At 63.4% G+C, this 48708-nt stretch carries 44 protein-coding genes; 22 read left to right on the top strand and 22 right to left on the bottom strand.

Annotated elements, in window-relative coordinates; translation table 11 throughout:
- Window positions 1-180: 180 nt before the first annotated feature.
- Both rhtA and D886_RS0125185 read left to right on the top strand, forming a co-directional pair.
- Window positions 181-1068: a threonine/homoserine exporter RhtA gene (rhtA, locus tag D886_RS0125180; RefSeq protein ID WP_027596535.1), complete on the top strand. Its 888-nt coding sequence runs from the start codon at window positions 181-183 to the stop codon at window positions 1066-1068.
- A gap of 190 nt (window positions 1069-1258) precedes the next feature.
- Complete coding sequence (locus D886_RS0125185; RefSeq protein ID WP_027596536.1) at window positions 1259-1540, top strand: hypothetical protein; 282 nt, start codon at window positions 1259-1261, stop codon at window positions 1538-1540.
- 55 nt (window positions 1541-1595) lie between these two features.
- Here the strand turns inward: D886_RS0125185 and D886_RS0125190 are convergent, their stop codons facing one another.
- Window positions 1596-3407: an aminopeptidase P family protein gene (locus tag D886_RS0125190; RefSeq protein WP_027596537.1), complete on the bottom strand. Its 1812-nt coding sequence runs from the start codon at window positions 3405-3407 to the stop codon at window positions 1596-1598.
- Between the two features lie 227 nt (window positions 3408-3634).
- On the opposite strand from D886_RS0125190, the gene D886_RS0125195 reads away from it, so the two are divergent.
- Both D886_RS0125195 and D886_RS0125200 read left to right on the top strand, forming a co-directional pair.
- Window positions 3635-4747 (top strand): DUF3182 family protein, encoded by a 1113-nt coding sequence (locus D886_RS0125195; RefSeq protein ID WP_027596538.1) that lies wholly within the window; start codon window positions 3635-3637, stop codon window positions 4745-4747.
- Window positions 4731-5501 carry a S9 family peptidase gene (locus tag D886_RS0125200; protein ID WP_027596539.1) on the top strand — a complete coding sequence of 257 codons (771 nt, stop codon included), beginning with the start codon at window positions 4731-4733 and terminating at the stop codon, window positions 5499-5501. Before D886_RS0125195 ends, D886_RS0125200 begins: the two co-directional genes overlap by 17 nt.
- Here D886_RS0125200 and D886_RS0125205 read toward each other — a convergent pair.
- Complete coding sequence (locus D886_RS0125205; RefSeq protein ID WP_027596540.1) at window positions 5498-5860, bottom strand: antibiotic biosynthesis monooxygenase; 363 nt, start codon at window positions 5858-5860, stop codon at window positions 5498-5500. The genes D886_RS0125200 and D886_RS0125205 overlap by 4 nt on opposite strands.
- Before the next feature lie 107 nt (window positions 5861-5967).
- Complete coding sequence (locus tag D886_RS0125210; protein WP_027596541.1) at window positions 5968-6951, bottom strand: GlxA family transcriptional regulator; 984 nt, start codon at window positions 6949-6951, stop codon at window positions 5968-5970.
- Between the two features lie 82 nt (window positions 6952-7033).
- Between D886_RS0125210 and D886_RS0125215 the strand changes: the two genes are divergently transcribed.
- Entirely contained in the window at window positions 7034-7582 is a 549-nt protein-coding gene (locus D886_RS0125215) for a cysteine hydrolase family protein (protein WP_027596542.1), read from the top strand.
- A gap of 25 nt (window positions 7583-7607) precedes the next feature.
- Here the strand turns inward: D886_RS0125215 and D886_RS0125220 are convergent, their stop codons facing one another.
- Window positions 7608-8171 (bottom strand): helix-turn-helix domain-containing protein, encoded by a 564-nt coding sequence (locus tag D886_RS0125220; protein WP_027596543.1) that lies wholly within the window; start codon window positions 8169-8171, stop codon window positions 7608-7610.
- Window positions 8172-8254: 83 nt separating this feature from the next.
- Between D886_RS0125220 and D886_RS0125225 the strand changes: the two genes are divergently transcribed.
- The 7 genes from D886_RS0125225 to D886_RS0125255 all read left to right on the top strand — a co-directional run bounded on the left by D886_RS0125225 (window position 8255) and on the right by D886_RS0125255 (window position 15413).
- Entirely contained in the window at window positions 8255-9205 is a 951-nt protein-coding gene (locus D886_RS0125225; protein ID WP_027596544.1) for a DMT family transporter, read from the top strand.
- Window positions 9206-9355: 150 nt separating this feature from the next.
- Entirely contained in the window at window positions 9356-12271 is a 2916-nt protein-coding gene (locus tag D886_RS0125230) for a monovalent cation/H+ antiporter subunit A (protein WP_027596545.1), read from the top strand.
- Window positions 12271-12615, top strand: coding sequence for a Na+/H+ antiporter subunit C (locus tag D886_RS0125235; RefSeq protein WP_003250128.1), 345 nt, complete (start codon window positions 12271-12273; stop codon window positions 12613-12615). The genes D886_RS0125230 and D886_RS0125235 overlap by 1 nt, the downstream gene beginning before the upstream one ends.
- The gene (locus D886_RS0125240) at window positions 12612-14291 is read left to right on the top strand and encodes a monovalent cation/H+ antiporter subunit D (RefSeq protein WP_027596546.1); all 1680 of its coding nucleotides are present in this window, start codon (window positions 12612-12614) and stop codon (window positions 14289-14291) included. The genes D886_RS0125235 and D886_RS0125240 overlap by 4 nt, the downstream gene beginning before the upstream one ends.
- The gene (locus D886_RS0125245) at window positions 14288-14776 is read left to right on the top strand and encodes a Na+/H+ antiporter subunit E (RefSeq protein WP_027596547.1); all 489 of its coding nucleotides are present in this window, start codon (window positions 14288-14290) and stop codon (window positions 14774-14776) included. The genes D886_RS0125240 and D886_RS0125245 overlap by 4 nt, the downstream gene beginning before the upstream one ends.
- Complete coding sequence (locus D886_RS0125250; protein WP_003259015.1) at window positions 14773-15051, top strand: K+/H+ antiporter subunit F; 279 nt, start codon at window positions 14773-14775, stop codon at window positions 15049-15051. Before D886_RS0125245 ends, D886_RS0125250 begins: the two co-directional genes overlap by 4 nt.
- Window positions 15048-15413 (top strand): Na+/H+ antiporter subunit G, encoded by a 366-nt coding sequence (locus tag D886_RS0125255; RefSeq protein ID WP_027596548.1) that lies wholly within the window; start codon window positions 15048-15050, stop codon window positions 15411-15413. Before D886_RS0125250 ends, D886_RS0125255 begins: the two co-directional genes overlap by 4 nt.
- A 12-nt stretch (window positions 15414-15425) precedes the next feature.
- Here D886_RS0125255 and D886_RS0125260 read toward each other — a convergent pair whose 3' ends face one another.
- Both D886_RS0125260 and D886_RS0125265 read right to left on the bottom strand, forming a co-directional pair.
- A complete protein-coding gene (locus tag D886_RS0125260) occupies window positions 15426-15638 on the bottom strand; it encodes a hypothetical protein (RefSeq protein ID WP_027596549.1) in 213 nt (70 codons plus the stop codon).
- Window positions 15635-16105 carry a hypothetical protein gene (locus D886_RS0125265; protein WP_027596550.1) on the bottom strand — a complete coding sequence of 157 codons (471 nt, stop codon included), beginning with the start codon at window positions 16103-16105 and terminating at the stop codon, window positions 15635-15637. The genes D886_RS0125260 and D886_RS0125265 overlap by 4 nt, the downstream gene beginning before the upstream one ends.
- Window positions 16106-16411: 306 nt before the next feature.
- Here D886_RS0125265 and D886_RS28135 point away from each other — a divergent pair, with 306 nt between their 5' ends.
- Window positions 16412-16609 (top strand): hypothetical protein, encoded by a 198-nt coding sequence (locus D886_RS28135; RefSeq protein ID WP_081717569.1) that lies wholly within the window; start codon window positions 16412-16414, stop codon window positions 16607-16609.
- 6 nt (window positions 16610-16615) lie between these two features.
- Here D886_RS28135 and D886_RS0125270 read toward each other — a convergent pair whose 3' ends face one another.
- The 11 genes from D886_RS0125270 to D886_RS0125320 all read right to left on the bottom strand — a co-directional run bounded on the left by D886_RS0125270 (window position 16616) and on the right by D886_RS0125320 (window position 34559).
- Complete coding sequence (locus tag D886_RS0125270; protein ID WP_027596551.1) at window positions 16616-16810, bottom strand: hypothetical protein; 195 nt, start codon at window positions 16808-16810, stop codon at window positions 16616-16618.
- Window positions 16811-16991: 181 nt separating this feature from the next.
- Window positions 16992-17396, bottom strand: coding sequence for a TraR/DksA C4-type zinc finger protein (locus tag D886_RS0125275; protein WP_027596552.1), 405 nt, complete (start codon window positions 17394-17396; stop codon window positions 16992-16994).
- A 344-nt stretch (window positions 17397-17740) separates the two neighbouring features.
- Entirely contained in the window at window positions 17741-18514 is a 774-nt protein-coding gene (locus D886_RS0125280) for an enoyl-CoA hydratase (protein ID WP_027596553.1), read from the bottom strand.
- 13 nt (window positions 18515-18527) lie between these two features.
- Window positions 18528-19655 (bottom strand): acyl-CoA dehydrogenase, encoded by a 1128-nt coding sequence (locus D886_RS0125285; RefSeq protein ID WP_027596554.1) that lies wholly within the window; start codon window positions 19653-19655, stop codon window positions 18528-18530.
- An 8-nt stretch (window positions 19656-19663) separates the two neighbouring features.
- Entirely contained in the window at window positions 19664-20857 is a 1194-nt protein-coding gene (locus D886_RS0125290) for an acetyl-CoA C-acyltransferase (protein ID WP_027596555.1), read from the bottom strand.
- A 12-nt stretch (window positions 20858-20869) separates the two neighbouring features.
- Window positions 20870-21637, bottom strand: coding sequence for an SDR family NAD(P)-dependent oxidoreductase (locus D886_RS0125295; protein ID WP_027596556.1), 768 nt, complete (start codon window positions 21635-21637; stop codon window positions 20870-20872).
- A 12-nt stretch (window positions 21638-21649) separates the two neighbouring features.
- Window positions 21650-23296: an acyl-CoA synthetase gene (locus D886_RS0125300; protein ID WP_027596557.1), complete on the bottom strand. Its 1647-nt coding sequence runs from the start codon at window positions 23294-23296 to the stop codon at window positions 21650-21652.
- A gap of 89 nt (window positions 23297-23385) precedes the next feature.
- A complete protein-coding gene (locus D886_RS27325) occupies window positions 23386-27984 on the bottom strand; it encodes an NEL-type E3 ubiquitin ligase domain-containing protein (RefSeq protein ID WP_155951481.1) in 4599 nt (1532 codons plus the stop codon).
- A 67-nt stretch (window positions 27985-28051) separates the two neighbouring features.
- Window positions 28052-32524 (bottom strand): NEL-type E3 ubiquitin ligase domain-containing protein, encoded by a 4473-nt coding sequence (locus D886_RS27330; protein ID WP_050580803.1) that lies wholly within the window; start codon window positions 32522-32524, stop codon window positions 28052-28054.
- A gap of 72 nt (window positions 32525-32596) precedes the next feature.
- The gene (locus D886_RS0125315) at window positions 32597-33631 is read right to left on the bottom strand and encodes an AraC family transcriptional regulator (RefSeq protein WP_027596558.1); all 1035 of its coding nucleotides are present in this window, start codon (window positions 33629-33631) and stop codon (window positions 32597-32599) included.
- A gap of 64 nt (window positions 33632-33695) precedes the next feature.
- Window positions 33696-34559 (bottom strand): LysR substrate-binding domain-containing protein, encoded by an 864-nt coding sequence (locus D886_RS0125320; protein WP_027596559.1) that lies wholly within the window; start codon window positions 34557-34559, stop codon window positions 33696-33698.
- Window positions 34560-34693: 134 nt separating this feature from the next.
- On the opposite strand from D886_RS0125320, the gene D886_RS0125325 reads away from it, so the two are divergent.
- The 3 genes from D886_RS0125325 to D886_RS0125335 all read left to right on the top strand — a co-directional run bounded on the left by D886_RS0125325 (window position 34694) and on the right by D886_RS0125335 (window position 37329).
- Complete coding sequence (locus D886_RS0125325; RefSeq protein ID WP_027596560.1) at window positions 34694-35800, top strand: 2-aminoethylphosphonate--pyruvate transaminase; 1107 nt, start codon at window positions 34694-34696, stop codon at window positions 35798-35800.
- 34 nt (window positions 35801-35834) lie between these two features.
- The gene (gene phnX / locus D886_RS0125330) at window positions 35835-36662 is read left to right on the top strand and encodes a phosphonoacetaldehyde hydrolase (RefSeq protein WP_027596561.1); all 828 of its coding nucleotides are present in this window, start codon (window positions 35835-35837) and stop codon (window positions 36660-36662) included.
- A gap of 211 nt (window positions 36663-36873) precedes the next feature.
- A complete protein-coding gene (locus D886_RS0125335; protein WP_027596562.1) occupies window positions 36874-37329 on the top strand; it encodes a transposase in 456 nt (151 codons plus the stop codon).
- A 106-nt stretch (window positions 37330-37435) separates the two neighbouring features.
- Here D886_RS0125335 and D886_RS0125340 read toward each other — a convergent pair whose 3' ends face one another.
- Window positions 37436-38500: an AI-2E family transporter gene (locus D886_RS0125340; RefSeq protein WP_027596563.1), complete on the bottom strand. Its 1065-nt coding sequence runs from the start codon at window positions 38498-38500 to the stop codon at window positions 37436-37438.
- Window positions 38501-38630: 130 nt separating this feature from the next.
- On the opposite strand from D886_RS0125340, the gene yegQ reads away from it, so the two are divergent.
- The 6 genes from yegQ (at window position 38631) to D886_RS0125370 (ending at window position 44551) form a co-directional block, all read left to right on the top strand.
- Window positions 38631-39965, top strand: a complete 1335-nt coding sequence (gene yegQ / locus D886_RS0125345) for a tRNA 5-hydroxyuridine modification protein YegQ (protein ID WP_027596564.1) — start codon at window positions 38631-38633, stop codon at window positions 39963-39965.
- A gap of 78 nt (window positions 39966-40043) precedes the next feature.
- The gene (locus D886_RS0125350) at window positions 40044-41735 is read left to right on the top strand and encodes a copper resistance system multicopper oxidase (protein WP_027596565.1); all 1692 of its coding nucleotides are present in this window, start codon (window positions 40044-40046) and stop codon (window positions 41733-41735) included.
- Entirely contained in the window at window positions 41728-42597 is an 870-nt protein-coding gene (locus D886_RS0125355) for a copper resistance protein B (protein WP_027596566.1), read from the top strand. The genes D886_RS0125350 and D886_RS0125355 overlap by 8 nt, the downstream gene beginning before the upstream one ends.
- Window positions 42598-42611: 14 nt before the next feature.
- Complete coding sequence (locus D886_RS0125360; protein ID WP_027596567.1) at window positions 42612-43040, top strand: DUF411 domain-containing protein; 429 nt, start codon at window positions 42612-42614, stop codon at window positions 43038-43040.
- Window positions 43040-43477, top strand: a complete 438-nt coding sequence (locus D886_RS0125365) for a YqaA family protein (RefSeq protein ID WP_027596568.1) — start codon at window positions 43040-43042, stop codon at window positions 43475-43477. The genes D886_RS0125360 and D886_RS0125365 overlap by 1 nt, the downstream gene beginning before the upstream one ends.
- Window positions 43478-43552: 75 nt before the next feature.
- Entirely contained in the window at window positions 43553-44551 is a 999-nt protein-coding gene (locus tag D886_RS0125370; protein ID WP_027596569.1) for an alpha/beta fold hydrolase, read from the top strand.
- 76 nt (window positions 44552-44627) lie between these two features.
- Here D886_RS0125370 and zapE read toward each other — a convergent pair whose 3' ends face one another.
- The 4 genes from zapE to D886_RS0125390 all read right to left on the bottom strand — a co-directional run bounded on the left by zapE (window position 44628) and on the right by D886_RS0125390 (window position 48624).
- Window positions 44628-45734, bottom strand: a complete 1107-nt coding sequence (gene zapE / locus D886_RS0125375; RefSeq protein WP_027596570.1) for a cell division protein ZapE — start codon at window positions 45732-45734, stop codon at window positions 44628-44630.
- A 174-nt stretch (window positions 45735-45908) separates the two neighbouring features.
- Window positions 45909-47057: a PQQ-dependent sugar dehydrogenase gene (locus tag D886_RS0125380; RefSeq protein ID WP_027596571.1), complete on the bottom strand. Its 1149-nt coding sequence runs from the start codon at window positions 47055-47057 to the stop codon at window positions 45909-45911.
- Between the two features lie 22 nt (window positions 47058-47079).
- The gene (locus D886_RS0125385) at window positions 47080-47397 is read right to left on the bottom strand and encodes a hypothetical protein (RefSeq protein ID WP_027596572.1); all 318 of its coding nucleotides are present in this window, start codon (window positions 47395-47397) and stop codon (window positions 47080-47082) included.
- 147 nt (window positions 47398-47544) lie between these two features.
- A complete protein-coding gene (locus D886_RS0125390) occupies window positions 47545-48624 on the bottom strand; it encodes an extracellular solute-binding protein (RefSeq protein ID WP_027596573.1) in 1080 nt (359 codons plus the stop codon).
- Window positions 48625-48708 lie beyond the last annotated feature (84 nt).

Raw genomic sequence — 48708 nt, forward strand, 5'->3', positions numbered from 1 at the left:
GATTAACTCGTTGATACTCAAGGAGTTTCTCGTTCCAATCACGCTGGAAGTGGGGCGCATTATAAGGGGATTCGAAACCCCGTCAACCTTTAATTTCAAAAGCGTGACATCTTGCCCTCTGCCCACGTAAGTGCGCACTATAGTGCACACCCCTACCCGCCCAAGGATCGCCGCGCAGAGATGAACACCCAACCCCGCAGCCTGGCCGCCACCCTCTTCCCTATCGGCCTGCTGCTGATCGCCATGGCATCCATACAGTCCGGTGCGTCACTGGCCAAAAGCATGTTCCCCATCATCGGCGCCCAAGGCACCACAGCCCTGCGCCTGATCTTCGCCAGTATCATCATGCTGCTCATACTGCGCCCATGGCGCGTCCGCATGACCGCCACCACTCTGCGCAATGTCATCATCTATGGCATGGCACTTGGGGGCATGAACTTCCTCTTCTATATGGCACTACAAACAGTACCTATCGGTATCGCCGTGGCACTGGAGTTCACGGGGCCACTGGCGGTGGCGATCTTCTCCTCGCGCCGCCCTATCGACTTTCTCTGGATCGCGATGGCGATCGCCGGGCTTCTACTGTTGCTGCCAGCGGGCGATGGCGGCCAGGCTCTGGACCCGGTAGGCGCGGCGTATGCCTTGGGTGCGGGGGTGTGCTGGGCGCTGTATATCCTGTTCGGGCAACGCGCCGGCGCCGAGCACGGCATCCAGAGCGCCGCCCTCGGCGTCGTGGTCGCCGCGCTGTTCGTTGCCCCGATCGGGGTGATTCATGCCGGCAGCGCACTGCTCACCCCAGCGGTCATTCCGATGGCACTGGGTGTCGCGATACTGTCCACCGCCCTGCCCTATAGCCTGGAAATGGTTGCCCTGACCCGCATGCCTGCACGCACCTTCGGCACCCTGATGAGCATCGAGCCGGCGTTTGGCGCACTTTCAGGCCTTCTGTTCCTCGGCGAGGTATTGAGCACCACCCAATGGCTCGCGATTCTCGCCATCATCGTCGCGTCGGTAGGCACCACGCTGTCGATGCGCCAGACGCCAACCCCACCCGTCGCCGCAGACTGATATGAGAACTATTTTCATTTGAGACGGGATTAGTGATTGTAGCGGCCCGTCTCGCTGATTAAGCTGTCACACAGAATCAATCACTTTACGCGATCTGGTGGACCGAAGACGGACGCTGGGGATTTTCAGGAAGACAGCAGTGACAACGACAGGGCCCGACAAATGATCCGCCCTGCATTTAAGGAAGGGAATGAAACGTATTTTGCTCATTCTGGCCATTTTGGCTATTGCTGGATGTGCCGCCACGGCCAAGACTGAGGTCAAAAAGGGGAAGAAAGGCCTGCATATCAATTGCTCCGGCCTCTCCTCATCGTGGGATAACTGCTACAGCAAGGCCGCCACCTCCTGTAGCACCCGCGGTTACAAAGTCATTGCTCGCTCCGGCGATACCGACGAAGAGCAAGGCGATTACCTGTTCGGTATCAATCCAGCTGGCTATACCAGCCGCAGCATGATCGTCATCTGCAAGTGATGACTACCAGGCATTGAGTTCAAAGGGGCAGCGCGAGCGCTGCCCTTTTTATTCGTCATCGCAGCGGCGCGGTACGCGCCTGCAGCCATGCCAGCGCCTCGCCCTTCAACAGCGGCGCAAGACGCTCATGCACACTCGCGTGGTAACCGTTCAGCCACGCCAACTCTTCCTTGGCAAGCAACTCGGGCAACAGGCAGCGTGTGTCGATCGGGCAAAGCGTCAAGGTCTCGAAGTTCAGGAAATCGCCGAACACACTCTTGCCCGCTTCCCGGCTAACCACCAGGTTCTCAATGCGCACGCCCCACTCACGCGGCCGGTAAGTACCCGGCTCGATCGAACTGATCATGCCCGCCTGCATGGCCGTTTGGGGCGCGGGCGCCGCCTGATAGGCAATCACCTGCGGCCCTTCGTGTACGTTCATGAAGTAACCCACGCCATGGCCGGTGCCGTGGCCATAGTCCACCTGATCGGCCCAGATCGGTGCCCGGGCAATGGCATCGAGCAGCGGCGAGAGGATCCCGCGGGGGAAGGTGGCGCGCGATAGCGCAATCATGCCCTTGAGCACACGCGTGCAATCCTGCTTCTGCTCAAGCGTAGGGTTACCCACCGGCACCATCCGAGTAATGTCGGTAGTCCCCCCCAGGTACTGCCCCCCGGAATCGATCAGCAGTAAACCGTCACCTTCGATGATGGCATGCGACTGCTCGGTGGCGCGGTAATGAGGCATCGCGCCATTGCCATTAAAGGCGGCAATGGTCGAGAAACTCAACGACACGAAGTCTGGACGGCGGGCACGGGCGGCGCTCAATCGCTCATCGACCGTCAGCTCGGTAATGACCTCATGGCCCAGAGACGCCTCGAACCAGGCGAAAAATTCGCACAAGGCGGCGCCATCCTGCTCCATGGCCCGGCGAATATGCACAAGATCATCCTCACCCTTGCACGACTTGCTCAGCGTGGTGGGGTTAACCCCCTCGACCAGCTCAACGCCTGAGGGCAGGTTTTCCAGCAGACCGCAGGTGACACGCGCCGGGTCGACCATCAGGCGACTGCCTGAAGGCACGGCGCCCAGGGCCTGACCGATTTCGGCATAGTCACGTACCTCAATGCCATCAACCGCCAACACTTGGCGCAGATGCTCATCGACCTTGTCCTGGCCCACGAACACCGTCGCCTGCTGCTGACTGATCAGGGCAAAGGAAACAAACACCGGGTTGTAGGACACATCACTGCCACGCAGATTGAAGAGCCAGGCGATGTCATCCAGGGTGGCTATGAAATGCCAGTCAGCGCCTTTGGCCTTCAAAGCCTCACGCAACTGGGCGAGTTTGTCTGCCCGGTTCTGCGTGGCATGCGGCGGCAAGTGTTGGTAGACCGGGTTGCTCGGCAGCGACGGGCGCCCCTCCCAAACCTTGCCAAGCACGTCCTTGTCCGTCACCAGCCGCACATCCCGGGCCTTCAGACGCTCACCCAGCAAACGCGCCGACGCCAAGGCCATGACAGCACCGTCCACTGCCACGACACCCTGTGGCTCGACATGCTCACCCAGCCATTCCAGCGCGCCCGGTTTGCCTGGCAGCAGCTTCATCAGCTCGATGCCACTGCCTGCCAGCTCATGCTCGGCCTGCTCCCAATAGCGGCTGTCAACCCAGAGCCCGGCAAACCCCGCCGTGACCACCAGCGTGCCGACCGACCCCTGAAAACCGGACAACCATTGGCGCCCCTGCCAGAAACCAGGCAGATACTCGGAAAGATGAGGGTCGGCCGAGGGCACCAGCAGCGCATCGAACCCCTCTGCGGCCATGGCCTGACGCACCCGCGCCAGGCGCTCCGGCACAGCTTGCTCTATCGTGGTCTGAACGTTCATGCGCACTCCTGCGAAAACATCTCTACTGATTTCAGACTATCGATAATGGTACAGCCACCCCTGCCCTGCAATCACGGCGACCGGCCTGCGGCATGCATTGCCCATCACGCCCTCTGCAATCAGGACATTTCCTACAGCAGAACCAGGACCACCGATCACATCCTGCTGAACTTCCCAAAAACCCCGGCTTCACACCAAGTACATTCATTGCAGACAGGCCACCCCCTATGCCCGCTGCCGGTGACGCGAAAACCGCCGTTGTGCTGCTCGACACCCGCCAGCACACGCCTGACCATGAACATGCTGTACACCTCAAGCTTGCCGATGGCCTGGCGCAATTGCTGGGTTGCGCACACGTGCATCTCGACCCGCCCTCCACGCCCAGCGACCGCTACTACTACCTGCCGACCGAAACGCTGATCGACCCGCAGCGCCATGCAGCCTTGGGCATCCGCACCGAACAGGACCTGTTCGGCGGGCTGGTCGCTTTTCCTTATATGGCGACCAAGGCGATTTCCCACCCGCTGCCGGCCGCCGCCAGCTTCCCCCCAGGCTGGACCGACGCCTTCGCCCTCCAGGCCAGCGATGCCCTGCTGCGGGGCTACACCGTATTCAGCAAGGCCGACGCCCGCAATGCCGCACGCTTGCTCCTGCTCGATGGCCCTCTACGGATCAAGCCGGTGCTGGCCTGTGCCGGGCGGGGGCAGCAGGTCATCGACACACTGGATGCGCTGGAGCCGTTGCTGGCCGACATGGACGACCAAGACCTGGCCGTCTGGGGGTTGGTGCTCGAAGAAGACCTGAGCGAGGTGCAGACCTTCAGTGTTGGCCAAGTGCGTGTCGCCGGCCTGACCTGTAGCTACCACGGCACTCAGCAACTGACGCACGACCACCAGGGCACAGAGGTCTATGGCGGCTCCGATCTGGTCGTAGTGCGCGGTGATTACCAGGCGTTGCTGCAACTGCCGTTGGAAGACCACCTGCGCCTGGCGATCAACCAAGCCATGGTCTACGAACGTGCCGCAGAGCAGCACTTCCCAGGCTTCGTGGCGTCAAGACGTAACTACGACATTGCCCGCGGCACCACCGCCCAAGGCCATGTACGCAGCGGCGTGCTTGAACAATCCTGGCGTCTGGGCGGTGCCAGCAGTGCAGAACTGCTGGCCCTGCAGGCCTTCGCCGCTGAGCCGACACTGCAGCGGGTGCGTGCTTCGACCCATGAAGTGTTCGGCACGCCCGACCTGCCCACTGACGCCACCCTCTTCTACCAAGGAATCGACAGTGAACTCGGACAATTCAGCAAATTTGCGCGGATTCGCGAACATGAGCATTCAGAGTGAGACCATTGAGCTGCACGTCGAGAACGACAGCATCGTCGGCACCCTGGTCAGCCCTGGCAGCAAGATGCCCGGCATACTCTTCGTCCACGGCTGGGGCGGTAGCCAGCAACGCGACCTGGCCCGCGCCCGGCACATTACCGGGCTGGGGTGCGTGTGCATGACCTTCGACTTGCGCGGGCATGAAAAGACCGAAAGCCAACGCCTGACCGTCACCCGCGAACAGAACCTCAACGACCTGCTGGCAGCCTACGACCGCCTGGTCAGCCACCCGAACGTGGACAGCAATGCCATCGCCATCATTGGCAGCAGCTATGGCGGTTACCTGGCCACCTTGTTGACGCGGTTGCGGCCAGTACGGTGGCTGGCAATGCGGGTGCCTGCCCTGTACTGGGACGATGAGTGGGACACCCCCAAGCAAACCCTTGATCGGCAGCGGCTGAACGCCTACCGCCAGCGCCAGCTTGGCCCGGCGGACAATCGCGCACTGGCCGCGTGCGCCGAATTCGGCGGCGATGTGTTACTGGTGGAGTCCGAGCATGATGACTATGTACCCCACAGCACACTGATGAGCTACCGCTCGGCATTCATCAGCGCCCATTCGCTGACCCACCGCATCGTCGACGGAGCCGACCACGCCTTGTCCAGCGAAGCAAGCCAGAAAGCCTACAGCTCGATCCTCACGTCATGGGTCAGCGAGATGGTCATTGGCGCACGCCTGGACCGCTACCCACACTACGCGCCCTGGTATGCCTAAGGCTCACCGACCTGGCAGTGCAGGCCACCGTCGGCATTGCGGACCAGGCTGCGCAATGTCTGGTAGGCCGCGAAGTTGACGCCCCGCGCCTGATGCTGGCACAGCAGGTCGAGAAAGGGTTCTTCAACGAAATGGTCGGCGGCCGCCGCCCATGCCTGGCGCGATTGCCACTGCAGGTACTGGAGAACCCGGCTGCCATCGTCACTGGCCTGGATGCTCACGCCCTGCAAGCCCTCACAACCTGCGGCCAACGCTTCGCTGCGCACCACCAGGGCCTGGGCCAGCGCCACTTGCTGCAGCGCAGGCACTTCGTATTCGATCATCTGGGTAAACCACAGAGAATGAGGCGTAGCCGTCATGAAAAGTCTCCTTGCTCCGGACGCCAATGGCGTGATGCTGAGCAGGGTAAAACCTCAAGTTAAGTCCAGGTCAAGTGTTTTTTGCTGCCGCACGAGCGGCCGCTGGTTCAACCTGAAACCGCAAAGCGTCGTCGATATTCACTGGGCGTCAAACCGGTGATGCGCTGAAACACTTTGCGAAAAGCGCCCGGGTCCTGATAACCCACACCCCAGGCAATTTGTTCGACATTGCGCCGGGTAAATTCCAGCAACCGACAGGCGCGCCCTACCCGTACTTGCTGGCAATACTCGGTCGGGCGTAAACCGGTGGCAGCTCGAAAGCGCCGTAGAAAGGTCCGCTCCTCAAGGCCTGCACAAGCGGCCATGGCGGCCAGGTCGGCATCCTGCCCACCATTGCCCTGTAACCAGTGCTGCACTTTGAGCACTGCCTCATCGCCATGGTCCAGGCGGGGGTTGAACAATGCCCCCGGCAACGGCGCCACCACGGGTTCGACAGCCAGGTAGCGAGCTGTCTCGCGCGCCACCGTCGCCCCCATAAACCGCTCCAGCAGGCGCAGGCCCAGCTCGGTCCAGGCCATCAGCCCGGCCGACGTCATGATGTCACCGTCGTCCAGCAGCGGCTGGTTCGCCTCCACCTGCACCAGGGGAAAACGCTGTGCAAGCGCTTGCACGTAGTTCCAGTGGGTACAGGCCGGGCGCCCGTCGAGCAGCCCACTGGCCGCGATGAAAAACACGCCGATGCACACCGACGCCAGCACCGTGCCGCGCCCGTGGAGCTGATTCAAGGGCAGGCGATGGCGCGCAAGCAGCTCAGCGTGTGGCGCCGAGTCCAGGCTTGGCGGAATGATCATCACCCTCAGCGCCGTGGCCGCCTCAGAGCCGCTATCCTCAACCCACTGCAACAACCCCGCTTCATCGACCTGCCAGTGGCTGACGCGGATCTGCGGCAGCTCGACAGCGCCCAACTCGGCGGCAACCCGGTTGGCCACCGTGAACAGGTCGGTCAGGCCATGCACGGCCGCGCGCTGCGCACCTGGGTAAAGCAGCAGGCCGATGTCCAGGCGCGCAGGGTTGTCAGTTTTTGCCCTCATTGTGTCGGTCGTGCCAATCCTCAGGTCGAAGCGCACAGCCTATAACTATCGTCATTCAACGACCACTGCCGCAGGAGGCAACATGAGCAAGCAAGCGCTGATCATCATCGACATCCAGAACGACTATTTCCCCGGTGGCAAATGGACCCTCGACGGCGCAGACCAGGCAGCCGACAACGCCGCCCGGCTGTTGGCAGCCGCGCGTGAGCGGGGCGACCTGGTGGTGCATGTGCGGCATGAGTTCGAAAGTGCCGATGCGCCGTTCTTCGCACCGGGCTCCCCCGGCGCGGCCATCCACGCCAAGGTGCAACCCAAGGCGGGCGAGCCGGTGGTGCTCAAGCACAAGGTCAATGCGTTTCTCGGGACCGACCTCAAGCACACGCTGGACCAGCAAGGGATTGAGGCACTGACCATCGTCGGCAGCATGAGCCACATGTGCATCGATGCAGCGACCCGCGCCGCCGCCGATTATGGCTACGACGTGACCGTGGCTCACGACGCCTGCGCGACCTTGCCGCTGGCGTTCGATGGCAAACAGGTGCCGGCGGCCCATGTTCACGACTCGGCAATGGCGGCCCTGGCGTTTGCCTACGCCAAGGTGGTGAAGACCGATGAGCTGCTCGGCAAATGATCGCGCCCCGCCTTTAAGGCGAGTGTCAGATCACCACATTGCGCACAAACCGCACCGCCACGGCGCCATCGTTGCGGTAGGCGTAGCGACAGTTGCTGGGGAAGACATGAAACTGGCCAACCTGCAGGCAATACTCGGCCTGCTCGATGACTAATGTGAGCTGCCCTTCGGCCACATAGATCTGTTCGCTCCAGCCATCGGCATCGGCCTCGCTGACATAGCACTCGCCCGGTGCCAGGGTCCACTCCCAGAGTTCGACCTCACGCCGGGCGGTGCTGCTACCCAGCAGCACTGCCTTGCTTTGCGGGTGCTCACCGGCCCAGGCCAGTTCGTCGATGCGGCTGGGATCCCGCCGCTCGGGCGCCTGGATCAACGTACTGAACGCCACACTCAAGGCCTCGGCGATCAAATCGAGCGTGGTAAGGCTGACATTCTTCTCACCCGCCTCGATCGCCACCAACATGCGTCGGCTGACGCCAGAACGCTCGGCCAAGGCAGACTGGCTCATACCCGCTGCGTGACGCAGGCTGCGTACGTTGAGGCTAACATGCTGTAACACCGATGCCCGGTGCGTGGAATTTTTGTGCACTGTATTGCTCGCTGATCGTGACTGCGCAGTATACTGCCCACTTTGCGCAGATTGTGCGCCGCCCCCTCCGAGTGCGCAAGACCATGAGCCAACCCACCTGCAAGCCCAATACACGCGTTTCTTTGCGCCTGAGCAAAGCCGAACTGATGCTGGTGTTCATCACCATGCTGTGGGGTGGCACCTTCTTGCTGGTACATAACGTGATGACGGTCAGCGGCCCGATGTTCTTCGTCGGCCTGCGCTTTGCTGCGGCGGCGTTGTTCGTTGGCGCGATCTCGGCACGCGCGCTGTCGGGGCTGACCTTTACCGAACTCAAGGCGGGCGTACTGATCGGCGTCTCGATCATGCTTGGCTACGGCTTGCAGACCATGGGCCTGCAAACCATCAGCAGCAGCCAGTCCGCGTTCATCACCGCGCTGTATGTACCCTTCGTGCCGTTGTTGCAATGGCTGGTGCTTGGCCGTCGCCCCGGCCTGATGCCGAGCGTCGGCATCTGCCTGGCATTCCTTGGCCTGATGTTGCTGGCAGGGCCGGAAGGCGGCAGCTTGCACTTCAGCGAAGGCGAGATGGTGACCCTGGTCAGCGCCATCGCCATCGCCGGCGAGATCATCCTGATCAGCCGCTATGCCGGCCAGGTCGATGTGCGCCGCGTGACCGTGGTGCAGCTGGCCACCGCGTCGTTGCTGTCATTCCTGATGATCGTGCCGACCCAGGAGCGCCTCCCCGACTTCTCCTGGCTGTTGGTGATGAGTGCGGTGGGGCTCGGCGCCATGAGCGCAGTGATCCAGCTGGCCATGAACTGGGCACAAAAGTCCGTTTCACCCACCCGCGCCACGCTGATCTATGCGGGCGAGCCTGTGTGGGCCGGGATCGTTGGGCGCATCGCCGGCGAGCGTCTGCCCGGTGTGGCGTTGATTGGCGGGCTGCTGATCGTGATCGCCGTGGTGGTCAGCGAATTGAAGGTGCGCCGCCCCCGCGAAAGCGCCACAACGCGCGAAGCGCAGGATGAAGCCGAACACCAAACAGGCCTGTAAACCGGCCAACTCCAGCTATGCTTTGTAAAAAACTGTTATAAAAAAATACCTTGTAACACCGTATTTGTACGATTCTGCGACAGCTTGCGTGTTGGTGATCAACTGCTCGGCACGTATGATCCTTGGCAAACCTCTCCAGAATAGAACGCTATGTCCTTGATAGTGCTATTGCTTCTGCCGTTCGTGGGCAGTTGCCTGGCAGCCGTGCTGCCGCACAACGCACGAAACGCCGAGTCCATACTCGCCGGGCTTGTCGCCTTGGTCGGTACGGTCCAGGTAGCACTGCTGTACCCCCAAGTTGCCCATGGTGGCGTGATTCGCGAGGAATTCCTCTGGCTGCCCAGCCTAGGGTTGAACCTTGTATTGCGCATGGACGGCTTCGCCTGGCTGTTCTCGCTGCTGGTACTGGGCATCGGCACACTGGTGTCGCTGTACGCCCGCTACTACATGTCGCCGCAGGATCCGGTACCGCGCTTCTTCGCCTTCTTCCTCGCGTTCATGGGCGCCATGCTGGGCCTGGTGATCTCCGGCAACCTGATCCAGCTGGTGTTCTTCTGGGAGCTGACCAGCCTGTTCTCGTTCCTGCTGATCGGCTATTGGCACCACCGCGCCGACGCCCGCCGCGGCGCCTACATGGCGCTGATGGTCACCGGTGCCGGCGGCCTGTGCTTGCTGGTCGGGGCGCTACTACTGGGCCATGTGGTCGGCAGCTACGACCTGGACAAGGTCCTGGCTGCCGGCGACCTCATCCGCCAGCACGCACTGTACCCAGTGCTGCTGCCTTTGATCCTGATTGGCGCCTTGAGCAAGAGTGCGCAGTTCCCCTTCCAGTTCTGGCTGCCCCACGCGATGGCAGCACCTACGCCGGTCTCCGCCTATCTGCATTCGGCAACCATGGTCAAGGCCGGGGTGTTCCTGCTGGCGCGGCTTTGGCCTGTGCTGTCAGGCAGCGAGGAGTGGTTCTGGATCGTCGGCGGCGCCGGCGCCATCACGTTGCTGCTCGGCGCCTTCGCCGCGATGTTCCAGAACGACCTCAAGGGCCTGCTGGCCTACTCCACCATCAGCCACCTGGGCCTGATCACCCTGTTGCTAGGCCTCAATAGCCCACTGGCAGCGGTCGCCGCGGTGTTCCATATTCTCAACCATGCCACCTTCAAGGCCTCGCTGTTCATGGCCGCCGGCATCATCGACCACGAGAGCGGCACACGCGATATCCGACGGCTTAGCGGCCTGATCCGCCTGGTGCCCTACACCGCGACCCTGGCCATGGTAGCCAGCGCTTCGATGGCCGGCGTGCCGCTGATGAACGGCTTCCTGTCCAAAGAGATGTTCTTCGCCGAAACGGTATTCATCAGCTCCACCGCCTGGGTCGAAACCGCCCTACCGGTAATCGCCACCCTGGCCGGTACATTCAGCGTGGCCTACGCCCTGCGCTTCACGGTCGATGTGTTCTTCGGGCCACCCGCCCAGGACCTGCCCCATACCCCCCACGAACCGCCGCGCTGGATGCGTGCGCCGGTCGAGTTGCTGGTGCTCACCTGCCTGGTGGTCGGTATTTTCCCCGCGCAGTCGGTAGGCCCGCTGCTGGCGGCGGCAGCCCTGCCGGTGGTGGGCGGTACGTTACCGGAATACAGCCTGGCCATCTGGCACGGCTGGAATGCACCCTTGATCATGAGCCTGATCGCCATGAGCGGCGGGATCGTGCTGTACCTGCTGCTGCGCAAGCAGTTGCGCCTGGGGCGCTTCCCTTATCCGCCGCTGATCGAGCGCTTCAATGGCAAGCGCCTGTTCGAGCATGGCCAGGTCCACCTGATGCTGTTGGCCCGGCGAATCGAAAACCTGCTGACCACGCGCCGCCTGCAATCGCAGTTGTTCATGCTGGTGCTGGCGGCGTTTCTGGCCGGCCTCACGCCCATGCTCTACAGCGGCCTGACCTGGGGCGAGCGCCCGAAAATCCCGGGCTCCGGTGTATTCGTCGCACTCTGGCTGATCGCCATCGCCTGCGCCATCGGCGCCGCCTACCAAGCCAAGTATCACCGCCTGGCCGCCTTGATCATGGTCAGTGTCTGCGGCCTGATGACCTGCATCACCTTCGTCTGGTTCTCGGCGCCCGACCTGGCCCTGACTCAACTGGTTGTGGAAGTGGTCACCACCGTGCTGATCCTGCTCGGCCTGCGCTGGCTGCCGCGCCGTATCGAGGGCGTTTCGCCGCTGCCCGGCAGCCTGGAGCGCGCCCGCATGCGTCGCCTGCGCGACCTGTTGCTGGCAGTGCTGGTGGGCGGCGGCATGGCGGTTCTGTCCTATGCCATGCTGACCCGGCCGACCCCCAACGACATTTCTTCGTTCTACCTGAGCCGCGCCCTGCCCCAGGGCGGCGGCACCAATGTGGTCAATGTGATGCTGGTCGATTTCCGTGGCTTCGACACCCTCGGTGAAATCACCGTGCTGGTCGCCGTGGCCCTGACCGTATTCGCCCTGCTGCGACGCTTCCGCCCACCCAAAGAGAGCATGCAGCTGCCCGCCCAGCAACGCCAGCTGGCGCCCGACGTGGTCACTGACCTGATCAACCCGCGCCACGCTACGGACACCGCGCTGGGCTTCATGATGGTGCCCGCGGTGCTGGTGCGGCTGTTGCTGCCGATCGCCCTGCTGGTATCGATGTACCTGTTCATGCGCGGCCACAACCAGCCGGGCGGCGGCTTTGTCGCAGGCCTGGTGATGTCGGTGGCGTTCATCCTGCAGTACATGGTCGCCGGTACCCAGTGGGTCGAAGCGCAGATGAGCCTACGCCCACTGCGCTGGATGGGCACTGGCCTGCTCTGCGCGACCCTGACCGGGGTAGGCGCCATGCTGCTCGGCTACCCCTTCCTGACCACGCACACCGCCCACTTGCACCTGCCTGTGCTGGGTGATGTGCATGTGGCCAGCGCGCTGTTCTTCGACGTCGGCGTGTACACCGTGGTGGTCGGCTCGACCCTGCTGATCCTCACTGCCCTGGCGCACCAATCGGTGCGCGCCTACCGCCCGGGCAACCCGTCGAAATCCAGCCAAGCAGGAGCCGCCTGATGGAAGAAGTCATTGCAGTCGCCATCGGTGTACTGGCCGCCTCCGGGGTGTGGTTGATCCTGCGCCCACGAACCTACCAAGTGATCATGGGCCTGTGCCTGTTGTCGTACGGGGTCAACCTGTTCATCTTCAGCATGGGCAGCCTGTTCATCGGCAAGGAACCGATCATCAAGGACGGCGTCACCCAAGACTTACTGCACTACACCGACCCGCTGCCGCAAGCCTTGGTGCTCACCGCCATCGTCATCAGCTTCGCCATGACCGCGCTGTTTCTGGTCGTGCTGCTGGCCTCGCGCGGCTTGACCGGTACCGACCATGTCGATGGCCGGGAGCGTGACGAATGAGTGGTATGAGTCAACTGATCGTCGCGCCCATCCTGCTGCCCCTCATCACGGCGGCAATCATGCTGTTGCTGGGCGAGAAACACCGGCGGATCAAGGCGCGGCTTAACCTGCTGTCCACCTTCGCCGGCCTGGCCATCGCGGTCAGCCTGCTGCTGTGGGTCCGTACCCAGGGTCAAGCCGAATCGATCGGTGTCTACCTGCCGGGCAACTGGCCTGCACCGTTTGGCATCGTGCTGGTGGTGGACCACCTGTCTGCCTTGCTGCTGACCCTGACCGGCATCATCGGCTTCAGCGCCCTGCTGTTTGCCCGGGCCCGCTGGGACAGTGCCGGCGCCAGCTTCCACGCGCTGTTCCAAATCCAGCTGATGGGGCTGTACGGTGCCTTCCTGACCGCCGACCTGTTCAACCTGTTCGTGTTCTTCGAGGTGCTGCTGGCCGCATCCTACGGTTTGCTGCTGCATGGCTCGGGGCGTGCCAGGGTCAAGGCGGGCCTGCACTATATCGCCATCAACCTGTTCGCTTCGTCGTTGTTCCTGGTGGGCGCGGCGATGCTCTATGGCGTGACAGGCACCCTGAACATGGCCGACCTTGCGCTGAAGATCCCGCTGGTGCCAGAGGCCGACCGAGGCCTGCTGCATGCGGGCGCCGCAATCCTCGCCATGGCGTTTCTGGCCAAGGCCGGTATCTGGCCGCTGAATTTCTGGCTGGTGCCGGCCTACGCTTCGGCCAGCGCACCGGTTGCCGCGCTGTTCGCGATCATGACCAAGGTCGGCCTGTATGCCGTGCTGCGCCTGTGGACGCTGCTCTTCTCCGGGCAGGCCGGCGCCTCCGCGCAGTTTGGCGGCGAGTGGCTGGTGTACGGGGGGCTGGTCACACTGGCTGTGGCCGCGGTCTCGATACTGGCCGCACAGCGCCTGGAACGCATGGCTGCCCTGAGCATCCTGGTGTCCGCCGGCACCCTGCTCGCGGCCGTTGGCTTTGCTCAGCCGGCGTTAACGGGTGCGGCCTTGTTCTACCTGGTCAACTCGACCCTGGCGTTGTGCGCGTTGTTCCTGCTCGCCGAACTGGTCGAGCGCTCGCGCTCAGCCAATGAAGCGCCGCTGGATGACGAAGAAGATGCCATGCCTTCGCCCCTGGAATCGCTGCACCCACCCAAGGGCATCAACCTCGATGACGAACAAAAGGTGGTGATCGGCCAGATCATCCCCTGGACCATGGCCTTCCTCGGCCTAAGCTTCATCGCCTGCGCGCTGCTGATCATCGGCATGCCACCACTGTCGGGCTTCGTCGGCAAACTCAACCTGATCAACGCGCTGTTCAACCCGTTGGGGCTGGGTATAGCGCCGGAGCAACCGCTGACAGCGGCAGGTTGGGGCCTGGTGGCACTGCTGGTGCTGTCCGGCATGGCGTCGTTGATCGCCTTCGGCCGCGTGGGCATCCAGCGTTTCTGGAAGCCCGAAGAGCGCCCCTCGCCGCTGCTGCGTCGTTATGAATGCCTGCCAATCGTCATCCTGCTGGGCCTGTGCATCATCCTCAGCCTCAAGGCCGAGCCGCTGCTGCGCTACACCCAGGACACGGCGGCCAGCCTGCAGGCACCCGATACCTACATCAAAGCGGTGATGGCCGCTCGGCCCATTCCCGGCCCCACCTCCCTCGACGTGGAGGTGCTGCCATGAAGCGCCTGTTTCCCGCCCCACTGCTGTCGGTCTCGCTGTTCGGCCTGTGGTTGCTGCTGAACCTGTCGGTCAGCGCCGGCAACCTGCTGCTGGGTGCCATCCTCGGCATTTTTGCGCCTCTGTTGATGGCCCCCCTACGCCCTCAGCACGCCCATGTGCAGCGGCCTTGGGTAATTGCCAAGTTGATTGGCCGGGTCGGCCTGGATGTGATCGTGTCCAACCTGCTGGTGGCCCGTGGCGTTCTGCGGGCGGGCAAGCAGCCGCCGCGCTCGGCATTCGTGCACATTCCGCTGGCCTTGCGCGATGCCCATGGCTTGGCTGCCCTGTCGATGATCACCACGGTGGTACCTGGCACGGTCTGGTCCGAACTGGCGCTGGACCGCAGTGTGCTGTTGCTGCATGTGTTCGACCTTGAGGATGAAGCCGCCTTCATCGAGCATTTCAAGCACACCTACGAACGCCCGCTGATGGAGATTTTCCAATGACAGGCCTGCTCGCCAACGCTGTACTCGCCAGCCTGTTCATCTTCGCCCTGGCCATGGCCTTGGCACTGATCCGGTTGTTCCGCGGCCCGTCCGCCCAGGACCGGGTGCTGGCACTGGACTACCTGTACATCCTGGCCATGCTGACGATGCTGGTGCTGGGGATCCGTTATGCCAGCGACACCTACTTCGAAGGTGCCCTGCTGATTGCACTGTTCGGCTTTGTCGGCTCGTTCGCCCTGGCCAAGTTCCTGCTACGTGGTGAGGTGATCGAATGACCGAAGCGCTACAACTGCCCTTCTGGCTTGAACTGGTCACCGCTGCGCTGCTGCTGATCGGCAGCCTGTTCGCCCTGATCGGTGCCGTGGGCCTGGTGCGCCTGAAGGATTACTTTCAGCGCATGCACCCACCCGCACTGGCCTCCACCATTGGCGCATGGTGTGTTGCCCTGGCCTCGATCATCTACTTTTCGTGGCTTAAAGAAGGGCCCGTTCTGCACGCCTGGCTGATCCCGATCCTGTTGTCGATCACGGTGCCGGTCACCACACTCTTGCTGGCCAGGGCTGCGCTGTTTCGCAAGCGGATGTCCAAAGAGGCGGTACCTGAAGAAGTCAGTAGCGGCAGCGACCGCGGCCATTGACCGGTTGCAGCCTCACCCCTGGCTGAGGCGCTGCAGCTCACGCCGCACCATGGCGGCATACGGTGGCGGGCTGAGTCGATAGAGCTCGCCTGCCACCCAGTTCAGCCAAGCGCCTTGCAGCGCTTCACGTTGGGCCAACAGCCGTTCGGCTTGCGCCAGCGCATCCGCCTGGTGCTGGTGATGAAACTCGGCACGCGACACAGGCGCGTTGTCGCGCTCGGTCATTCACTGGCCTTGAATGTGGTCAGCTCACCCTTGCGCCACTTCGCGACTTTGCCAGTCACTGCCTTGAGCAGCTTACCCAGCCCTTCCTGCACTTGCTGTTGCGCGGCAAAGACCAGCATCACGCCATTGCCTTCGCGCAACACGACGCCCTCGCCTTCAGGCACGGAAACAAAGGCGTAGTCGCCAACACCGTAGACATTGAACTTGATGTCTCGAAAGCGCATTTCCAGCTTGCCACCCTCGCGGCTGGGCAATACCGCAGCGCGGAAGTGATCGCCAACCTTCAGTTCCAGACGCTGTTTGTCATCGACCACCAATGCGCTTTCGGTGTCGATTTCGGCCATGTACAGGCCTTCAGGACTTTGTTCGGTGACATAAACAAAGCGGCCCTGGAACAGCTGGGCCAATTTACCGCGCAAATCGCCCAAGGCGAACAAGGCGTGGGTATCAAGTGTGCTGACTGCCAATGAAGTGATCCTCAATCGGTTACATCCCGCCCCCACACACGCTCGGTGAGGCACGGCCATTACATATCGATAGGCGAAAAGAGTAATAAAGCGATGCGCTGATGTCTGTATCCGCTGGCACTGCAGCCTGCAGGAATCTTTACTCTGGCTTGCCAGATATGGCCTAAGTGCAGGTTTTCGGCAAATTCCCAACGTGGGAAGCGTAATGCCTGACAACAAACCCGCCAGAAAAGATGCGATAGGTAGTTGCAGAGCGCTCGACAGAACGGGCTCTGAAATCCATCAGCGCATTACTGGGGAAGGAATATGCACGAAAACACCGAAATCCGTCGAGAGGCAAAGAACATTTCTTACATCGCCAGCACTCATGCAACGCCACGTTACGTTGTCATACCCGCAGGTGTCCGCTTCTTTCATGTCACCGAAAGCGCCACCGGCCGGGTCAAAGGGTTTCGCTGCCGGCATCAGGACGCGTGTGAACTGGCCCGCCATCTGGAGCAATGACGGCCGTCAGGCGGCCAGGCCTTTTCTGAGTTGCTGCATCCAGGCCGCCTGGCACTCCAAGGCCTCGTCACGGGTGGCGAACGCCGTGCCACGGCGCTCGCCATTGACCAGCACCACCCAACAAATACGCTTACCCAACGCCTGCAGAGTGGCAGGTACCCCCGAGCCAATCATCACGGCAACATCGACACGGCTATTCATCATCCCCTCCGGAATTTAATTAGCACCCTAACGATAAAGCCATGATACGCCTGCCTGCACGTCGGAAACAGCGCATCTCGGTACAGCAGTGTTACGCCACAGGCAACAAATCTGGGCCTATCACGCACAAACGCAAAAAGCCCCAGGGATTGCTCCGTGGGGCTTCACGCACTGCGCGCGATCAGACCTGGCGCTGGTGGCGGTCGAGCTGCTCGTGGCGTTCCTGAGCTTCGATGCAGTACTTGGTGGTCGGGCTGATCAGCAAACGCTTCAGGCCAATCGGCTCACCACTGTCATCGCACCAGCCGAAGCTCTCGTCAGCGATACGGTCCAACGCCATTTCAAGCTGTGGCAGCAAACGCTGGTCGCGGTCGATGGCATTGACCAACCAGCTACGCTCTTCTTCTACCGAAGCCACGTCAGCAGGGTCCGACGGAGTGTCCAGGCCCTCGATGGTGGCACGGCTCAACTCGATGCGCTCATGGGTTTCGACTTTCATCGACTGCAGCAGGCCAGTGAAGAAGGCGAGCTGATCAGCGTTCATGTAGTCATCGGCCGACATGGCCAGCAACTGTTCCTTGGTCATCGATTTCTCTATGAAAAATGTGCATTTGGGCGATTCGGGTGCCGCCGACGCCAGTGCATCGGCAGCGGAATTCTTCAAGCGCCAACCGGCACTCTTTTACAGGGGGCGGCAGTCTAAGGCGCCACGTCGCGTGGAGCAACTGCAATCGGAGGCGAATTTGATTCGATTGAGCAGAATCCGCTGGTCGGTGCTCGGGTGGCAGGGGGTACAGGCGCGTCTGGGCTGACAGGTGGCTGCCTTGGGTTATGCAGCGGCCATGAGATAGAGCGCCGCTCGCGCGGCGCTTCGCAGCACAAGGCTGCTCCTACATCTATTTCGGGCCAGTCACGCCTGTGAAGGCGGGATCAACGATCCTTGAACTGTGCCTCGCGCTTGGCGATAAAAGCGCTCATGCCTTCCTTCTGGTCTTCAGTGGCAAAGGCCGCATGGAACACCCGACGCTCGAAACGCACCCCCTCACTCAGGGTCACTTCAAAGGCCCGGTTGACACTTTCCTTGACCATCATGCTCACCGGGATCGACTTGCTGGCGATGGTCGCCGCCACCTTCAGGGCTTCTTCGACCAGCTCAGCCTGCGGTACCACACGCGCCACCAGCCCGGCACGTTCGGCCTCCTCGGCGCCCATCAAGCGCCCCGTCAGGCACAGTTCCATGGCCTTGGCCTTGCCCACCGCGCGGGTCAGCCGCTGGGTGCCGCCCATGCCCGGCAACACCCCAAGGTTGATCTCAGGCTGGCCGAACCGGGCATTGTCCGCTGCCAGAATGAAGTCGCACATCATCGCCAGCTCACACCCACCGCCCAGGGCAAAGCCCGATACCGCCGCAATGATCGGTTTGCGCCGATTGGCAATCCGGTCTGCGTCACTGAACAGGTCGTCGACGTAGATCTGAGGGTACTGGAGGTCGGCCATTTCCTTGATATCGGCACCTGCGGCAAAGGCCTTGGCCGAGCCGGTCAGCACCACGCAGCCGATGCTCGGGTCACGCTCGAGCTGGTCCAGGGCCTGGTTGATCTCGCCGACGATCTGAGCATTGAGCGCATTGAGCGCCTGCGGCCGGTTGAGGGTGATCAGGCCGACCTTGCCGTGGATGTCCAACAGGATGGTTTCGAATGCCATGCAGACTGCTCCTTCAAAGATTGCGCGCAATGACCATGCGCTGAATGTCGCTGGTGCCTTCGTAAATCTGGCAGACCCGAACGTCGCGGTAGATCCGCTCCAGCGGGAAGTCACTCAGATAGCCATAACCGCCCAGGGTCTGCAAGGCGTCCGAACAGACCTTTTCGGCCATTTCCGAGGCAAACAGCTTGGCCATCGACGCCTCCGTCAAGGCCGGCCGCCCGGCATCACGCAAGGCCGCGGCGTGCAGCACCATCTGCCGGGCCACGGCAATGCGCGTGGCCATGTCGGCCAGGCGGAAGGCCACGGCCTGGTGCTCGATCAGCGGCTTGCCGAAGCTCTGCCGCTCCTTGGCATAGTCGCGGGCCACCTCGAAGGCCGCCCGGGCCATGCCGACCGACTGCGACGCAATGCCAATACGGCCCCCTTCAAGGTTGGCCAGGGCAATCTTGTAACCCTGCCCCTCTTCGCCCAGGCGATTGGCGACCGGCACCCGCACATTGTCGAAGACGATCTGGCAGGTGTCCGAGGCATGCTGGCCGAGTTTGTCCTCGACCCTGGCAACCTGGTAGCCCGGCGAATCGGTCGGCACGATGAACGCCGTGATGCCACGCTTGCCCGCCTCCGGGTCAGTGACAGCGAAGACGATGACCACGCCAGCATTCTGGCCGGAGGTGATGAACTGCTTGCTGCCGTTGAGCACGTAGTGGTCGCCGTCCAGGCGTGCGCGGGTCTTCAGGCTGCTGGCATCGGAGCCGGCTTGAGGCTCGGTGAGGGCGAAGGCGCCGATCATCGCGCCGCTGGCCAGCGGGGCCAGAAACTGCTGCTTCTGCTGCTCGGTACCGAATTTCAGGATGGGCACGCAGCCCACCGAGTTGTGCACGCTCATGATGGTCGAACAGGCACCATCGCCTGCGGCAATTTCTTCCAGGGCCATGGCGTACGCAACATAGCCCGTGTCACTGCCGCCGTACTGCTCCGGCACCAGCATGCCGAACAGGCCCAGGGCAGCCATCTCGTCGATGGCTTCACGCGGGAAGCGGTGGGCCTTGTCCCACTGTTCGGCGAACGGGCGCAGGCGCTCCTGGGCAAAGTCACGCACGGCGTCGGCGATCTGTTGTTGCTCGTCAGTTACCAACATGGTTCACCTCAATACAGGCATTCGACGGCCATGGCCGTGGCCTCGCCACCGCCGATGCAGATGGCCGCCACGCCGCGGCGCAGGTTGTTCTGGCGCAGGGCCGACAGCAAGGTCACCAGAATGCGCGCGCCCGAGGCGCCGATCGGGTGGCCCAAGGCGCAGGCACCGCCATGGATATTGACCTTGTCGTGTGGCAGGTCGAGGTGTTTCATGGCCGCCAGGGTGACCACGGCAAACGCTTCGTTGATCTCGAACAGGTCCACCTCGGCCAGGTTCCAGCCGGTGCGTTTCATCAGTTTGTCGATGGCCCCGATCGGCGCGGTGGGGAACAGCGCGGGCGCATCGGCAAAGGCCGCATGGCCATGGATCACGGCCAAAGGTTTCAAGCCGCGCTTTTCGGCTTCGCTGCGGCGCATCAGCACCAGTGCAGCAGCGCCGTCGGAAATCGAGCTGGCGTTGGCGGCCGTCACCGTACCGCCTTCACGGAAGGCCGGTTTAAGCTGCGGGATCTTGTCCAGGCGCGCCTTGGGCGGCTGCTCGTCATCCTTGATGACGCGTTTTTCCTTGCCCTCGGTGACTTCCACCGGAACGATCTCGGCGCTGAAACGGCCCTGCTTGATGGCGTCCTGGGCGCGGGTCAACGAGCTGATGGCAAAGGCATCCTGGGCTTCGCGGCTGAAAGCGCCAGCCTGGGCGCAATCCTCGGCGAAGGTGCCCATCAAACGGCCCTTGTCGTAGGCGTCTTCGAGGCCATCCATGAACATATGGTCGATGATCTTGCCATGGCCCATGCGGTAGCCACCCCGGGCCTTGTCCAGCAGGTAGGGCGCGTTGGTCATGCTCTCCATGCCACCCGCCACCACCACATCGGCGCTGCCGGCCAGCAGCAGGTCATGGGCCATGATCGCGGCCTGCATGCCCGAACCACACATCTTGTTCAAGGTGGTACAGGTGGTGTGTTTGTCCAAGCCGGCGCCCAACGCTGCCTGGCGCGCGGGGGCCTGGCCCAGGCCTGCCGGCAGCACGCAACCGAACAGTACCTGTTCGACGCTGGTGGCTTCGATGCCGGCGCGCTCGACCGCAGCGCGAATCGCCGCGCCCCCCAGCTGCGGTGCGGTGAGGCTCTTGAGGTCGCCCTGCAGGCCGCCCATGGGCGTGCGCACGGCGCTGACGATGACAATTGGGTCGTTGGCGAGGGTCATGTTCATTACTCCTTACTTGGCAGCCATGCGCAGCGCGCCGTCGAGGCGGATCACCTCGCCGTTGAGCATGCTGTTCTCGATGATGTGGCGGGCCAGTGCAGCGTATTCCTGAGGGCGGCCCAGGCGCGGCGGGAACGGCACCCCAGCGGCCAGCGAGTCACGCACTTCCTGGGTCATGCCGGCCATCATCGGGGTTTCGAAAATGCCCGGGGCGATGGTCATCACGCGGATGCCGAAACGCGCCAGCTCACGGGCCGTTGGCAGCGTGAGGCTGGCAATGGCGCCCTTGGAGGCCGCGTAGGCGGCCTGGCCGATCTGCCCGTCATAGGCAGCGATAGAGGCGGTATTGATGATTACCCCGCGCTCGCCATGCTCATCCGCCGGCCCCTCGGCCATCGCTGCCGCTGTCAGGCGCAGCAGGTTGAAGCTGCCGATCAGGTTGACGTTGATGACCTTGGCGAAACTGGCCAGGCCATGCGGGCCTTGTTTGCCCAGGACTTTCTCGGCGCCGACGATACCGGCGCAGTTGACCAGCCCATGCAGGCTGCCAAACGCGCTGACGGCGGCGTCGACGGCAGCCTTGGCGGCCTGCTCGTCGCTGATGTCGGCGACCGCGAAGCAGGCGTTGTCGCCCAGTTCACGCGCCTTAGCCTCGACCGCCTGGGCATTGAGGTCGACCAGCATGACCTTAGCACCGGCCTCGATCAGCATCTGTGCGGTGGCGGCACCCAGCCCGGATGCGGCGCCACTGACGATAAAGTGTTTGTTGGCTATTTGCATGGTGTCGTTCCTTTAGGCACTGGCGTGAGCGGCCAGTTGGGCCTGTTGTTTGGCGATTTCCTGGTTGCGCAGGATGAAGCGTTGCAGCTTGCCGCTCGGGGTCTTGGGCAGCTCGCTGACGAATTCGATTTCGCGGGGGTAGGCGTGGGCGTACAGCCGCTTGCGCACGTGCTGGCGCAGGGTTTCTTCCAGCTCGGGGGTGCCCTCCACGCCTTTGGCCAGTACGACGAACGCTTTGATCAGCTCGGTGCGTTCAGGGTCGGGCTTGCCGACCACGGCCGCCTCGACCACCGCCGGGTGCTCGATCAGCGCGCTCTCCACGTCGAACGGGCCAACCCGGTAGCCGGAGGTGGTGATCACGTCGTCGCTGCGGCCCACGAAGCTGATGCTGCCATCGGCATTGAGTTCGACCGTGTCGCCGCTGAGGTAATACTTGCCGACGAAGGCTTTGGTCGGCACGCCGTGGTAGCCACCAAACCAGCACAACGGCGACTGCTCGCGGTCCACGGCGAGGATGCCGGGCTGGCCAGGCGGCAGCTCCGCGCCCTGCTCGTCCAGTACCACGATGCGGTGCCCAGGGATGGCAAAGCCGGCAGACCCCAGGTGCACCGGGTGCTCCAGGCCATGGTGGTTGCACAACACCATGCCCAGTTCGGTCTGCCCGTAATGGTCGTGGATGGTTGCCCCTAGCTCGTCGGCGAACCAGCGGATCACCTCTGGGTTGAGCGGCTCGCCGGCGCTGCTGACCACCCGCAGGCGGCCTTTGATCGGTGCGGAAAATTCGCTGCCTGCCGCGATCAACAGGCGGTACGCGGTTGGCGAACCGGCCAGGTTGGTGATGCCAAACTGGTCGATGATCCGCGCGCAGCTTTCAACGCTGAACGAGCCATCGTAGAAGGTGGTGGCATGGCCCAGCGCCAGCGGGCCGGTGACCGCGTAGTAAAGCCCATAGGCCCAACCCGGGTCGGCCAGGTTCCAGAAGTTGTCTTCAGGCCGCAGGTCGATGGCGTCGCGCATGTAACCCTGGAAGGCAACGATCGCGCGCAGCGGCACTTCGAGGGGTTTGGCCGGGCCTGTAGTGCCGGAAGTGAACATCAACAGGAAAGGGTCGTCGCCCGTCCGCATGACCGGCGGGCAGTGCTCGGCGGCGCTGTCCAGGCTCTGCTGGAAGTCCAGCTCGCCGACGCGAGCCAGCACGCTGATGATTGTTGGGCAACCGTGCACCTCATCCAGCTTGGCGCGGTTCTGGCTGTCGGTGACCACCACCTTGGCCCCGGACTGTTCCAGGCGATGCTCGATGGCCTTGGGCCCGAACGCAGTAAACAGCGGCTGATACACAGCACCCAGGCGCCACGTGGCCAGGATGGTCACCAGCAACTGCGGGGTACGGGGCATCAGGCCGGCAACGCGGTCTCCCGCTTTTACACCCTGGGACTTGAGCACGTTGGCAAAACGCGCGGCCTGCTCGCACAGCGTATCGAATGTGAACGGCTGGCTTTCGCCGTCGCGGTTCACCCACAGCAGGGCGAGCTTGTCGCTGCCCACATGGCGGTCGCAGCATTCGACGCAGGCGTTGAGCGCAGACAGATCGCCCTGCAGGGCATCAGCGGCGGCCTGTGCATGGTCGAAGGCACGAGCGGCCTCGGCGTAGTTACGCATCATCAGACTCCTGGCTTTTTATTGTTGGAGTGCACCCGTTATCTGACGATGGTGTCGCTACACCTGCCGCTCGGCAATGGCCTAATTGCTCAATCGTGATGAGCGGTTTGGCCTGAGGCCTGTTCGCTCAGGGCCTTGCGCGTCAGGCGCAGGATCAACCGCCGTTCAGCCTCATCGTATGCAAGCTGGATCTGCCTCCCACGCGCTGCATCCAGCGGGCTTTCTGCCTCCATTTGCTCATCGAACGGTTGCCTGATCTGGACGAATTCATCGTCATGGCGTGCCCGCAGGTACCTGACCCAGAAATCCCGATCACTGATGTAATTCACCAGTGCATCGGTACTTTCTGCCCAGCGCACTGAAGCCGCGGCATTGTCGAGCTGCTGCTGGTTGACGCCACCCAGTGCCTCGAACTGCATGGTTTTTGGCTGACCCGGCAGGCTCAACACACGTGCCAGGCCAATTCGGTAAGCCAAGCTGACCTCAATCTCATCCACGCTGTCACGGGCCCGCTGTGCCGCATCAGCCTCGGCCAACCCGGCGCCGCGCAACCTGTCCTCCTCCAGCGCCACGCGCCGCTCGATGTCCAAGCGTGCCTGTGCCTCGACTTGATCCAGTCGGAACAAGCCTGTGGCCAGTTCAAGCAAGGCGCTTTGCTGTGCTGGTTCCCCTTCGGCGCGCATCGCCTGCGCCACCATCACCCCCACCTCCTGCGCACTGAAACACGAGATCACGCTGTCCACACAGCCACGTGAAGAGGCCGTTTCAAACAGTTCATCACGCAGGGCAGCATCCTCGCTGGCCGCCGCGATCACCGTCCATACCCGGCGCGCCAGGTCCTGGGGTTCGCGCCGGAAGTCGCTGGTCAGGGTCAACGCCCTCAGCAAACTGAAAAACTCAGAACTTTCATCAAGGGCCTGCAATGCATTCCACTGCAGCTCGCGGCCAGCCCTGGCGGGCTCATCCAATTGCTCCAGCCATTGCCCCCGGGCTTGCGCAAAGTTCTCGGCAGGCTCTGGCGGTAGGGCCGGCAGTGGGTTGACGGCATGAAAACGTTCACGCTCGGCCAGTGCCAGCGGGTTGTTCTCCAGCAGTACCGCGCGACGACGCTGCAAGGGCATGGCGAACAGGCTTTGCCGCACGTGGGCGATGCGGTTGTCACGCAGGTTGGCCGACTCCAGCTGTACACAACGCTCAAGCCCGACGGGTACGGTCTGCAGGTTGGTCCGCCGCACGTTCAGCACCCTGAGGTGTGCCAACTCACCCAATTGCAGGCTGACGCCGCCCAAGCGGTTGAAGCTCAGGTCCAGCGTGTCCAACTGCGACAACCCACTCAGGCTGGTCGCTAACGCCTCGGTCATGCGGATGCGGTTGTGTGACACACGCAGGCTGCTCAGCAGATTCAGCTCGGCGATCTCCGCTGGCAGCGTCGTCAGGGCATTATTGCTGAGATTGAGTAATCGCAGCCCCGTGAAGCAGCGCAGAAAACCTTGTGGCAACGTCTGCAGGCGCAGGCCGATCAAGCCCAGGTCGGTGACATGACCGAACTGTGTGCCGACAGGCAATGTGGGCAAGCTCCCGACCTCAATCCCGACTAGGCTCAAGCGCCGATACTCCCGACTCGCGCCTTGGGCATCGATGCGCAGCCCTTCCAGGCGCCAACTGCGGCGCAACATGCTGGCCACATGATGACGCGCGCCACGCAAGTTGCCGGGAGGCACGTCCAACATCCAGGCATGCAGAGCCCGGTCCATTCCCATATATTCCCTGTACAGCCGGATCATCGCGGCATACGCGGTCTCCGGCGATTCGAGCAATACCGACACGTAGCGGTCCACTTCCAGTGCGCGGAAAGAGGGGAACAAATCCCCCACCGCACCGGCCAGGTCTTGCCGGAGCGAATCAGGCAGTTCATCACGCCCGTTGAGCAGGTAACCGACTCGCCCATCGGCAAGCCTTCGCAAAGGGCTGCGCGTAGGCTTGATCTCGCGCAACCCGATGAGGTCGGCTTGCGCCTGACGCTCGCGAGGTAGCCAGCTGCGCAGCGCATTGCGGATTTGCTCGGGGGCCTGGCTGCCATCCCAGGTCAGGCGAGCACGATCACCAGGGGCCAGGTGCCTGGCCAACACGTCGGCGATATCGACGGGGTCGCGCAGGTCGATATCCACTTCACGCCCCTGCGCGTCATAGCACTTGAACCCGCCAGGGCACTTCACCAACACCGTGGTGACATATTCCGAGCCCTTGTCTGGCTGCAACTGCGCCAATAACCGGCCGACATCTGAGCCTTCGCGCAATTGCAAGTCGACCGCCCCGGTCAGGTTGGCCTGCTGGCGCAACAGCGCAAACACCAGTTTGACCGTATCGGGGTGATAGCTGCCCTTGAGGTACAGGCCTTCACGCATGCGCGTCAGCCGCGACAGTTGCAAATGCTCACGGGCCTTTTCGGCAACCGGTAAGGGGATGCGGTCTTCCCTCAGCATCCACTGGCGCTCGGTGTCGGTTGCCGACTTGAGCACATCGAGCGCGTAGGCGTCAGGCAGGCCGTTGAAGTCTCGCCGGATCAACGGTAACAAAGGGTCTGCTGCCAGGTATTGGCGCGAAAAATGTTCCAGCAGTTGCTCCCTCAAATCTGCCACGTCATCCAGCAGTTCTAGGCGTTGCTCCTCCAAAGACAACGCTTCGATGCGCAAGCTGTCCATACACCACTGCCACAGTGGGGCATCTGCGGGTTGGCCATCGGCCAATTGCGTGAAGAACGCCTCGATGCGCGCCTCAACGGCAAACCGTTCGACCGTGTCACGCAACGCCACCGGTAACGGCCGCGCCTCCACCAACAGCCCGCGCAGGTGTTCCAGGTCGACATCGGCCACCTTGAGGATCTGCCCGATACGTTGATCGCTCAGCGCTGCAGCCGGCGGCCAAAGGCGCCCCAACAGCAGCCCCTCCCCTTGCCATGCCAAGGGTCGCTCGGTCGGCAAGCGCCAGCTGCGCTCGCCGTTGAATTCCAGTAGTGGGCCGAAGCTTGCCTCACGTTGCGGGTGGCGCAGCTGCCAGGCACTGCGCCCAGACACCGGCCTGACCTGGTAGTAGGTATCGCCGTTGCGCCACCAGCGCCCCTCCCCCTTGGCGAGCAAGCCGTTGTCCAGGGCCAGCAGGTCGGTGGGCGGCGCCTTGTCCTCGAAAGGGCTGATATCCCCGTTCCACAGCCGCGGCGCTCCACCATCGTTGAGGACCGGCAACAATTGATCGACCTGCGCGCTGCGGGTGAAGCCTCGGGCGACCACGGCTGTACCGCCAGCCAAGGCAGCGCCGACCGCCAGCGTTTCAGCGACGCCCAGCAGGTGCTCGATGGCTTCATGGCGATGCCCCTGATGCCAGTCCTCGGCTCCCTCGCACACGTCCTTCAGCGTCTGGCCGATCATGTCGGCCGCCAGCACCTCACCGATCACGGGTACAAACAGGCCGGCCAGGTTGAGCAGGCCCATCCCTATCGCTTCCAGCGTTTTCAGGCGTTGGGCGCTGACCCGGGCATCGACCTGCGCGGTGGGCACCGCGATAAACCCCGCATTGTCGCGAATCCGCTGCAACTGCTGGGCTGCCAATGTCGCGAACAACGCCTCATGGATCGCCTCGCAATCGCACTGGGCATCGGTCTTTTTATCGGCCAGGCGTTTGCTCAAGGTGGTGAGGTACTCAGGCCGGTCGGCTAACGCGATGCGCTGGCTAAATGCCCGCTGATAGCCGGGATCGCGCAAACGCCTGCCAAGGTCCAGGCTGGCCTCGCGCCAAGTGCCATAGGCACGCAGCGACTGTTCAGGGTCGTCTGGCAGATACACGATGACACCGGTCACGACGGAAGACCCAGAGCCGACCAAGGGGGCGACATCTCTGCACTCGAATGCCATAGCGCCCTCTACCCGACAGCCCAGCACGGTCAACGCCCCTACATAGGCGCGGTTACTGCGGGCGTGCGTCGGTGGCTTGCCTTGCAAGATCCGCCGCAACATCGCCAGGTCATCGTCCGGTAGCTGCTCTTTCAACGCCGCGATTTCGATCGCCAAGGCCAGTTGCAAGCGCTTGTCTTCGGCAATCAGGGCCGTACAGTCGGCATTGAGCAGCGTGTCGAGGTGCTGCTGGTACTGTTTGCCAATATCCAGCACCCGGCAGGTCTCGACCAGTGTGTCAGCCGAGGTGGTCAACACCTCCTCCGCATCGCCCGATACTGGATCGTGCGGGTACACCAGGCCAGTATCTGGATAAAACGACTCACTAGCCTTGAAATTCTGCATAAGTCTCTGCAAGGCCGGCTGGCGCAGGAAGTAGGGTTCGAACTGCTTGGCTGGCGCATCATCGACTTTCTTGAAACGCTGCTCTCGCCATTGCGCTTTGGCCAACGTGATGTTCAGTGCCATGGCGACGCGCAACCGCTCTTGTAGCAACGCTGTGGCGAACGTGTCGATCGACTGCAGCCGGGCAAACGTCTGCTGAATCTTCTGTTGGCTCTGAATGTGCGCGTCGAAGCGGCTGCGCAGGGCCAGCAACTGTTCGTGATCGGCGTTTTTCAGCCAATCAGGCAGCGTTTGCGCGATGAACGCATCGATTGCCTGTTGGCGCGGGAGGTCTGGGGTCGGTTCGGTCATGGCGGTGATCACAGTGGTGGATGAGCCGCTAACTCTGCGGCTCACCACCCCCTGCCTGAACCCGGAAAACCGCCCCTGCAGGCACGTTCAAGGGCTGATGGCGCAGCTAATGTCAGCCCTGGCGGGCCAGGTTGGTCCTCAGCTCGAAGCGCGTCAGTGCCACGCTGTGACGGTGCAGGGCTGACTCGTGCTCGATTTCCAGGTTCTCCAAGGCCTGCGCACGCACTGGCGCAGGTGCGTCTGCCTGCTCGGCGTGCAACCTGCGGACACGCTCACTATGAGCACGCTCCAAGGCGAGAAAATCTTCTGCGTGCTGGCTACGTAAGTAGCGCTGCCAGAAGCCACGCTGGCTCAAGTCTTCGGCGAACGTCTCGATATCGCCCACCCGCTCGATACGTTGCCTGGCATCCTCTATCGATGCCTCACTGACACCCAGCGCCTCGGCGTTACGCAGGGTTTGGGGTTGGCCAGGCAGGTTCAGGGCCTCCCTCAGCCTGACGCGATAGAGCATGTCGATGTCCCGGACATCGACATCCGCCAAGCCCATCAACGCGGGGTCATCCAGCCGGGCGATTTCCCGCTGCTCATTCACCTGTGCGGCCGTCTCCCGTGCAATCACTGCCAGGAAGTCCAACCGGAACAGGCTGAGCCCCAAGCCGATATGCTCGTTGATGCGCTCGAGCCGATGGGCATTAGCCGCAGCACGTGCCTGCAAGCTATGCAGTTGCATCCGGCTGAACACATCCACTGCGCGCCTTTCGCCCGAGGGTGTGTCGGCAGCCTGCTCGAACACGGCATCGCGCAGCGTGTCATCGCGTTGCATCTGCTCCAGCAGTGACCAAACCTGCCCGGCGATGTGCGGGCGTGCCTGCTCGTAATCCGAGGCATGCTCCAATTGCCCCAACACTTGAACGAAAGCGTCGCTGTTGCGATGCGTGGCCATTGCTGCCCATGCCAAGCCTCGCTCGATTTGCTGTGACTCAGGCGAGTCCTGAAGCCACAGGTCGCGCACGTAGGCGGGGTCCATCGCGGCGTCCGCGACTTCGGGTATCGTCTCTGGCGCGTAAAGGGCCATGACTTGGCGGTTGCTCAAGCGGTTGCGGTCCACCAGAAACACCTGCCGAAAGGCTTGCGGCATCTGCAGTGTTTCATCGGCCACAGCGCTGAGCTGGTTGTCACGCAGGTCGACCACCTGCAGGTTCTGGCACAGCTCGATGTACTGCGGCCAGATACCGAGCCGGCAATAGCGCAGGTTCAAGTGCATTAGCTGCTGCAGCCGATTGAAGCGCAAGTGCAGCGCCCCCAGCGGGTTGTAGCTCAGGTCCAGCCGTGACAGTTCGGACAGCCCGGCAAGTGTCTCGACAGCCGACGCACTCAGGCGGATCAAGTTACGCGACAGCCGTAGTGTCCGTAATTGGGGCAGGTAGCTGAGTCCGGGCGGAACACTCAACAACCGGTTACCACTGAGGTTCAGGTAGTTCACGTGGGTGAAGCTGTGCAGAAAGTCACTCGGCACACTACTGATGGCGGTGTCGTTAATGACCAGCGACGTGACGAAGCGAAATTGCACATGCCCCGGCAGTGCCGGCAGGCTGGCCAGTTCGCCGAAGCCCAATGACAGGCGCTCCCCTTGTCCACGCCAGGCACGGAGCACCCGATCGGCGATCAACTGCCGACTGGCCCGCCTGCTGTTGCTGAACTCTGCGGATACCCAACGGTTGACCGCCCGATTCAATTGCTCATGGTCATCCTGCAAACCTGCCAGCCGTGCAAACGGCATCTCTTCGCCCTGCAACAGATGCTCCAGTTCCTGACTCAGCTGGTTGTCGTCCAAGCCCGGGAAAAGCCGGCGCAAGCCGGTGAGCAAGGTTTGCCGCGGTGTCTGTACCACCGCACCACGGCCGCTTAGCAGGTAGCCCACGCGGCCATCAGCCAGGCGCTGGCCCGGGTTGAACCAGCGCTGTTGCGGCGTCCACCCTAGCAGCGCCACACAATCCTGGTGTGAGGCTGGCAACTGTGCTCGCAGCTTTTCTCGCAAGGCCAGGGCGGGGTCACTCCCTTCAAGGCCGAGTGCTTGTAACTGGGCTGGCGACAACGCCGCGACCAAGGCTTCGAAAACAGTGGCAGGTACCGGGTGGGTCTGTGCCAGGGCTTGCCCTTGCGCATCGTACAGGTGGAAATACCGATCAATGCGAACCAACTTAATACGCGCCGTTTCCTGGCCCTCTGGAACAAAGCTGGCCACCAGCCGGCCCTGCGGGGTCGCCTCGCGCACCTCCAGCGCAAGCCCGGCGGGCCACGCTGGCAGTTTGCGCATCAAGGCGACGGCAAGCTCATCGGTTTCGCTGCAACTGGCACTGGCCAGGTAGAAACCTTCAATGGCACGGGTCAGGCGTGCGGCGCGCAGCAGCGCTCGCGCTTTGCTGGCCAGTGGCAGTGGTAAGCGCTGCTCGCGCCGGGCAATGGCGTATTCGACTGCACTGCAGTCTTTCAAAACCTCAGGAATGTAACCCTTCGGCAAACCTGGGAACTCGCGCAACACCAGCCCGGCCACCGATGCCGCAGAGCGCGGGGCATAGGCCAAATGTTCGAACGCACGCCAACGCATGGCCGGCAGCTGTTGCAGCAACCTGTCGCGTAGGCCGGCTTGGGGGCCTGCCACTTCGCGCTGCGCGCTTAGCCAGGTCAGCAGCTCTTCATCACGGGGCAGGCGCGTTTCGTTGCTTAAATGGCGAGCGAAGGCCTCGATACGTGCGTCTGCAGCAAAACGGCGCAGCGTGTCGGCGAGGGTGATGGGGGCCGGACGGTTCTCCACCAGCACACCGCGCAACTCATCCTGGTCAATACCGGCCACCTTCAGGATCTGCTCAGCCGTCTGCCTGTCGACGGGCGGGTCCTGTGGCCACAGGCAATCGAGCATGCGGGCGCTGTCGTCACACGCCAGTGGCTGGTCGAGCTGCAAGCGCCAGCCGCGCTCGCCGTTGTGCACCAGCGCCGGCCCATAGGCACTGTCGTCCAGCGGATGGCGCAAGCACCAAGAACCGTTGGCCACAGGGCGATGCACTTCGTAATAGCGGGCCTGCAAACGCAGCCAGCGGCGCTTGCCCGCGCCATACAAACCGTCGGGTTGCAGGCTTCGGTCTTCAGGCGTTGTTTCGTAAGGCGCCAAGTCGTTGTTCCAGAGCCGCACCTGCTGCGTGCCCAGCGCGACGGGTTCGAGCTTGTCGACGAACACACTGCGCACCACCGCCACCCCGGCGACCGTGGCGCCGGCGAGCGCCACCACCTCGGCGACGCTCAGAAAATGCTGCAGCGCCTCATGCTGATGGCCCCGCGACCAATCCCTGACGCCCTCGAACACCTCGGACAAGGTCTGTACCACCAGTTGCCCCAACAGCAACGCGCCCACTGCTGGCACGAACAGCCCGGCCAGGTTGACCACGCCGATGCCCAGCGCCTTCCACATCTGCAGGCTGTGCTCGTCTGCAGCCTTGTCGACGTCGGCGGTGGGCACCAGCAGCAACCGGGCGTCGTCTTTTGCCTGCAGCACTTGCAGCCTGGCCAGCGTAAGAAAGGCGTCCTCGACCATTTCACCCCGCGTCAGCGACAGGTCCGGCTGGGTGTCCTGCAAGCGCAAGCCGAGTGTCCGCACAAACCCAGGACGCTGCTTCAGGCTCACTTGTTGCGCCAACGCCTGGCGAAAGCCCGCTTGCTGCAATTCGACGGCAAGCGTCTGCTGCATCTCGGTGATCGAGCCATAGCGGCGCAAGGCATTATGCGAATCGCCTGGCAGGTAGAGCAGCACACCCTGGCTGACATTGGTGGGGGTATGCAGCTCAATCAGCAAGGTATTGGAAAGCGTTTGCTCGAGCATATCGAGCGTGCTGACACTGTGCGGTTTGGGCTGCCCATAGGTATTCGGGGCAAACGCCGCAACATCGCGCAGGGCTGCATGCTCCCACGCGGTAAGGTGCCCTTTGAGCGCAGCAAGCTCGACGGCCAGGCTGAAGCCGTTGCGTTTGTCCGCGGCAAGCAGGTTCAGGTTCTGCGGGTTGTAGACCTGGTCAAGTTCATCCTGGTAGCGCCTGCCCACATCCAGTTGCCGGCAGCGTTCGATAAACGCCTCATCGGCTTCCACCAACAGGGTGGTGCTACCTTCAAAGCCCAGGCCCTTGCTCAACACAAAATCAGCACCGGCTTGCAAGCCCTGCATCAGGCGGGCCAGCGCGGGTTCGTAGGTGTACTTGCGGGGGTAGGTAAACCTGTTCAGATCCGGCTGGGCTGCGTTGGCCACTTTGATCCAGGACAAATCAGCCAAACGCACGCCTTGCGGCAAGGTGTCTGGCAGCAGCGTTTGAAAATGCGCCTCGGCAAATTCACGCAGCGCAGGCAAGCCACCGATTGCGTCGTGCAGTAACTCCTGGCTTTTCTTGTGCTCACTGAAACGGCTGCGCAGCGTATTGATCTGTGCGGGTGTGGCGCGCTTTAACCAGTCGGGTAACTGGCCCTTGATGAAGTCATCCGTTGCAGTCGACAGCTTCGCTTGCACGGCAGGCGATTGCTGAGTGGCAGTTGGCGTGGGCATGGCGGTTCCAGTGGTAGGCGATGGGCCGTACATGCTTGTGCCTGTATGCCCTATCCATCAGCTGGAAACGCTTCAATCGCCTCGCGCTTCGCCAAGGCCTTCTGCCTGGATCAGCGCCCGGTAGTGCCCCGGATTACAACCAAACCATTTGCGAAAGGCCTTGTAGAACGAACTGCTGTCGGCAAACCCCAGCCGCTCGGCGATCTCGCCCAGGGCCGGCTCCGTTTGCGCCAGCCAGGCGATGGCCAACTCACGGCGGGCGCTGTCCTTGAGCCGCTGATAAGTCTGGCCCTCGTCGGCCAAGCGACGCCGCAAGGTCGCGCCAGACAGGCACAAGTCGTGGGCAAGGCTTTCGGCATCCGGCCATTGCGCCGGGTCAAGGGCCAGCAGTTGGCCACGGATGCGCCGGGCCAGGCTGGCCGGGTCGCGGTACTTGACCAGGATGTTGCCCGGCGCCTCGGCCAGAAAACGCTGCAATTCCTGCGGTGTGCGCTTAAGCGGCAGGTCCAGGCAGTCGGCCGCAATGATGATGCGCGAGCGCGGGCGTTCGAACTGCAGGTTCTCCGAGAACATTACCCGGTAATCGTCACAGAACGGCGGCTCGGCGCAGCGCAGGTCGATGGCCAGGATCGGAATGCGCCGCCCCGCCAGCCAACACGCGACGCCGTGCACGATCATCCAGAAGGTAAAATAGGTAAAGGCCCGGCGCGGTTGCTCACGCGGCTCGTTGATGACGATTTCAGCCAGGCTTTGCTGGCGCACCAGGCTTGGCTGCAAGTCTTCGAGCATCAGCGACAGAAACCCCATGGCAATTTCAAGGCCAGCCCCGAGCGTAGGCTGCGCCATGGCCGCACGCGTCAGAAACGCCAGGCTGCCCACCGGCAGCCCGCGTGGGTCCATGGCGAAAAACTCGTCGTTGCAGCGGCGCGCCAGCAGCCGCCACAGCCGCGCATAGGCATCGGCAGAGACACGTGCCTGGGGCAACTCGAGCTGCGCCGGGTCGATGCCGGCACGCTGCAGCACGCCGACATCGGGCTGCCCGGCCGGGCAGGTCTGCAACAAGGCTTCACGCACCAGTTGCATGGAGATGGTGTCTTTATCGCTCATCGGCCATCCAGGTGGGTCTATGCCGGCCATCTTAGGCCGGGGCAGGAAAAACGCCAGCGTTGCCTCACAGGGTGGCCGCCAAACTCAGAAACGCCTGGATCAACCGCAGTTCGCGGCGCCGCTCCAGGCAGCCGATCATGTGCTGGTTAACCAGGCCGTCTCCCGCCAACGGCCGCGCCACCACGCGCGGGTCGTGGGCCACCTCGGTCGACGACACCACGCCAACCCCCAGTTCGGACGCCACCGCCTCGGTCACCGCTTCACGGCTGTCGAGCTCCAGCAGCACACGGGGCTGCACCCCGGCGGCGGCACAGGCTTTGTCGAACGTACGGCGGGTGGTCGAACTGGGCTCGCGCAGCACCATGATCTGCTGATTCAGCGCGGTCAACGGCAAGTCGCCTTCACCATCCGCCCACGCATGCCCCGCTGGCAGCAACGCGCACAGCCGCGACTCGCACAGGCTTTGCAGGTACAAGCCCTTGCGCGGTTCGATTTCGGTCAGCACCGCGACATCGGCGTGCTCGGACAACAGCGCGGCCAAGGTTTCCTGGGCATTGCCCAAGCGCAGGTTGACGGTGATGCCCGGGTAGCGCTCGCGCAACTGGGCGAGCATCGGCATCACACGGTGCGGGCCGTCCGCCGCCACCTCCAGGCGGCCCGTCAGCAACTGCCGGTTGGCTTCGAGCATCGCCTGGGCTTCTTCGGCCAGGCCGAACATGGCCCGGGTGATGGCCGCCAGCCGCGTGCCCTCCTCGGTCAGCTCCACCCGCCGCGCCGTGCGCCTGAGCAGGGTGATCTGGTAGTGCTCCTCCAGCGCCTTGACGTGCCCAGTCACGGCCGGCTGGCTGATGAACAGCCGCGCGGCGGCACGGGTGAAGCTGCCCTCACGGGCGACGGCATCGAAAGCGCGGAGCTGGAACAGGTTCATGTCTATCGGCCTGACTTATGGCTGGCATAACAACAAACAATTTGATTGATAGCTTAGCCAATTGCAACCTAGCCCCCGTAGTTTCAGCGCCAGATTTTTCGGCTGACCACCCGCCGCTTGTGAGGAACCACGGAATGAGCAAAGCACCCATCCTGCTGACCCCCGGCCCCCTGACCACGTCGCTGCGCACCCGCCAAGCCATGCTGGTGGACTGGGGCTCCTGGGACAACGACTTCAACCAACTCACCGCCAGCGTCTGCGAGCAACTGCTGGCGATCATCGACGGCAGCGTCAGCCACCACTGCGTCCCCCTGCAAGGCAGCGGCACCTTCGCCGTGGAAGCCGCCATCGGCACCTTGGTACCCCGCAATGGCAAGGTGCTGGTGCTGATCAACGGCGCCTATGGGCAACGCCTGGCGAAAATCTGCAAGGTGCTGGGCCGCACCTACAGCACCTTCGAAACCGCCGAAGACCAACCGACCTCCGCCGCCGATGTCGACCGCCTGCTGGCCGCCGACCCAGCCGTCACCCACGTGGCGTTGATCCACTGCGAAACCAGCACCGGCATCCTCAACCCACTGGCCGAGATCGCCCAGGTGATCAAGCGCCACGGCAAGCGCCTGATCATCGACGCCATGAGCTCGTTCGGCGCACTGCCGATCGATGCCCGCGAGGTCCCCTTCGACGCACTGATCGCTGCCTCGGGCAAGTGCCTGGAAGGCGTGCCGGGGATGGGCTTCGTCTTCGCCGAAAAAACCGCCCTGGCCGCTGCCGAAGGCAATGCCCATTCGCTGGCCATGGACCTGCATGACCAGCACGCCTACATGGCCAAGACCGGCCAGTGGCGCTTCACCCCACCTACCCACGTGGTCGCGGCGCTGCATGAAGCGCTGCAGCAGTACAACGAAGAAGGCGGCCTGCCCGCGCGCCACCAGCGCTACGCCGACAACTGCAAGGCCCTGCTCGACGGCATGGCCGCCCTCGGCCTGCGCAGCTTCCTGCCGGCCGATATCCAGGCGCCGATCATCGTCACCTTCCATGCCCCGAACGATGCCCGCTACCAGTTCAAAGACTTCTACGAGCGGGTCAAGGCCAAGGGCTTCATCCTCTACCCCGGCAAGCTGACCCAGGTCGAGACCTTCCGCGTCGGCTGCATCGGCGTGGTCGGGCCGGAGGGCATGCAGGCTGCGGTCAACGCCGTGGCCGAGGTGCTGCGGGAAATGGAAGTGCTGGACATCTGACCCTTTGCCCACCCCAATTCAGGAAATAGCGCACATGAACTACAGCAACCCTACCCAGCTGCAAGCCGCCATCCTCGACTGGGCCGGCACCGTGGTCGACTTCGGCTCGTTCGCCCCCACCCAGATCTTCGTCGAAGCCTTCGCCGAGTTCGACGTCCAGGTGTCCATCGAAGAAGCCCGAGGCCCGATGGGCATGGGCAAGTGGGACCACATCCGCACCCTGTGTAACGTGCCGGAAATCGCCGAACGCTACCGCAAGGTGTTCGGCCGCACGCCCACCGACGATGACGTCACGGCCATCTACAACCGCTTCATGCCGCTGCAGATCGAGAAGATCGCCGTGCACTCGGCGCTTATCCCGGGCGCCCTGGACACCCTCACCGGCCTGCGCCAGGACGGCCTGAAGATTGGCTCGTGTTCGGGCTACCCGAAGGTGGTGATGGACAAGGTGGTGGAGCTGGCCGCCCAAAACGGCTATGTCGCCGACCATGTGGTGGCCACCGACGAAACCCCGAACGGCCGCCCCTGGCCGGCCCAGGCCCTGGCCAACGTGATTGCCCTGGGCATCGATGACGTGGCCGCCTGCGTGAAGGTCGATGACACCGTACCGGGCATCCTCGAAGGCCGCCGTGCAGGCATGTGGACGGTGGCACTGGTGTGCTCCGGCAACGCCCTGGGGCTGACCTGGGAAGGCTACCGGGCATTGAGTGCCGAGAAACTGGAGCGCGAGCGCACGCGCATTCACGCGCTGTTCGCCAGCTCCCGCCCGCACTACCTGATCGACACCATCAATGAGCTGCCCGAAGTGATTGCCGACATCAACCGGCGTCTGGCCAAGGGCGAGATGCCGCAGGCATCCTGACCCGACCCAAACGGGGCTGCCTTGCAGCCCATCGCCGGCAAGCCGGCTCCCACAAAAAATGCGCAGTGCTCAAGGCCAGCGCTATCCCTGTGGGGGGCTTGCCGGCGATGGGAGCGGCGTCCATTAAATTTGAAATACTGGGTCTCAATTCAGCCTGCACCAACAGCCCACTGTCACTAGCCTGATGAGCAAACCATCAGGAGTAGGCAACATGGACAGTCCTCGCTCTAGCCAATTGAGACTCGGTCGGTTTTCAGAGCCCAACCGGTTATACCTATTAACCAGCACAACGCTACACAGAGCCCCGCTTCTGAATGAGCTTCAGTCTGCCCGCTTGCTGGTCGCTCAGTTGCGCCAGGCGCAGGACGAAGGCGCAGCTCAATCTCTGGCATGGGTGGTGATGCCTGACCATTTTCATTGGCTGGTTGAGCTGGGGCCGGTGAGCCTGAAAACCCTGATGCGCCGGGTGAAGTCTCGTAGCACGCTGGCGATCAACAGACTGCAAGGGCGCAGTGGGCGGCTCTGGCAGAAAGGCTTTCATGATCGAGCCTTGCGAAGGGAGGAGAATGTGCAGGCAGTGGCACGTTACATCGTCTTGAACCCTAAGCGGGCGGGTTTGGTAGAGCGAATTGGGGATTACTCACACTGGGATGCGATCTGGCTGTAACAGGCCTCATCGCCGGCAAGCCGGCTCCCACAGGATCTGTGCAGACGCCAAGGTTAGCGCCGCACCTGTGGGAGCCGGCTTGCCGGCGATGGGCTGCAAAGCAGCCCTACTGCGGCAACTGCACCTGCGGCTTGGTGGCGACAAAAATGGCCCAGCTCGACACGAACAACGCGGCGATCAAGGGCCCGATCACAAACCCGTTGAGCCCGAACACCGCCAACCCACCCAAGGTGGACACCAGAATCAGGTAATCCGGCATGCGCGTGTCCTTGCCCACCAGAATCGGGCGCAGCACGTTGTCCACCAGGCCGATCACCAGCACCCCGAACGCCGTGAGGATCACCCCCGGCAGAATCGCCCCGCTCAACAGGAAATACGCCGCCACCGGCGCCCACACGATCCCCGCCCCCACCGCTGGCAGCAGCGACAGAAACGCCATCATCACCGCCCACACCAACGCACTGGGGATATCCAGCACCCAGAATATGAAGCCGCCAAGCGCGCCCTGGGTAATGGCAACCAACACGTTGCCCTTGACCGTTGCCCGCACCACACGGTTGAACTTCAGCTGCAAGCGGCGCTTCTGGTGTTCGGGCAGCGGCACCGCAAGGCGCACGCGACGCGCGACCTCGGCCCCTTCACGCAGGAAAAAGAACAGCAGGTAGACCATGATGCCGAAGCTCACCAGAAACTCGAATGTGCCCTGCCCAAAGCTGTAGGCCTGGCTGGCCAACGCCTGGCTGCCTTGGGTGGCCCACTTGGTGATCTTCTCGCGCAGCCCTTCCAGGTTGCCGATGCCCAAGCTGTCCAGGCCGTGCTGCACGAACCCCGGCAGCATGTTCATGCCATGCTCGACGTAGCCGGCAATGTCCAATTGCCCGCTCTCGATGCGCTGGTACAACGTCGCCCCCTCCTGCACCAACAAGGCACTGGTGATGATCACAGGCAATACAGCCACCACCAGGCAAATCAACAGCGTCGTGGCGGCGGCAAGGTTGCGCCGCCTGCCAAACCGTATCAGCAGGCTGCGCTGCAGCGGCGCGAACAGGATGCCGAGAATCACCGCCCAGAAGATCGCCCCGTAGTAAGGTAGCAAGATCCACACGAAGGCGATGGTCACCAGTGCCAGTAGCACGGCCAAGGCTCTGTTCTGCAAAGCGGTTTCGTTCATGAAGGATCCTCAAGTGTCCTGAACGTTAGTGCGCGGCGTAGGGGTAAAAGTGCCGTCGCGCCGTTGATTCAGGTCAATGCCGGCAAAACCGCCAAGCCATAGCATTCAGGCCTTTTGCCCCGGTGCGCACATGACCCTTCCCGCCAAGCCCGAACTGCTGGCCCCCGCTGGCACCCTCAAGACAATGCGCTACGCCTTCGCCTACGGCGCCGACGCCGTCTATGCCGGCCAGCCGCGTTACAGCCTGCGGGTGCGCAACAATGAATTCGATCACGCCAACCTAGCGCTGGGCATCCAGGAGGCTCATGCCCTGGGCAAGCGCTTCTACGTGGTGATCAACATCGCCCCGCATAATGCGAAGCTGAAAACCTTCCTCAAGGACCTCGCACCGGTGATTGCGATGGCGCCGGATGCGCTGATCATGTCCGACCCCGGCCTGATCATGCTGGTGCGCCAGCACTACCCGCAGATGCCGGTGCATTTGTCGGTGCAGGCCAACACCGTCAACTGGGCCAGCGTGCAGTTCTGGCAGCAGTTGGGGCTGAGCCGGGTGATCCTGTCGCGGGAGCTGTCGCTCGAAGAAATCGAAGACATCCGCCACCACGTGCCGGACATGGAACTGGAAGTGTTCGTCCACGGTGCCCTGTGCATGGCTTACTCCGGCCGCTGCCTGCTGTCGGGCTACCTCAACAAGCGCGACGCCAACCAAGGCACCTGCACCAATGCTTGCCGCTGGAAATACGACGCTACGCCGGCCAGCGAGGATGCCACCGGCGACATCGTGCGCGAAGTGCAACCGACCCTGGGCCTCGGTGCCCCTACCGATCAGGTCTTCCTGCTGCAGGAAAGCAACCGCCCGGACGAAGCGATGCCGGCGTTCGAGGACGAACACGGCACCTACATTATGAACGCCAAGGACCTGCGCGCCATCCAGCACGTCGAACGCCTGGCCAGCATGGGCGTGCACTCGCTGAAAATCGAAGGCCGCACCAAGTCGCACTTCTACTGCGCCCGCGCGGTGCAGTCCTACCGCCAGGCCATCGACGACGCCGTGGCAGGCCGACCTTTCGACCGCGCCCTGATGGGCAACCTCGAATCCCTGGCGCAGCGCGGCTACACCGAAGGCTTCCTGCGCCGGCATGTGCACGATGAGTACCAGAACTACCAGCGTGGCAACTCGGTGTCTGACCGCCAGCAGTTCGTCGGCGAACTGACCGGCGCGCGTGTGGACGGCCTGGCTGAGATCAAGGTCAAGAACCGCTTCGCCGTGGGCGACCACCTGGAGCTGATGACCCCGCGCGGCAACTACCATTTCGACCTGCACCGCCTGTGCGACCGCCAGCAGCAGGCCATCGAGGTAGCTCCGGGTGACGGCCATGTGGTGTACCTGCCGATTCCGGAGCAGGTCCCGCTGGCGTACGGCCTGCTGATGCGTGACCTGCGCCACGACGAGGCCGCCGCCTGACAACGCTGTAATGCGCAGCTCAGCTGGCTGACAGCCAGCAACGGCCAACATCAAGGCTCTCTCGCATGAGGCCACGCCATGTTGCGCAACCCCTCCCGCCGTACCTTCGTCAAAGGCCTGGGCGCCGCCACTACGCTGGCGGGCCTGGGGCTTTGGCGGCCACTGGCCCAGGCCGCCGACGGCCGCGACCTGGCCGGCCAGCACTTCGAGCTGTCGGTCGGCCAGACCGCAGTCAACATCACCGGCCGCCCGCGCACCGCCCTGACCGTCAACGACAGCCTACCCGGCCCGCTGCTGCGCTGGCGCGAAGGTGACACCGTCAGCCTGCGCGTGCGTAACCGCCTCGCCCAAAGCACCTCGATCCATTGGCATGGCATCCTCCTGCCGGCCAACATGGACGGTGTGCCAGGCCTGAGCTTTGCCGGTATCGAGCCGGGCGGCGACTACCTCTACCACTTCACCCTGCGCCAAAGCGGCACCTACTGGTACCACAGCCATTCCGGGCTGCAGGAGCAGGCCGGGGTGTATGGGGCGATCGTGATCGAACCCCGCGAACCCGAGGCGCATCAGTACCAGCGTGACCATGTGCTGCTGTTCAGCGACTGGTCGGACCAGCCCCCTGAACAGCTGTTGGCGACCCTGAAAAAACAGTCCGACGCCTTCAACTACCACAAACGTACGCTCGGCGATTTCATCGATGACGTGGCCGACCATGGCTGGAGCACCACTGTCGCCGAGCGCATGAGCTGGGCCCGCATGCGCATGAGCCCCACGGACCTGGCCGATGTCAGCGCAGCCACCTACACCTACTTGCTCAATGGCCAACCACCGGATGGCAACTTCACCTGCCTGTTCCAGCCGGGCGAAACCGTGCGCCTGCGGCTGATCAACGCCTCGGCCATGACCTATTTCGACTTCCGCATCCCCGGCCTGACACTGACCGTGATCGCCGCCGACGGCCTGCCGGTGACACCCGTGAGCGTGGACGAACTGCGCATCGCCGTGGCCGAAACCTACGACGTGCTGGTGACCGTCGGCGACCTGCCCGCGTACACGCTGTATGCCCAGAGCATGGACCGCAGTGGCTACGCGCGCGGCACCCTGGCCCGCACCAACGGCCTGCAGGCGCCCGTGCCGCAACCCGACCCGCGCCCCATACTGAGCATGGCCGACATGGGCCACGGCGCCATGGCAGGCATGGACCACAGCAACATGGCCGGCATGGACCATTCCAGCATGGCCGCCCTGCAGCAACACCCACCCAGCGAGACCGGCAACCCACTGGTAGACATGCAGACCATGGCCCCACGGCCCAACCTCGCCGACCCAGGCATCGGCCTGCGCGGCAACGGCAGGCGCGTGCTGACCTACGCCGACCTGCGCAGCCCTTACCCCGACCCGGATGGCCGCGAACCCTCACGCGACATCGAGCTGCACCTGACCGGCCACATGGAGCGCTTTGCCTGGTCGTTCGACGGGGTCAAGTTCAGCGATGCCGCACCGTTACGCCTGGCCTATGGCGAGCGGGTGCGCATCACCTTGGTCAACGACACCATGATGACCCACCCCATCCACCTGCATGGCATGTGGAGCGACCTGGAAGACGAACAGGGGCGCTTTATGGTGCGCAAGCACACCGTCGACATCCCGCCTGGCAGCCGTCGCAGCTACCGAGTCACTGCCGACGCCCTGGGCCGCTGGGCCTACCACTGCCATTTGCTCTACCACATGGAGACCGGCATGTTCCGCGAGGTACGCGTCGATGAATGAGCTCAATAACCGTCGCATCGTCACCGGTGTGGCCCTGGTGGCGCTGCTCGCCAGTGAACGCGCCATGGCCGCCGGCCTGCAGCACATGGGCCACGGCGCCATGCCCATGGATCATAGCCAGATGTACCACGCAACGCCGCCTGCGCAACCACCGCGTACGCCGCTGCCGGTGCTCAGTGACGCCGACCGTCGCGCGGCTTTCCCGCCGCTGCCAGGGCACCAGGTGCATGACCGGGCGCTGAACGGGGCGGTGATCGTCGACCAGCTTGAATACCAGCACTTCGACAGCAGCGGCGCGTTGAACTGGAACGCCAGCGCCTGGGTCGGCGGCGACATCGACCGCCTGTGGCTGCGCAGCGAGGGCGAACGCGAGCAGGGCAAGACCCACAAGGCCGAACTGCAGGCGCTCTGGGGCCACGCCATCAGCCCTTGGTGGGAACTGGTCGGCGGCCTGCGCCAAGACTTCAAGCCCGCCAGCGGGCAGGCCTGGGGAGCCTTCGGTATCCAGGGCACGCCGCTGTATGGCGTTGAGCTGGAGGCCACTGCCTACGTCGGCGAGCGGCAACAGACCGCGCTGCGCCTGGAAGCCGCTTACGCTATGCTGCTGACCAACCGCTGGGTACTCGAACCCACCCTGGAAGCCAACGTTTTTGGCCGCGACGATGCGCGCCGCGAGCAAGGCACGGGGCTGGCCGACAGCGAAATCGGCCTGCGCCTGCGCTATGAAATCAGCCGTGGTTTCGCGCCGTACGTCGGGGTCAGTTTCAATCGCTTGCACGGCAACCGCGCCGACCAGGCCCGCGAAGACGGCGAAGACACCGGCCAGACCCGCCTGGTGGCCGGTATCCGCCTGCGTTTCTAAAGGAGTGTTTCACCATGCTGCACAAACACCTGCTGACCCTCGGGCTGCTGGCTATCACTGGCCTGGCCCAGGCCGCCGAGGCCATCGATGTCTACCGCGACCCCAACTGCGGCTGCTGCAAGGCCTGGATCAGCCACCTGCGCGACAACGGCTTCACCGTCAACGACCACGTCGAACCGAACATGAGCGCAGTCAAGCAACGCCTGGGCGTGGCACCGCGCCTGGCGTCGTGCCATACCGGGGTGATCGACGGCAAGTTCGTCGAAGGCCATGTGCCGGCCGAACAGGTCCGCCTGCTGGCCAAACGCAACGACCTCAAGGGCCTGGCCGTCCCCGGCATGCCCATGGGCTCGCCGGGGATGGAAATGGGTGACCACAAAGACGCCTACCAGGTCATCGGTGTGACCCAGGATGGCCAGGACACCGTGGTCGCCAACTACTGATGCTCAGCGAGTGGGCGCTGTTCCTCAGCGCCTTCGGCGCCGCCACCCTGCTGCCGCTGCAATCGGAGGCCGTGCTGGTTGGTTTGCTGCTGCGCCAGCCCGACGCTTGGCCGACCTTGTTGCTGGTGGCCACCTTGGGCAATGTGCTCGGTTCAGTAGTCAACTGGGTATTGGGCCGGGCCATCGAGCACCTGCGTGACAAGCGCTGGTTCCCGTTCAGCGCCCGCCAGCTCGAACGCGCGCAACACCGCTACCAGCGCTGGGGGCAGTGGTCGCTGCTGCTGAGCTGGATGCCGGTGATCGGCGACCCGCTGACCCTGATCGCGGGGATCATGCGTGAGCCCTTCTGGCGCTTTATGCTGCTGGTGACCCTGGCCAAGGCCGGCCGTTACGCCGTGGTGGCGATGATCACCCTGGGCTGGTTTCACGCCTGGTAACACCTTTGCCGCTTCAGGCGGTCAACTGGCTGTTACAGTCGCTTATTCCTACATGGCCCTACACGGAGTGCCCCCATGCTGCGCGCAACCGCCCTGGCCCTTGCCTGCCTTGTCGGCGGCCCGGCCCTTGCTGCCGAGTCGCCCACCTACGGCAAACAACTCGAAGGGTTCAGCTACCCTCACCCGCTCAAGCATTTCGACTTCAGCTCCCAGGGCCAAGCCCTGCAGATGGGCTACATGGACGTACCCGCCCAAGGCCAGGCCAATGGCCGCAGCGTGGTGCTGATGCATGGCAAGAACTTCTGCGCCGCTACCTGGGAAACCACCATCAATGCACTGAGCAAAGCCGGCTACCGGGTCATCGCCCCCGACCAGGTCGGCTTCTGCACCTCAAGCAAACCTGCGTATTACCAGTACAGCTTCCAGCAATTGGCGGACAACACCCACGCCTTGCTCGACCAGCTGGGCGTCAAGCAGGCCATTGTGCTTGGCCACTCCACCGGCGGCATGCTCGCGACCCGCTATGCGCTGATGTACCCGCAGCAAGTCGAACGCCTGGCGATGGTCAACCCGATTGGCCTGGAAGACTGGAAGGCCCTGGGCGTCCCCTACCGTACGGTGGACCAGTGGTATGCACGGGAGCTCAAGCTCGATGCCGCCGGGGTGCGTGAGTATGAGCGCAAGACCTATTACGCCGGGCGCTGGAAGCCGGAGTATGAGCGCTGGGTACAGATGCTGGTGGGCCTCAACCAAGGGCCGGGGCATGAAGCAGTGGCGTGGAACTCGGCGTTGATCTACGACATGATTTTCACCCAGCCGGTGTACCACGAGTTCAAGGACCTGAAGATGCCGACCCTGTTGCTGATCGGTGACCAGGACACCACGGCCATCGGCAGCGACATCGCGCCGCCAGAGGTCAAGGCACGCTTGGGCAAATACCAGGTGCTGGGACCACAGGTGGCCAAGCTGATCCCCCAGGGTGAACTGGTGACGTTCGAGGGTATGGGTCACGCGCCGCAGATCGAAGAGCCGATGCGGTTCAACCGGACGCTGATCGAGTGGTTGGGGCGCTGAGTGGGCTAGCCCCCAACCTACTGAGTGGGCGAAACTGCCTTGGGCAAAATCTAAACTTATGCGCTCCCACAGGGGCTTAGCCGAAGCGTTGCAATTGCATCTCGCGTAAGCGGCTCAAGGTGCGTTGATACGGGAACGCCAAGTACCCTTGGGTATAAAGCGCGTCAAGCGGCACCTGCGCCTCCAGGTACAACGCCACTCGGCGGTCGTAGCATTCGTCGACCAGGGCAATGAACCGGCGCACCGCATCGTCCTTGGGCGACAGCGCCGGCAGCTCCCGGTCCCCTGCCGCGACCCGCGCCGCACCATCCTCGGTACCGCGCGCAATCCGCCCGGCCCGTTGCTCGCCACCTAACGCTGGCACGCCTTCCAGCAGAATTGACGGGTAACGGTCGCACAGGGCCATGAACTCCATCGCCGCCAAGGGCTGCTCGCAGAGGTCGGTGAAGCGGCACCAGATGGCCTGCTCGCTGCGCCGGATGACGTTTATCTGCCTTGAGCCAATGGCCAGCGGCTGCTCGCTGCCGGGGTCAGCCGGGCTGAGTTGGTGGAACACTTCACCCAGCACGCCGCGCTCGCCGGCCTCAGTGACCCAGTAACGTTGCCGCACAGCGCCCGGATGCAGGCGATGGTCCTGCTCGCCGGCCACCGACAACACCCGCATGTGCCGTTCAATGGCGGCAATCGCGGGCAGGAAGCGGTCACGGTTGAAGCCATCGCGGTAGAGTTGGTCGGGCGGTTGGTTGGAGGTGGCAACAATCACCACGCCTTGGTCGAACAACACCTGGAACAGGCGGCCGAGGATAATCGCGTCACCGATGTCATTGACGAACAACTCGTCGAAGCACAGTACGCGAATCTCCCGGGCCAGTTCACGGGCCAGGGCCAGCAGCGGGTCGGCGGTGCCGTTGAGCTGGAACAACCGCTGGTGCACCCAGGCCATGAAATGGTGAAAGTGCTGGCGCCGGCTGGGGTGTTGCAGGCAACGGTGAAACTGGTCCATCAGCCAGGTCTTGCCCCGGCCGACAGGGCCCCAGAGGTAGACACCCTGGGTCAGGCGGCCCTGTTCGATCGCCTCGAAACAGGCCTGCAACGCATCGACTGCGTGGGCCTGGGCGGGGTCATGGACATAGCCGTGGTCGGTCAGGGCTTGTTGGTAGAGGGTCTGCGGTTGGGCGGTCATGCCGCATTATCGGTACTGGCCCCATCCTCAGCAAGCCAGCCCCGCTCCTGTGTAGGAGCAGCCTTGTGCTGCGAAGAGGCCAGTGCAGGCCACAACTATCTAAAGTGTCACCACCGGCCTCTTCGCAGCGCAAGGCTGCTCCTACACGAACCGTGCATGGCAGAAGCTAGCGCTTCAGCCCTCGCCCAACCCCACTTTCAACAGCGCCCCGTCCTTGTCATCGGTCAACACGTACAGATACCCATCCGGGCCTACCCGCACATCACGGATACGCGCCTTGAGGTCCCCCAGCAAACGCTCTTCGTGCACCACCTTGTCGCCCTCGAGCTGCAGACGGATCAATTGCTGAGTAGCCAGCGCCCCAATGAACAGGTTGTGGTCCCACGCTTTGAACGTCGGGCTGTCGTAGAACGCCATACCGCTGATGCCAGGGGACTTTTCCCAGACATGGTGCGGGTCGACCATGCCATCGACGTGCTTGCCCTTGGCCTCCGGGATCGGCAGCAGCGAGTAATTGATGCCGTGAGTGGCAACCGGCCAGCCGTAGTTCTTGCCGGGCTGGGGAATGTTGATTTCGTCGCCGCCCCGCGGGCCGTGTTCGTGAGTCCAGAGCTTGCCAGTCCAAGGGTTGAGTGCTGCGCCCTGCTGATTGCGATGGCCGAACGACCAGATCTCGGAGCGCACGTTGTCTTTGCCGACGAAGGGGTTGTCTTTGGGCACTTTGCCGTCAGGCAAAATCCGCACGACCTTGCCTTGCAGCTTGTCGAGGTCCTGGGCAGTCGGCCGCTGGTTGTTTTCGCCCAGGGCAATGAACAGGTAACCGTCTCGGTCGAATACCAGCCGCGAACCGAAATGGTTGCCCACCGAGAGCTTGGGCTGCTGGCGGAAGATCACCGTGAAGTTTTCTAGCCGTGCGCGGTCTTCGGACAACTGACCGCGGCCGACCGCCGTCCCTGCCTTGCCATCATTACCCGCTTCGGCATAGGACAGGTAAACGGTGCGGTCCTTGCCGAACTCCGGCGACAACACCACGTCCAGCAACCCGCCCTGCCCTTCGGCCCAGACCTGAGGCACGCCACTGATAGGCGGGCCGACCTTGCCTTCGGCGTTGACTACCCGCAGGTTGCCGGGGCGCTCGGTCACCAGCATGTCCTTGCCGCCCGGCAAGAAAGCCAATGCCCAAGGGTTGCGCAGGCCATCGGCGACGGTGCTGACGGTCACTGGCCCTTCTTCGCTGGGGAACTGCTGCTCGGAAGCCGCGTGCGCCAACAGGGGCAGCAGCGCGGCAGCGGTCAAGGTGGTCAGCCAGGTAGCTCGGGTCATTCAGAATTCCTTTCGACGGGGCTTACGGCGCGCGTGGGTTATCGCGCGGCGGCCGGGTGGGTTCCAGATTGGGCGCTTGCTGTTGGCGGCGCAGGTTGTCGCCGTTGCCAATGCCGCGGTTGTCCAGCGAGGGCGTGCGCTGGTAGGGGTCGGTGGATGGGCCACGCACGGGCGGTGTGGCCGGCATGCTGCCCTGGCGGCTATTGGGGTTGGCGCGCTGGATCGGGCTGTTGTAGGGGTTGTTGTTGCTGGCCGCGAGTTGCAAGGGCGCAACCGGCGCTGCGCGCGCGGGCAGGCACAACGCCAGGCCGATGGCCAGGATTGGCAGTGCTAGGTTCATGCTTCACCTCCTGTACGAAATGCCGCGCCTTGTGCGTTGGATAGCCTAAGGCGCGAGGGGTTCGCGGCAAAAGTGTGAAAGCGGCTGGAGATAATTCCTGATGTTTCAGTATGGACCCCAAGGGGCTGCAGCGCAGCCCCGCCGGGCTCATTGGCCGCTGCGGAAGGCCATCCACAGGCGGTTACGCTGGCGCAAGTCGGACAGCGCCATGCTGCGGTCGGCGTACAACCGTTGACGCACCTGGGCTGGCGGGTAGATGTCCGGGTCGTTGCGCACGGCAGCGTCGACCAAGGGGGTGGCCGCTTGGTTGGCATTGGCGAAGAACAGCGTGTTGGTCAGCGCGGCGATGGAGTCCGGCTTGAGCATGAAGGCGATGAACGCACGGGCTGCCTCCGGGTGTGGCGCGTCCTTGGGGATGACCAGGTTGTCCTGCCAGACCAAGGTGCCTTCCTGGGGGATGCGGTAGATCAGCTCGAACGGTTTGCCAGCACGGCGTGCCTGGTCGGCGGCCATCGCCGCATCACCGTTGTAGGTCAGCGCCAGGCACACGCTGCCATTGGCCAGGTCGCTGATCTGCCGGCCGTTGGCAACATAGCGCACAGAGGGCTGCAGCTGGTTCAGCAGTGCCTGCGCGGCGTCCAAGTCGGCCTTGTTCTGGCTGTAAGGGTCCATGCCCAGGTAGTTCAAGGTCAGGCCGATCACTTCCTGCGGCGAGTCGGGCATGGCGATGCCGCAATCCTTCAGGCGGCTGGCGTACTCCGGTTTGAACAACAGGTCGAGGCTGTCCAGCGGCACATCGCCCAGGCGCTGGCGCACGGCCTCGACATTCACCCCCAGGCCCAGCGTGCCCCAGGTGTAAGGCACCGCGTAGCGGTTGCCGGGGTCGGCCTCGGCCAGTTTGGCCAGCAAGTCCTTGTCGAGGTTGGCATAGCCGGGCATGGCCTGGGCATCGAGCGGCTGCAGGGCCTTGGCCTTGAGCGCCCGGGCCAGCACGGTGGATGACGGCACCACCACGTCGTAGCCGCTGCCACCGGTCAGCAGCTTGGTCTCCAGCACCTCGGTGGTGTCAAAGGTATCGTAGCGTACCTTGTAGCCCGTTTCGCGCTCGAAGCGCTGGAGGGTTTGCGGGGCGACATAGTCGGCCCAGCTGTAGAGGTTGACGACCTTCTCCTGGGCTTGCAGCGGCAGGGCCAGGCACAGGGACAGCAGGCACAGCGATCGACGCATGACGGACACCTCGGCAAAGGGAGCTGTCCGTCACTGTAGTCCACACCACTCGCACCCTGCACGATTCGGGTAGGAGCAGCCTTG

Source organism: Pseudomonas sp. LAIL14HWK12:I7, assembly GCF_000483465.1.
Lineage (GTDB): Bacteria > Pseudomonadota > Gammaproteobacteria > Pseudomonadales > Pseudomonadaceae > Aquipseudomonas > Aquipseudomonas kermanshahensis.

Coding starts and splice junctions, on each gene's coding strand:
- D886_RS0125280 (WP_027596553.1), bottom strand. CDS start 18,514: ATGGCATTCGAAACCATCCTGTTGGACATCCACGGCAAGGTCGGCCTG.
- D886_RS28135 (WP_081717569.1), top strand. CDS start 16,412: ATGCACGAAAACACCGAAATCCGTCGAGAGGCAAAGAACATTTCTTAC.
- D886_RS0125275 (WP_027596552.1), bottom strand. CDS start 17,396: ATGACCAAGGAACAGTTGCTGGCCATGTCGGCCGATGACTACATGAAC.
- D886_RS0125195 (WP_027596538.1), top strand. CDS start 3,635: ATGCCCGCTGCCGGTGACGCGAAAACCGCCGTTGTGCTGCTCGACACC.
- D886_RS0125245 (WP_027596547.1), top strand. CDS start 14,288: ATGAAGCGCCTGTTTCCCGCCCCACTGCTGTCGGTCTCGCTGTTCGGC.
- D886_RS0125190 (WP_027596537.1), bottom strand. CDS start 3,407: ATGAACGTTCAGACCACGATAGAGCAAGCTGTGCCGGAGCGCCTGGCG.
- D886_RS0125215 (WP_027596542.1), top strand. CDS start 7,034: ATGAGCAAGCAAGCGCTGATCATCATCGACATCCAGAACGACTATTTC.
- D886_RS0125240 (WP_027596546.1), top strand. CDS start 12,612: ATGAGTGGTATGAGTCAACTGATCGTCGCGCCCATCCTGCTGCCCCTC.
- D886_RS0125230 (WP_027596545.1), top strand. CDS start 9,356: ATGTCCTTGATAGTGCTATTGCTTCTGCCGTTCGTGGGCAGTTGCCTG.
- D886_RS0125340 (WP_027596563.1), bottom strand. CDS start 38,500: ATGAACGAAACCGCTTTGCAGAACAGAGCCTTGGCCGTGCTACTGGCA.
- rhtA (WP_027596535.1), top strand. CDS start 181: ATGAACACCCAACCCCGCAGCCTGGCCGCCACCCTCTTCCCTATCGGC.
- D886_RS0125390 (WP_027596573.1), bottom strand. CDS start 48,624: ATGCGTCGATCGCTGTGCCTGCTGTCCCTGTGCCTGGCCCTGCCGCTG.
- D886_RS0125315 (WP_027596558.1), bottom strand. CDS start 33,631: ATGAGCGATAAAGACACCATCTCCATGCAACTGGTGCGTGAAGCCTTG.
- yegQ (WP_027596564.1), top strand. CDS start 38,631: ATGACCCTTCCCGCCAAGCCCGAACTGCTGGCCCCCGCTGGCACCCTC.
- D886_RS0125270 (WP_027596551.1), bottom strand. CDS start 16,810: ATGAATAGCCGTGTCGATGTTGCCGTGATGATTGGCTCGGGGGTACCT.
- D886_RS0125260 (WP_027596549.1), bottom strand. CDS start 15,638: ATGACCGAGCGCGACAACGCGCCTGTGTCGCGTGCCGAGTTTCATCAC.
- D886_RS0125225 (WP_027596544.1), top strand. CDS start 8,255: ATGAGCCAACCCACCTGCAAGCCCAATACACGCGTTTCTTTGCGCCTG.
- D886_RS0125355 (WP_027596566.1), top strand. CDS start 41,728: ATGAATGAGCTCAATAACCGTCGCATCGTCACCGGTGTGGCCCTGGTG.
- D886_RS0125350 (WP_027596565.1), top strand. CDS start 40,044: ATGTTGCGCAACCCCTCCCGCCGTACCTTCGTCAAAGGCCTGGGCGCC.
- D886_RS0125385 (WP_027596572.1), bottom strand. CDS start 47,397: ATGAACCTAGCACTGCCAATCCTGGCCATCGGCCTGGCGTTGTGCCTG.
- D886_RS27330 (WP_050580803.1), bottom strand. CDS start 32,524: ATGCCCACGCCAACTGCCACTCAGCAATCGCCTGCCGTGCAAGCGAAG.
- D886_RS0125335 (WP_027596562.1), top strand. CDS start 36,874: ATGGACAGTCCTCGCTCTAGCCAATTGAGACTCGGTCGGTTTTCAGAG.
- D886_RS0125300 (WP_027596557.1), bottom strand. CDS start 23,296: ATGCGTAACTACGCCGAGGCCGCTCGTGCCTTCGACCATGCACAGGCC.
- D886_RS0125210 (WP_027596541.1), bottom strand. CDS start 6,951: ATGAGGGCAAAAACTGACAACCCTGCGCGCCTGGACATCGGCCTGCTG.
- zapE (WP_027596570.1), bottom strand. CDS start 45,734: ATGACCGCCCAACCGCAGACCCTCTACCAACAAGCCCTGACCGACCAC.
- D886_RS0125360 (WP_027596567.1), top strand. CDS start 42,612: ATGCTGCACAAACACCTGCTGACCCTCGGGCTGCTGGCTATCACTGGC.
- D886_RS0125370 (WP_027596569.1), top strand. CDS start 43,553: ATGCTGCGCGCAACCGCCCTGGCCCTTGCCTGCCTTGTCGGCGGCCCG.
- D886_RS0125380 (WP_027596571.1), bottom strand. CDS start 47,057: ATGACCCGAGCTACCTGGCTGACCACCTTGACCGCTGCCGCGCTGCTG.
- D886_RS0125200 (WP_027596539.1), top strand. CDS start 4,731: ATGAGCATTCAGAGTGAGACCATTGAGCTGCACGTCGAGAACGACAGC.
- phnX (WP_027596561.1), top strand. CDS start 35,835: ATGAACTACAGCAACCCTACCCAGCTGCAAGCCGCCATCCTCGACTGG.
- D886_RS0125325 (WP_027596560.1), top strand. CDS start 34,694: ATGAGCAAAGCACCCATCCTGCTGACCCCCGGCCCCCTGACCACGTCG.
- D886_RS0125205 (WP_027596540.1), bottom strand. CDS start 5,860: ATGACGGCTACGCCTCATTCTCTGTGGTTTACCCAGATGATCGAATAC.
- D886_RS0125235 (WP_003250128.1), top strand. CDS start 12,271: ATGGAAGAAGTCATTGCAGTCGCCATCGGTGTACTGGCCGCCTCCGGG.
- D886_RS0125365 (WP_027596568.1), top strand. CDS start 43,040: ATGCTCAGCGAGTGGGCGCTGTTCCTCAGCGCCTTCGGCGCCGCCACC.
- D886_RS0125295 (WP_027596556.1), bottom strand. CDS start 21,637: ATGCAAATAGCCAACAAACACTTTATCGTCAGTGGCGCCGCATCCGGG.
- D886_RS0125185 (WP_027596536.1), top strand. CDS start 1,259: ATGAAACGTATTTTGCTCATTCTGGCCATTTTGGCTATTGCTGGATGT.
- D886_RS0125320 (WP_027596559.1), bottom strand. CDS start 34,559: ATGAACCTGTTCCAGCTCCGCGCTTTCGATGCCGTCGCCCGTGAGGGC.
- D886_RS0125285 (WP_027596554.1), bottom strand. CDS start 19,655: ATGTTGGTAACTGACGAGCAACAACAGATCGCCGACGCCGTGCGTGAC.
- D886_RS0125250 (WP_003259015.1), top strand. CDS start 14,773: ATGACAGGCCTGCTCGCCAACGCTGTACTCGCCAGCCTGTTCATCTTC.
- D886_RS0125290 (WP_027596555.1), bottom strand. CDS start 20,857: ATGACCCTCGCCAACGACCCAATTGTCATCGTCAGCGCCGTGCGCACG.
- D886_RS0125255 (WP_027596548.1), top strand. CDS start 15,048: ATGACCGAAGCGCTACAACTGCCCTTCTGGCTTGAACTGGTCACCGCT.